The organism is bacterium (assembly GCA_020854115.1).
Lineage (GTDB): Bacteria > Patescibacteriota > Saccharimonadia > CAILAD01.
The window spans coordinates 1-51,561 of the sequence record JADZGC010000006.1; the positions used below are offsets into that span (position 1 = coordinate 1).

At 49.8% G+C, this 51,561-nt stretch carries 46 protein-coding genes and 1 tRNA gene; 18 read left to right on the forward strand and 29 right to left on the reverse strand.

The window, feature by feature from the left end; all coding sequences use genetic code 11:
* From IT415_01095 to IT415_01115, 5 genes are all read left to right on the forward strand, one after another.
* The coding region (locus IT415_01095; GenBank protein MCC7543287.1) for a penicillin-binding protein 2 at window positions 1-235 on the forward strand (235 nt) is incomplete at its 5' end.
* A 28-nt stretch (window positions 236-263) separates the two neighbouring features.
* Window positions 264-1,319: a phospho-N-acetylmuramoyl-pentapeptide-transferase gene (gene mraY / locus IT415_01100; GenBank protein ID MCC7543288.1), complete on the forward strand. Its 1,056-nt coding sequence runs from the start codon at window positions 264-266 to the stop codon at window positions 1,317-1,319.
* A 3-nt stretch (window positions 1,320-1,322) separates the two neighbouring features.
* Entirely contained in the window at window positions 1,323-2,543 is a 1,221-nt protein-coding gene (gene ftsW / locus IT415_01105) for a putative lipid II flippase FtsW (protein MCC7543289.1), read from the forward strand.
* Window positions 2,458-3,585 carry a UDP-N-acetylglucosamine--N-acetylmuramyl-(pentapeptide) pyrophosphoryl-undecaprenol N-acetylglucosamine transferase gene (locus IT415_01110; protein ID MCC7543290.1) on the forward strand — a complete coding sequence of 376 codons (1,128 nt, stop codon included), beginning with the start codon at window positions 2,458-2,460 and terminating at the stop codon, window positions 3,583-3,585. The genes ftsW and IT415_01110 overlap by 86 nt, the downstream gene beginning before the upstream one ends.
* Window positions 3,585-4,424, forward strand: a complete 840-nt coding sequence (locus IT415_01115; GenBank protein MCC7543291.1) for an FtsQ-type POTRA domain-containing protein — start codon at window positions 3,585-3,587, stop codon at window positions 4,422-4,424. Before IT415_01110 ends, IT415_01115 begins: the two co-directional genes overlap by 1 nt.
* A 452-nt stretch (window positions 4,425-4,876) precedes the next feature.
* Here the strand turns inward: IT415_01115 and IT415_01120 are convergent, their stop codons facing one another.
* The 13 genes from IT415_01120 to IT415_01180 form a co-directional block, all read right to left on the reverse strand.
* Window positions 4,877-7,627, reverse strand: coding sequence for a type IV secretion system DNA-binding domain-containing protein (locus IT415_01120; protein ID MCC7543292.1), 2,751 nt, complete (start codon window positions 7,625-7,627; stop codon window positions 4,877-4,879).
* Between the two features lie 79 nt (window positions 7,628-7,706).
* Window positions 7,707-8,795: a hypothetical protein gene (locus tag IT415_01125; protein ID MCC7543293.1), complete on the reverse strand. Its 1,089-nt coding sequence runs from the start codon at window positions 8,793-8,795 to the stop codon at window positions 7,707-7,709.
* A gap of 107 nt (window positions 8,796-8,902) precedes the next feature.
* The gene (topA, locus tag IT415_01130; GenBank protein MCC7543294.1) at window positions 8,903-10,912 is read right to left on the reverse strand and encodes a type I DNA topoisomerase; all 2,010 of its coding nucleotides are present in this window, start codon (window positions 10,910-10,912) and stop codon (window positions 8,903-8,905) included.
* Window positions 10,913-11,015: 103 nt separating this feature from the next.
* The gene (gene dprA / locus IT415_01135) at window positions 11,016-11,861 is read right to left on the reverse strand and encodes a DNA-protecting protein DprA (protein ID MCC7543295.1); all 846 of its coding nucleotides are present in this window, start codon (window positions 11,859-11,861) and stop codon (window positions 11,016-11,018) included.
* 443 nt (window positions 11,862-12,304) lie between these two features.
* Window positions 12,305-12,979 (reverse strand): glycosyltransferase, encoded by a 675-nt coding sequence (locus IT415_01140; GenBank protein MCC7543296.1) that lies wholly within the window; start codon window positions 12,977-12,979, stop codon window positions 12,305-12,307.
* A gap of 84 nt (window positions 12,980-13,063) precedes the next feature.
* The gene (locus tag IT415_01145; protein MCC7543297.1) at window positions 13,064-13,600 is read right to left on the reverse strand and encodes an aminoacyl-tRNA hydrolase; all 537 of its coding nucleotides are present in this window, start codon (window positions 13,598-13,600) and stop codon (window positions 13,064-13,066) included.
* A complete protein-coding gene (gene der, locus IT415_01150) occupies window positions 13,601-14,947 on the reverse strand; it encodes a ribosome biogenesis GTPase Der (GenBank protein ID MCC7543298.1) in 1,347 nt (448 codons plus the stop codon).
* Between the two features lie 26 nt (window positions 14,948-14,973).
* Window positions 14,974-15,852: a D-alanyl-D-alanine carboxypeptidase gene (locus IT415_01155; protein MCC7543299.1), complete on the reverse strand. Its 879-nt coding sequence runs from the start codon at window positions 15,850-15,852 to the stop codon at window positions 14,974-14,976.
* Window positions 15,845-16,519, reverse strand: a complete 675-nt coding sequence (locus IT415_01160; GenBank protein ID MCC7543300.1) for an rRNA pseudouridine synthase — start codon at window positions 16,517-16,519, stop codon at window positions 15,845-15,847. The genes IT415_01155 and IT415_01160 overlap by 8 nt, the downstream gene beginning before the upstream one ends.
* Entirely contained in the window at window positions 16,506-17,024 is a 519-nt protein-coding gene (gene scpB, locus IT415_01165) for an SMC-Scp complex subunit ScpB (protein ID MCC7543301.1), read from the reverse strand. Before scpB ends, IT415_01160 begins: the two co-directional genes overlap by 14 nt.
* Window positions 17,002-17,697: a segregation/condensation protein A gene (locus tag IT415_01170; GenBank protein MCC7543302.1), complete on the reverse strand. Its 696-nt coding sequence runs from the start codon at window positions 17,695-17,697 to the stop codon at window positions 17,002-17,004. The genes scpB and IT415_01170 overlap by 23 nt, the downstream gene beginning before the upstream one ends.
* 33 nt (window positions 17,698-17,730) lie before the next feature.
* On the reverse strand, window positions 17,731-18,168 hold the full coding sequence (locus IT415_01175) for a response regulator (protein ID MCC7543303.1): 438 nt from the start codon (window positions 18,166-18,168) through the stop codon (window positions 17,731-17,733).
* Window positions 18,169-18,245: 77 nt separating this feature from the next.
* Window positions 18,246-19,949 carry a PAS domain-containing protein gene (locus IT415_01180; protein ID MCC7543304.1) on the reverse strand — a complete coding sequence of 568 codons (1,704 nt, stop codon included), beginning with the start codon at window positions 19,947-19,949 and terminating at the stop codon, window positions 18,246-18,248.
* Window positions 19,950-19,990: 41 nt separating this feature from the next.
* Between IT415_01180 and IT415_01185 the strand changes: the two genes are divergently transcribed.
* Both IT415_01185 and IT415_01190 read left to right on the forward strand, forming a co-directional pair.
* Window positions 19,991-21,028: a GTP-binding protein gene (locus IT415_01185; GenBank protein ID MCC7543305.1), complete on the forward strand. Its 1,038-nt coding sequence runs from the start codon at window positions 19,991-19,993 to the stop codon at window positions 21,026-21,028.
* A gap of 106 nt (window positions 21,029-21,134) precedes the next feature.
* The gene (locus tag IT415_01190; GenBank protein ID MCC7543306.1) at window positions 21,135-21,569 is read left to right on the forward strand and encodes a hypothetical protein; all 435 of its coding nucleotides are present in this window, start codon (window positions 21,135-21,137) and stop codon (window positions 21,567-21,569) included.
* 81 nt (window positions 21,570-21,650) lie between these two features.
* On the opposite strand, the gene tgt is transcribed toward IT415_01190, so the two are convergent.
* The 3 genes from tgt to IT415_01205 form a co-directional block, all read right to left on the reverse strand.
* Complete coding sequence (tgt, locus tag IT415_01195; GenBank protein ID MCC7543307.1) at window positions 21,651-22,715, reverse strand: tRNA guanosine(34) transglycosylase Tgt; 1,065 nt, start codon at window positions 22,713-22,715, stop codon at window positions 21,651-21,653.
* Window positions 22,716-22,788: 73 nt separating this feature from the next.
* Window positions 22,789-23,274 carry a hypothetical protein gene (locus IT415_01200; GenBank protein ID MCC7543308.1) on the reverse strand — a complete coding sequence of 162 codons (486 nt, stop codon included), beginning with the start codon at window positions 23,272-23,274 and terminating at the stop codon, window positions 22,789-22,791.
* A gap of 202 nt (window positions 23,275-23,476) precedes the next feature.
* Window positions 23,477-25,264 carry an ABC transporter ATP-binding protein gene (locus tag IT415_01205; protein MCC7543309.1) on the reverse strand — a complete coding sequence of 596 codons (1,788 nt, stop codon included), beginning with the start codon at window positions 25,262-25,264 and terminating at the stop codon, window positions 23,477-23,479.
* Window positions 25,265-25,326: 62 nt separating this feature from the next.
* Between IT415_01205 and IT415_01210 the strand changes: the two genes are divergently transcribed.
* On the forward strand, window positions 25,327-25,986 hold the full coding sequence (locus IT415_01210; GenBank protein ID MCC7543310.1) for a Crp/Fnr family transcriptional regulator: 660 nt from the start codon (window positions 25,327-25,329) through the stop codon (window positions 25,984-25,986).
* 57 nt (window positions 25,987-26,043) lie between these two features.
* The gene (locus tag IT415_01215; GenBank protein MCC7543311.1) at window positions 26,044-26,910 is read left to right on the forward strand and encodes a UTP--glucose-1-phosphate uridylyltransferase; all 867 of its coding nucleotides are present in this window, start codon (window positions 26,044-26,046) and stop codon (window positions 26,908-26,910) included.
* A 60-nt stretch (window positions 26,911-26,970) separates the two neighbouring features.
* On the opposite strand, the gene IT415_01220 is transcribed toward IT415_01215, so the two are convergent.
* Window positions 26,971-27,354 carry a hypothetical protein gene (locus tag IT415_01220; protein ID MCC7543312.1) on the reverse strand — a complete coding sequence of 128 codons (384 nt, stop codon included), beginning with the start codon at window positions 27,352-27,354 and terminating at the stop codon, window positions 26,971-26,973.
* A 1-nt stretch (window position 27,355) separates the two neighbouring features.
* Window positions 27,356-27,733 (reverse strand): hypothetical protein, encoded by a 378-nt coding sequence (locus IT415_01225; protein MCC7543313.1) that lies wholly within the window; start codon window positions 27,731-27,733, stop codon window positions 27,356-27,358.
* A 97-nt stretch (window positions 27,734-27,830) separates the two neighbouring features.
* Here IT415_01225 and IT415_01230 point away from each other — a divergent pair, with 97 nt between their 5' ends.
* The gene (locus IT415_01230; protein MCC7543314.1) at window positions 27,831-28,505 is read left to right on the forward strand and encodes an IS1595 family transposase; all 675 of its coding nucleotides are present in this window, start codon (window positions 27,831-27,833) and stop codon (window positions 28,503-28,505) included.
* 79 nt (window positions 28,506-28,584) lie between these two features.
* Here the strand turns inward: IT415_01230 and IT415_01235 are convergent.
* Window positions 28,585-28,659: transfer RNA gene (locus IT415_01235), tRNA-Glu, on the reverse strand.
* A 440-nt stretch (window positions 28,660-29,099) separates the two neighbouring features.
* On the opposite strand from IT415_01235, the gene IT415_01240 reads away from it, so the two are divergent.
* From IT415_01240 to IT415_01250, 3 genes are read left to right on the forward strand one after another with little or no spacing between them, the layout of a single operon-like run.
* On the forward strand, window positions 29,100-32,009 hold the full coding sequence (locus IT415_01240; GenBank protein MCC7543315.1) for a ribonucleoside-diphosphate reductase subunit alpha: 2,910 nt from the start codon (window positions 29,100-29,102) through the stop codon (window positions 32,007-32,009).
* A gap of 10 nt (window positions 32,010-32,019) precedes the next feature.
* Window positions 32,020-33,054, forward strand: a complete 1,035-nt coding sequence (locus tag IT415_01245) for a ribonucleotide-diphosphate reductase subunit beta (protein ID MCC7543316.1) — start codon at window positions 32,020-32,022, stop codon at window positions 33,052-33,054.
* A 56-nt stretch (window positions 33,055-33,110) separates the two neighbouring features.
* On the forward strand, window positions 33,111-34,289 hold the full coding sequence (locus IT415_01250) for a DUF3048 domain-containing protein (GenBank protein MCC7543317.1): 1,179 nt from the start codon (window positions 33,111-33,113) through the stop codon (window positions 34,287-34,289).
* 69 nt (window positions 34,290-34,358) lie between these two features.
* On the opposite strand, the gene IT415_01255 is transcribed toward IT415_01250, so the two are convergent.
* Window positions 34,359-34,523 carry a hypothetical protein gene (locus IT415_01255; protein ID MCC7543318.1) on the reverse strand — a complete coding sequence of 55 codons (165 nt, stop codon included), beginning with the start codon at window positions 34,521-34,523 and terminating at the stop codon, window positions 34,359-34,361.
* A 204-nt stretch (window positions 34,524-34,727) separates the two neighbouring features.
* On the opposite strand from IT415_01255, the gene IT415_01260 reads away from it, so the two are divergent.
* The gene (locus IT415_01260) at window positions 34,728-35,861 is read left to right on the forward strand and encodes a glycoside hydrolase family 6 protein (GenBank protein ID MCC7543319.1); all 1,134 of its coding nucleotides are present in this window, start codon (window positions 34,728-34,730) and stop codon (window positions 35,859-35,861) included.
* Window positions 35,862-35,878: 17 nt separating this feature from the next.
* On the opposite strand, the gene IT415_01265 is transcribed toward IT415_01260, so the two are convergent.
* Window positions 35,879-37,267 (reverse strand): polysaccharide deacetylase family protein, encoded by a 1,389-nt coding sequence (locus tag IT415_01265; GenBank protein ID MCC7543320.1) that lies wholly within the window; start codon window positions 37,265-37,267, stop codon window positions 35,879-35,881.
* On the reverse strand, window positions 37,267-38,412 hold the full coding sequence (locus IT415_01270; GenBank protein MCC7543321.1) for a glycosyltransferase family 2 protein: 1,146 nt from the start codon (window positions 38,410-38,412) through the stop codon (window positions 37,267-37,269). The genes IT415_01265 and IT415_01270 overlap by 1 nt, the downstream gene beginning before the upstream one ends.
* A gap of 110 nt (window positions 38,413-38,522) precedes the next feature.
* On the opposite strand from IT415_01270, the gene IT415_01275 reads away from it, so the two are divergent.
* The 3 genes from IT415_01275 to IT415_01285 are packed head-to-tail and all read left to right on the forward strand — an operon-like array spanning window position 38,523 to window position 41,865.
* Window positions 38,523-39,878, forward strand: a complete 1,356-nt coding sequence (locus IT415_01275) for a carboxypeptidase regulatory-like domain-containing protein (GenBank protein MCC7543322.1) — start codon at window positions 38,523-38,525, stop codon at window positions 39,876-39,878.
* The gene (locus IT415_01280; protein ID MCC7543323.1) at window positions 39,875-40,450 is read left to right on the forward strand and encodes a prepilin-type N-terminal cleavage/methylation domain-containing protein; all 576 of its coding nucleotides are present in this window, start codon (window positions 39,875-39,877) and stop codon (window positions 40,448-40,450) included. The genes IT415_01275 and IT415_01280 overlap by 4 nt, the downstream gene beginning before the upstream one ends.
* Window positions 40,447-41,865, forward strand: a complete 1,419-nt coding sequence (locus tag IT415_01285) for a hypothetical protein (protein MCC7543324.1) — start codon at window positions 40,447-40,449, stop codon at window positions 41,863-41,865. The genes IT415_01280 and IT415_01285 overlap by 4 nt, the downstream gene beginning before the upstream one ends.
* A 13-nt stretch (window positions 41,866-41,878) precedes the next feature.
* On the opposite strand, the gene IT415_01290 is transcribed toward IT415_01285, so the two are convergent.
* From IT415_01290 to IT415_01320, 7 genes are all read right to left on the reverse strand, one after another.
* A complete protein-coding gene (locus IT415_01290) occupies window positions 41,879-43,336 on the reverse strand; it encodes a glutamate--tRNA ligase (protein MCC7543325.1) in 1,458 nt (485 codons plus the stop codon).
* 22 nt (window positions 43,337-43,358) lie between these two features.
* Window positions 43,359-43,694, reverse strand: coding sequence for a hypothetical protein (locus IT415_01295; protein ID MCC7543326.1), 336 nt, complete (start codon window positions 43,692-43,694; stop codon window positions 43,359-43,361).
* On the reverse strand, window positions 43,691-45,259 hold the full coding sequence (locus IT415_01300; GenBank protein MCC7543327.1) for a DUF4367 domain-containing protein: 1,569 nt from the start codon (window positions 45,257-45,259) through the stop codon (window positions 43,691-43,693). The genes IT415_01295 and IT415_01300 overlap by 4 nt, the downstream gene beginning before the upstream one ends.
* A gap of 63 nt (window positions 45,260-45,322) precedes the next feature.
* Complete coding sequence (locus IT415_01305) at window positions 45,323-46,141, reverse strand: WecB/TagA/CpsF family glycosyltransferase (GenBank protein MCC7543328.1); 819 nt, start codon at window positions 46,139-46,141, stop codon at window positions 45,323-45,325.
* Complete coding sequence (locus IT415_01310) at window positions 46,138-47,256, reverse strand: glycosyltransferase (protein MCC7543329.1); 1,119 nt, start codon at window positions 47,254-47,256, stop codon at window positions 46,138-46,140. The genes IT415_01305 and IT415_01310 overlap by 4 nt, the downstream gene beginning before the upstream one ends.
* Entirely contained in the window at window positions 47,243-48,589 is a 1,347-nt protein-coding gene (locus tag IT415_01315) for an O-antigen ligase family protein (GenBank protein MCC7543330.1), read from the reverse strand. Before IT415_01315 ends, IT415_01310 begins: the two co-directional genes overlap by 14 nt.
* 11 nt (window positions 48,590-48,600) lie before the next feature.
* Entirely contained in the window at window positions 48,601-49,608 is a 1,008-nt protein-coding gene (locus tag IT415_01320; protein ID MCC7543331.1) for a rod shape-determining protein, read from the reverse strand.
* 77 nt (window positions 49,609-49,685) lie between these two features.
* Here IT415_01320 and IT415_01325 point away from each other — a divergent pair, with 77 nt between their 5' ends.
* Window positions 49,686-51,179, forward strand: a complete 1,494-nt coding sequence (locus IT415_01325; protein MCC7543332.1) for a PEGA domain-containing protein — start codon at window positions 49,686-49,688, stop codon at window positions 51,177-51,179.
* Window positions 51,180-51,561 lie beyond the last annotated feature (382 nt).

Sequence of the window (51,561 nt, forward strand, 5' to 3'; positions counted from 1 at the left end):
AATCGCCGGCAAAACCGGTACCGCACAGGTGCCGCGTGCCGACGGGAAGGGCTATGAAGAAAATAAAAACGTCGGAAGCTTCGTTGGTTTTGCGCCGGTGGGTGATCCAAAGTTTATTATTATGGTGCGCATCGACTATCCGCAAACCAATACGTTCGCGGAGCGCAGTGCCGTACCTGCCTTTGCTGAAATTACAAAAGAACTCTTCAAATACTACAACCTCCCGCCAAGCTAGAGCGTGATATAATACTCAAGGAAACCGTATGCAATCAGCAATCAATTTTGACCCAATCACCACCGCCGTTATGCCTGTACTTATTGTGGCATTTTTTAGCTTTCTGCTAGCCATGCTCGGTACCCCAATCTATACGTATTTTGCTTTTAAACATAAGGCTTGGAAAGTAGCACGCACCAATGCAGTTACGGGTGAGGCTGCACCTATCTATCAAAAACTCCACGCCGCCAAGCATCGCAGGAACATCCCCACCATGGCCGGTATTGTCATGATCGTCGTAGTCGGCTTAGTGATCGGCGCACTACGTTGGTATCTCGATCCAGCTATCTATCGCAAAGAATTGCTGCTGCCACTCTTCGGATTCGTCGGTGCGGGCTGTATGGGCTTACTCGATGACTACCTGAATATCCGTGGTCAAGATAAGCGAGTAGCTGGGCTGCGCGCGCCCCTCAAACTTGCCCTTACGCTCATGATAGCCCTGATCGGAGCATTGTATTTTTATTACAAACTTGGCTACAGCTTGATTCATATCCCCGCAGTTGGAGATTTTGAACTGGGTGTTTTCTACATTCCGCTCTTCATGCTGGTCATCGTGTCCACAGCAAATGCTGTAAACATTAGTGACGGGCTCGATGGGCTTTCCGGCGGGCTAACAGCCTTAGCCTACAGTGCCTTCGCTATCATTGCGTTTTTCCAGGGGCTGACATGGCTGGCGGCATTCTGCGCTTCAGTCGTTGGAGTCGTACTGGCATACACCTGGTTTAATATCCACCCAGCACGATTCTTCATGGGGGACAGCGGATCATTTGCACTAGGGACGGGTCTCGGCATGGTCGCCATGCTAACTAATAGCGTGTTCGTCCTGCCGATCATTGGCCTAGTATTTGTGATCGAGGCAGGCTCCAGTGTTATTCAGATCGTTTCAAAGCGAATCTTCAAACGAAAGGTATTTCTCTCGGCGCCGATCCATCATCATCTTGAAGCTATTGGCTGGCCTGAGACCAAGATCACTATGCGCTTTTGGGTAATCGGGGCCGTTTCAGCAACACTAGGTCTGATTATCGGCTTAATAGCCAAAGGCTAACCCATGCTGTCTGACTTTCGCCTCCGGCAATCACATCGGCCTGACTATTTTCTTGGTCTTCTCGTCATACTCCTCGTGGCGATTGGCATGATTGTCATTTATTCCACGGGGGCTATAGTTAACTTCAATATCTCGGGTGGTACCAGTGATCGCAACAGCTTCTTCACCAACCAAGCAATCAGCTTTTCTGTTGGTATTGTTGGCTGGCTCATAGCATCGCGTTTCAATTACACTGCCTGGCGCAGCTGGGCTCCCTGGATGCTACTCGCTTCCGGTTTACTCATGCTTTTGGTCTTTGTGCCAGGTATATCGGGATCCTCACGAGGTGCTAGTCGCTGGATTCGACTCGGTCCAGCCAGCTTTCAGCCAGCTGAGTTCTTAAAACTATCGCTCATCCTATACGTCGCATCGTGGGCCGACACCCACCGAGAACAGTTACGAACCATCAGACAAGGGCTTGTGCCGATTATGGCATTATTTGCTGTCGCTACGGTACTGACAATAGTCATGCAACGAGACATGGGGACGGGTATTGTACTTATATCGGCAGGGCTCGCTGTATACTTCATGTCAGAAGTGCCGATCTGGATATTTAGCGCCCTCGTGAGCAGCGTTATTGCTGGAGCATTACTGATGGTAGTTATCTTCCCATACCGATTAGCTCGAGTGGCTACATTCTTTAACCATAAAGATGACCTGACTGGCGCTGACTACCACATCAATCAAGCCTTGATCACACTTGGGAGCGGGGGATTACTTGGCCGCGGTCTAGGCAATAGCCTACAGTCATATGGATACCTCCCAGAATCGACTAATGACTCTATTTTCGCCATCATAGGCGAGCAATTCGGATTATGGGGGACCCTATCGGTCGTGGTGCTATTCACGCTTTTACTTTGGCGCTGTACTCGTATCGTCTTACGAGCACCTGATCACTTCGCACGTATGGTGGCGGCCGGCATTACCACTTGGATCACGATACAGGCATTCATCAATATTGCGGCCATGCTCAATATCATCCCCCTGACAGGCATCCCATTACCGTTTATCAGCTTTGGAGGTACCAGCCTGCTAGCCAGCATGATCGCGGTCGGAATCATGCAAAATATTTCACGACACACCGAAAGGGAGGCTGCCGATGCGAATCGTACTCTCAGGCGGCGGAACCGGCGGACACGCTACGCCGCTCCTAGCCTTGAGCACAGCGCTCAAGCATCTGAATAAATCACCACACCTAGAACTGCACTATATCGGCTCGGGCTCCAGTCTCGAGCAAACGATAGCCGATCAGGCTCATATGACGTACCATAGTATCCTCAGCGGTAAGTACCGCCGCTATGGACGAGGGGTACGAGAGCTATTTGACGTGCGAACGATCCACAAGAACATGCAAGATAGCACTCGTTTCTTACGTGGCGTGCAGCAAGCCAAAGTCATCCTCCGTCAAATTCAACCCGATGTCGTGTTTGTAAATGGTGGCTACGTCGGCCTACCGGTTGGACTCGCGGCCTCACTTTTACGAATTCCGCTTATTATTCATGAGTCAGATACTGTAATGGGTCTCACTAATCGCATCCTCGCCCGACGCGCTAGCATCGTGGCTACCGGCTTTCCAGTTTCAGTCTACCCCAAGAAGTTGCAAGGAAAACTTGTCCATGTCGGGAACCTTGTCTCGGAAGTATTTTCGTCCAAAACACCATACACCCGCTCGAAAAAAGACCCAGTCCTGCTTGTCATGGGGGGATCAACTGGTGCGAGAATTATCAATGAAACCATATGGCATAGCCTGACCACACTCGCCACACATGTACAGATCATTCACCAAACTGGCGAGCATAGCATCACTGAAGCCAACGCCATACGATCCCAGCTACCTAAACACCTACGTACACGCTACGCGCCCTTCGCATTTACTGAGTCACACAAACTGGCTGAATATATGTGTACTGCCGATATTGTCATCTCACGTGCCGGCGCAAATAGTATCTTCGAGTTAGCAGCCGCCGGAAAACCAGCAATCATTATCCCGCTTGCTACGGCAGCAAATAATCATCAGGTGCGTAACGCAACGCATCTACGCCAACATCAGGCTGCAGAGGTTCTGACTGAAAGCGAACTAACACCTGAGCGCTTACAAGAAGTCATTCTGCACCTCATAAAGCATACTACCATTCGCACCGCGCTAGGAAGAAACCTTCTCAAGCTCGCCACCCCTCGAGCAGCCAGCAACTTAGCGCAGATCATCCTTAAGAAAGGAAAACACTAATGCAAGAACGGCGCGTGCGTCGACAACGAGGCACCGCCCCAGCCCTTCCCAGCGAAGTCGGGCGAGCTCGTCGGCCAATCTTTCAGGCTCACGGCGAAGCACCCAAACGCCCCAAACTATGGCGCAAATGGTTCGTGAGAGCCGGTAGTATCGCTGCTATCTTGAGTCTCGTATGGATGCTATTCTTATCGAGCTGGTTCGACGTACGAGGGTTCGAAGTCAAAGGCAGTACCTCAATCTCTGCTGAAGACGTACAAAAAACCTTTGATCAATACGTCCGCCAACACCCAACTGAACGCAATATTTTCTTCTTCAATAGTCAGCGCTTTAAGGAGGCATTGCAAAAATCATACCCCACTATCACCCAACTGAACATAAACCGAACACTGTTTTTGAAAGTCACCGTGTCTCTGAGAGAGTCAAATGCCGCGCTCATTTGGCAAGTCGGGAATACGAACTGGATATTAGGGGACGATGGCCGTATTCTCGAGAGAGCGTCAGGGGCAGAGCAGCAGCTTGGGGTCGTGCAAGATACAGCCCAGCTACCCGTAAAAACAGGGGACAAAGTAGTAGACCGAAACTTTGTGAGTTTTGTGCGTCAGCTGAATGCCCTTGCCCCACAAAACAATATCTTCATCTCTAGCGTAGTAGTACGCAATACAACAATCGAGATTGATCTTCGAATACAAAATAATATTTTGGTGAAATGCGATAGCACTAGGGGAGTACGAGAACAACTTGATGCAATTCGCAAGACACTCGATACTGCCGATCGAACGCGAACGCCGATTACACAATACATCGATGTGCGCATACCGGGCAGAGCCTTCTACAAATAAATCAATGTGAAATGTGATCGTTTCACAAGTATATGAGGGGGCGCGAGCATGCGCCATGAATACTAACTACTAGTTGGATGCAAGCAAGAAAAAAAAGGGGGGCACAGACGTAGTCGTCGAGTCAGCCCACGCAAAAGCCTAGTTAGAATTAATGAATATTTCACGCGCGCCGATAAACATTTCACAGACAATAACAAATCGTATCTAACTAGCTATGTATAAATCCACGCTACAGATCACCGCATACTTAAGAACAAATACATGCAACCCACACACCCATGCAAGTACTACATACCCGCCCGCACATTTATAGACGCAACATAGAAACTTGAGCACAACAACGCTCAGAGCTAGAATGTCGTAAAATATACATTGTGCGACATTTGAATTTATTTACATTCTTGACGTTATGGTATCGTGGACTACATCATGAATTGACTCAAATATGCGCGTTAGCGTCGAGAACTCGTATTGTGCCGCCGGCTATTACGGTTACGGTTACGGTTGCGGTTCCTATTTGCGCCACCGTCACGACTATTGCCGTGTTGAGCGTCCCGCTTCCGGTCTGACGTACCGTTCTTATCGTGAGCAGCCCTAATGAGCTCAGAGTAGTTGCGAGGCTGAGCATCTGCCACTTCGAGGCGTGGGCGAGTAGGCTGCTGAGCTTGAGCCATACGTGCAAACTGGTCTTGCTGGCCGCCAGCGCTAGAGTGCGAACGAGACTGATCATCGCCCGACTTAGCTGCATCCTCGTGAAACCCACTCCACATCGCGATTTCAGCCTCCACCTGCTCTCTTGGACGATTGTACATCGAGCGAGAATAGTCAGAAATTTCACGCGTGAAATCATGTGTTGGTTCTGGCAGGCGCAAGGTCTTTGCAGAGAATGGTACGCTCGTCTCCCCGTCTATCGACATGGTTACGTAGATGTTCTGAATCGAGAGATTCTGCAAATCAGTTGGCTCGAAGCTTGGCTCAAAATACCGCGACAAAGCAGCTGCATCATCAGCCCCTACTCGGAAGGTCACCATACTTCCGACGTTACCAAAAACCGCATCACGCACCTCTGGCGCCATCTGCGCAACGTACTGGTTTGCAACCGTCAGATAGAGTCCATACTTACGTGCTTCAGAGAGAATAACTGCAAACGACTCTGTCGCAAAGTTTTGAAACTCGTCAACATACAGATAAAACGGACGTCGCTCAGTAAGCCCAATATTCGCACGACTCATGGCAGCCAACTGAATCTTTGTAATCAAGAGGGCTCCGAGAGTGCTGGCATTGTCCTCCCCTAACCGACCGCGCGAGAGATCACACACCAAAATCTTCCCTTCATCCATAATCTTACGGATATCAAAGCCGGACTTAGTTTGACCGATAATGTTTCTGATTAACGGGTTAGCCGTGAAGGCCCCTACTTTGTTGAGGATTGGTGCAACCGCTTCTGTCGCAAACTTGTCGTTCCATGAAGCAAACTCATTTACCCAGAAGGCCTTAACCTGCAAGTCTTTGACTTGGGCAACGACTTCATTGCGATACTTCTTATCGGTCAACATGCGAGTGATACCGAGCAAGTTCGGATTATCGGTCTCGAGCAGTGCCAGCAGTGTGAAGCGCAAGATGTGCTCGAGTCGAGGACCCCAAGAGTCTGCGAACATCTTCTTCAAGACGCCGATGATTTCTGAGGCGATTGCCCCACGCATATTTGGGTCATCATTCTCCATTGGGTTGAAGGCTATCGGGTTGTCGATGTCATGTGGATTGAAGTACACCACATCCTTAATGCGATGCTCCGGGATGAATTTGATAGCATCTTGCGCAAAGTCTCCGTGCGGGTCGACGATGGCAAAACCTTGATTATGATAGATATCACTCAACGTAAGCAGCAAGAGCAAGAATGACTTACCAACACCGGATTTACCAATGATATACAAGTGACGCACACGGTCCTTACGCTTGAACCCAAACTTCAAGTTACCCTGACGGAAGGTCGTGGTACCAATGAGACTCAATTCTTCCTGTGGTGTATTTGCCAACGTAGGCACATTTGTCGGTGGCTCACCAACCTTCGTCGTCGTCCAGGCAATGCTAGGCGTCTCGACGCTGGTATGCGGTAAGTGATAGAGACTCGCCAGCTCCTCAACATTGAGAATCATATTCGTCGAATCGAGGTATCGAGCTCGATAATCTTGCATTGCTTCGGCAGTAGTGTCATAGCCGCCACCGACTAAGCTATTGAGATTGATGGTATTAAATTGCTTGAACCCGCCGAATAAGGCCTGGAGGCGCTGCTTGGCATGATCTGCACTGTCGCCGATGTACGCCACACGCACCTTGACTTCATACCCAATCTTCTCAGCCTTGGTTTCGATCGCTGCATTGACGGTCGTTTGTCCTGGTGAAAGCTCCTTCTTGTCATCTTTTGAAGGAGCCCGATCTCCCCACTCAGGTGGCATAAAGAGTGCGCGTAAGACGTTCATAGCCAACTCAAACGGCAGAAAAATGATGCGCTGTTCCCAGTTATGAAACCAGCCGGTAGGCTTCCCTTCCTTGGACTCTTTGATGTATTGCAGGCTCTTAGCGTGCCACGAGTCATCAACCGGGCGAATCAAGAACTGTACCCAGAGCTGTTCATTATCCTCGAGTGTAGCAAGTACTGTCGTAATGCCAGCCAGTGGATCAACTTCAAAAGTCTGAAACGTACGCAAGGGATAAATAAAATCTTTAGTCGTCTTCACTTCTGAGACAACGGTAAGCCTATCATCGATCGGTTGCGCGGCATAATCCTCAACATCTTTGAGGATCTGCACAGTCGGGTATTGGGCGTAGATCTGGCTCTCGACGTAGTCGCTGAGGTGTTTCGGTACCCAGATGTAGAAGTTGATTACATGATCAACCGACACAATCTCGAAGCTCAGATGCTCCTGGATCGACCCCTCTGCATCAAGCTCGGTCTTTGGTCGCAAAATCCCATGCAGCGAAGCGAAGAGTGATTCGGCGGAGAGTTCTTTTTTATCATTATTCTTCGGTACAATGATCTGCAAAAGCGTATGTTCTACTTGCGACACATACTCAGTGCGTCGTCGATTCTGCCAGATTTGCCAAATCAGATATCCAGCTATCAGGGTCCAGCCCCAATACTGAAACAAAGCGATGCCGAGTATAGAGAAGACGGCTCCAAATATTTGTACGAGAAAATCCATTATGCTTATTGTACCCTACTTCGAGTCAATCTCGAGTAGATTAGGTGGTTTTGATAGTGTCTTTGTCTGCCAGCAATGATTAGTCTTGCTTGGCAGGACGACCACGGCGCTTGCGTGGCTCCGGCACATAATCTGCCTTCAGGGCATACATGCCCTTCGCCACTCGTTCGAACTGTGGCTTTTCCTGCAGATTGAGAGCGATTGTTGCGACCTTCACCTGACGGCGTGAGAGCACGCGCTTGATGATCTCTTCACGACTCAATGGTGACTCTTCCTTGAGAATTTGCGCGATGATATCGGCGACGGTACCAGCCTGATAGCCCCATTCGGCAAGTGCGTAAATACCACGACCGATCAAGACAAATCGGCTATCTTTTATGAGTTCGTTGTGTACCGCCTGAGTCGTAACTGACTTAGGATTCGCCTGAAGCTTCGAGATCTTTTCGGCAATATCGGTAAAGTGCATCGGGCGTCCAGCTTTCTTCAGCACCAAGTAGGTTTTATCACGAATACTCCTTGGATTTACCTCAGGCCAGTTGATCATCCCCCAGCTGCCGTCGAGGCTCACGATACGCCTGGATGCACCAGCGAGCTCCTGCAAGGCGGTGGCAGCGTGAGGCCCATCAATAGCACCATGTAACTTATCAAACTTCACAGGCTTCGCGAGCCCTTTAAGCGCCAGTAAGAGCTGCTGATGGAGCTTTACGACCATATCATAATCATACATATCCGAGGCTGCGACCAGCGGGCTAATCTCATCAGTTTGCTCCACAAGAATCACTTCTGGCGTAATGCGCACTAGATAAGCCAGGTTTGAAAGATCAGCATCTGCCAAGTGCATAGCCGATGCGGCTGTCGTCAACTGACTCATTCCGCCCTGTACCTGAATATGTTTTACTAATGCCGCGCGTGCTTCGTTTTGAGCTGCAAATTGGTCACGAATCTTCGCAACGGCAGCCTTTTCTATCTGACGTACACGCTCGCGTGTAATGCCAAGCTCGGTACCAATCTGTTCGAGCGTGTGCTGATCGTGAGCCTTGATGCCATGACGCTTTGCCACGACCAATCGGTCACGGTCTTTTTTCAATAACAACAAACTCTCGTCGATCAATTGCTCTACGAGCTCGCGAAATATAGCTTCATTGGTTGGATTTACAGATTGAGACATAATAAAAATATTCCACCCACTTGTTGTTTCGATTGAAACTCAAGCACTATTATATCATCTTGGATTTAGTTGGTCAACTATTCTGACTGACTTTTTACTCTGGTTTACTATGAATCACTCTCATTTGCGTCAGATTTAGGCTTCGTCCAGGTAGTATATTCACAGTCCGGATATCGGCTGCAGCCCCAGAAGCGTCGCCCCTTCTTAGTCTTGCGCTCCACGAGCTCGCCTTCACGGCAATCTGGGCAGTCAATACCAGTTTTCTTGAGGATTGGTTTCGCATTCTTGCAGTCCGGCCAGCCCGAGCAGGCCAAGAACTGTCCAAAGCGACCCTGCTTAATGACCATCATTTTGCCACACAGATCACATTTCTCATCGGTTTCGATAACAGGCAACTGGGCCCGCGGGATACTCTCCTGCTTCTCCTCGATGAGCTTGTGCATCGGCTCATAATATTCTTTGATCACCGGTTTCCAAGCCCGCTTCCCTTCCGCTACATCATCGAGATGATCTTCCATCTCGGCAGTGAATTCAGGATCAGTCACAAAATCAAAGTGCTCACTCAAGAGCTCGCTCACCACCATGCCAGTAGGCTGCGGCACCAAACGCTTATCTTCACTGAGAACATAGCCCCGCGAAATAATCGTCGCAATTGTCGGCGCGTAGGTACTTGGACGCCCGATACCAGCCTCTTCGAGCTTCTTCACGAGTGTCGCCTCAGAGTATCGGGCCGGCGGCTGCGTGAAATGCTGATCGCCACGCACATCCTTCAAGGCGAGCGTTTCACCGTCTTTGATATCCGGTAGGATTGGCGCATCTTCTTTCGACTGCATCGGATAGACCTTCATAAAGCCATCAAATTTCATGACTCGCCCACTGGCACGCACACCATATTCTCGGTCGCCCTTTGCGGTAATTTTGATACTAGTCTGCTCAAACTCGGCTTCTGGCATTTGGCTCGCCAAGGCACGCTGCCAGATCAAGCGATAGAGCTTGGTCTCATCAGTATTCTGACGCTGTACCCGATCGGGATTCAGCTCTGGATTTGTAGGACGAATCGCCTCGTGAGCTTCTTGCGCACCACGCGACTTAGTTTTGAATGGTCGTGGCTTCTCGAGCGCGTATTGCTTACCATAACTATCGACAAGTGTATTGCGAATCGCCGAAAGCGCCTGCACCGACAAAGACACTGAGTCCGTACGCATGTAGGAGATCAGACCAGCCTCATAGAGCCCTTGAGCAGCCCGCATAGTGCGTCTGGCGGCAAAGCCGAGCCTACGATACGCATCCTGCTGCAAAGTCGAGGTCGTAAATGGCGCCAGTGGATGCTTCTTCATTGGCTTCTTCTCGACTACATCAACTACATAGGTTGCGCCCTTGAGATCAGTCACCACAGCCATACTGTCCTTCTCATTCTTGAGATCAGCTTTCTCCCCTGCAATTTCAGCAAGACGAGCCACGAAGTCGCCTTGAGCTGCTGATAGATCGATATCAACTGTCCAATACTCTTCAGCTTGGAAAGCCTCGATCTCTTTTTCGCGGTCAGTAATAAACTTCAAAGCCACACTCTGTACACGGCCTGCCGAAAGACCATAGCGGACTTTCTTCCACAAGACTGGCGAGAGTGAATACCCCACCAGTCGATCGAGCACACGCCTGGCCTGCTGTGCATCTACCAAGTCCTGATTAATATCACGTGGATGCGCGACGGCATCCTGCAAGGCTGGCTTCGTTATCTCCGAGAACGTGATGCGCTTCACTTGCTGTTCTGGCTTGAGATCAAGTGTTTGCGCGAGGTGCCAGGCGATCGCCTCCCCCTCGCGGTCAAGGTCGGTTGCGAGATACACGATATCCGCACCTTGCGTAGCCTTATTGAGAGCCTTGATCTTACTCGCCTGTCCGCGCGGCACCATATATTGCGGCTCAAAGTCATGCTCTACATCAATGCCAAGTTTTGACTTCGGCAAGTCGCGCACGTGTCCATAGCTTGCAACTACCTTATACCCCTTACCGAGATATCCCTCGATAGTCTTGCCCTTCGCTGGACTCTCTACGATAAGAACCGACTTCGTTGCCTTGGTTGCTTTGCTTGGTTTTGTTACTGCTTTCTTTGCCATGCTGGGTATTGTATCAAATAATCCTTATGCTTTGCTGATATATAAAACTTGCCGAGTGTACATGTTTGGGGCACTGGCTGTCAAATATTCAAATATAGAGATTTTATGACGACCGAGCGATCCACTGTCCCCCGCCCATTGCAACCACTTCGCCCGTCAGCTCAAGTAAGCTCAAGATCTCGAGTATCTGCTGAACTGGTCGCTGAGCCTTCACCGCAAGGCTTTCAGCCGACTGCGCCCGCTCGGCAAGAGCTGATAATAATGTGTGCTCAAGGGTACCGACGGCGTACCTTTGCGTAACTTGGGTTTTCTCTTGTGGTCGCATAAGACCAAGTGCCGTCCATATGTCAGCAGCACCCAGGATTGGCACCGCCCCAGCCCGAATAAGATTGTTTGGTCCTTCAGACCGTGGGTTTGTGATAGCGCCCGGCACCGCCATGACAATTCGATTTTCATCAAGCGCCAGGTGTGCTGTGATAAGCGAACCGGATCGCGCATCTGCTTCAGTGACCAATACCCCTCGACTTAAGCCGGCAATAATGCGATTACGAGCCGGGAAATGATGCTTCAAAGGCGGTGTACCATCACTGTATTCCGACACGATTGCCCCACCTGATTGGATGATTTGCTCAGCCAAACGACGATTTGCCGCTGGATAGCACACATCAAGACCACAACCCAAGACCGCCACTGTCTTCCCGCCCGCCGCTACTGCTGCACGATGTGCTATAGTGTCGATACCATACGCTAGCCCACTGACGATCGTGATACCCGACTGAGCCAACTCAAAAGCCAAACGGTACGTCACCTCCTCGCCGTACTGTGTAGGCCGGCGCGTCCCAACGATGGCCACCGCTGGCCCATCAGGCATCTCGCCTCGGACATACAGACTACTTGGCGCGTCATGAATCTCACGGAGGTCCCCCGTAAATTTATTGCGCTTAAGCATTGTATATTGTGTAGTTGTTATGCTTGTATCATCTTGTTTATTTCTATACACTCAATAATCTCCTTGAAAATGTATTGACATATAAGCTCAACTATGTTAGTATACATCGCGTACCTAAAAACTTTTTGAAAACCCGCTCTCTTCTTCAGGTAATACCCTGAAAGGGAGCGATCTGCTACTGCGGGGCCATATCCTAAAACTCACCCTCCTTTAGGTATACCGCAATAGCAGATCGCTCCCTTTCATGACCACGATCGTATAGAATACTTATTGACGATCGAAAAACCCCTCATACGGTGGCTTGGAAGGGATTAATGAAAAGTCCACATCGGTTCCGACTGGTGTGGTCTTTTCATTTATACCGATATATTGAGTCTAGTAGAAATACGAACAAAAAGCGAGCATGAGGGGTATAAAGACAGCTGAGGACATGACTATCATCCTCAGCTAAGCCAGGGCTTGAAGCGCACCGGCAAGATGAACCGAGCGGTTCCAAGCAGCCATTCCTTGAAGACTGCGCGCTTGGCTATGTAGGCAGATCGACGTGTCGGGTACTTATCGAGCTTATCAATAGATCTCACGCCGCGCATCAAGACTTTTGCGATTTGCCGCTTATTACGCAGTAGGCTCCAGCGACAAATGGCATTCAGCGCCGCCTCTAAGGCCCAGCCTTGGTAATCAATCTCGCACACCTCCCAAAGCAAAGAGGCTCGAAAAGCACGTTCGCCAGAGAGACCGACATGCCAGCGCCAGTGGAGCCGCTTGAACGTTGTGTCGCAAACCCCAGCTGCTTGTACATACCCTCCATGAACTACAGGGGCAAGCAAGGCTACGATGTGCTCCTCGCACAAACCCACCAGATCTGCGTCGAGCAGCAGAACTACGTCGTCACTTGCAACTCGCTGCGCCATTACGTATGTAATGGCATTTCCCTTGCCGCGCTCGGGGCAATCAATCACTTCAACCCCAAAGCACTCAGCACGCTCGCGCGTGTCGTCAGTAGAGCCGTTATTTGCAACCAGTACGAGATCGATCATGGTACAGCGCGTAGCAACTGCCAATACTCGCTCAATGCGTCCTGCCTCGTTGAAGGCAGGGATAATACAAATGGTACGCACCCGTCCTCCTTTGGTATCGAACTGGGTTTACTTCTCAGTCTGAAGAAATAGACGCATTCAGTAAAGCGTAAGACTAATACATTATTACGCCGTCATGGCAATATGATACTGGCCCCGCAATTCCTTGATCGCCCGACCAATAATCGCCTTCATTTGAGCTCGTTCTTCGTGCGAGAACCTGCCGAGTACAAACTCCTGTAGATCAACATGGCGCAAGAGATCGTTGCCGATGCCGATTCGCAGTCGATTCACCTGATGACTATAATCTTTTGCGACCGAGCGCAGACCATTATGATGCGCTCCTGTCACAATCCCCCGTCGAAATCGCATATCACCAAAGTCTAGATCGCGATCATCAACCACGATACACACCTGTTCTGGGTCTACCTTATAATAATCAGCCACCGCTCGGACAGCCCGTCCGGAGTCATTCATATAAGTCTGTGGCTTTACGAGCAAGGTATCAGAAATGGCCGCAACCTGTGCACACCAAGCTGGCTTATCTTGCCAGGCAACGTGGGCTTGTTCAGCCAGCTCGTCGACGACCGCAAACCCGACATTATGACGCATACCGTCATATTGTCGACCCGGATTACCTAATCCTACAATAATCTGCTTCATTTATTCCCTTGCTGCTTCGCGATCCTGCTTATATTTACTCTCAAATATAATCTTAAGCGGGATGCCAGCCAAATCATAGTGGGCTCGCAGACTATTCTCGATATAGCGCTTGTATGAGAAGTGGATCTGATCAGGCTTGGTACCAAAGATCGTCAGTGTCAGAGGCAGGCTAGCTGTTTGCACGACATAATTCAAACGAGCATGTTGATTCGAGCCTGTTGAGGGTGGCTGTTTCGCAACTACCTTTTGCAAAAATGCATTAAGTTCTTTTGTAGGAATCTTTGTATCCAGTCGGCTGGCGATCGAAGCGATCTGAGCTTCAAGCTGCTTGATGTGCAGACCCGTTTCAGCCGATATCAAAACATATGGTGCCCACGGAATAAACTCAAATTCATGGCGTAACACACGATCAATGCGCTTCAGCTCTGCTTCCGTGCGTTCGAGCAAGTCGATTTTATTTACAGCCAATATCAGTCCTCTGCCTGCCTCTTGAATAAGTCCAGCTAAGCGTTGATCTTGCCCGGTTACCAACTCCTCAACGTCGAGTAGTAAGAGGCAGATATCCGCCTGATCTATGGCTTGCTCAGCTCGCTTCAGAGAATATTTCTCGACCCCCTTTGCGACCTTGCCTGGACGTCGAATACCAGCTGTATCCACAAACCGCCACATCTGATCACCGACCTTACGCGTGATCTCAAGACTATCGCGCGTTGTACCGGCCTGCTCGCTTACGATAGCAGCCTGACGACCAGCCAGCTGATTCAACAGACTTGATTTGCCTACATTCGGGCGACCAATGATTGCAATCGACACACTCGGCTGATCACTTAATGCCATCTCTCTCGAACGCGGCAGCACTGAGCGAAGATAATCCGATACCGCATCAAAACCGATATTATGAATCGCAGACACTGCAAACACTTGCTTAATACCGAGCGCTTGATAGGTGTCTAAGTTTGCGGACTGCTTGTCGATCTGATTCGCAAGGAGAATTAGTGGCTTCTGGAGCTTATGGGCGCGAGCTGCCAACCTGCGCTCTTCATCAGATACGGGCTGGCTCGCATCCACCACCATGGCGATCACCGAAGCCGACTCGAGAGCTACATCGAGCTGAGTCATAGCAGCAGTTTGGATACTATCATCTCCCTTGGCGACATGCCCAGCGCTATCGCGCAACATAAAACGCACCCCATCAAGATCCACCTCGTGTGCCGAAGTATCTCGAGTAGTGTGAGCTTGATCGTGGACGATTGCTTGGCGGCGACCGAGCAATCGATTGACGATGCTCGACTTGCCAACATTTGGCAGCCCGATCAACACAAGTTCTGGGAGTGAAGTTGTTTTCATATACTTTAGTATCATTCGAGTTTTTGTTACTCTAACCTATCGAGTGCTAAGTGTATCAGAGAATCGCTCTCTTGAAAACGGTCAGGGCTACCTAGGACAACTGAGAGTGCTCGTCGCTGACCTTTTACCGCATAGGTAATCAAGCATTCTCCAGCCTTCAAGGTATAGCCCGTCTTGAGCCCCTGCACCTCGCTATTTTGAGTCAATAGTTGATTGGTAGTAGTCATAGCATATGTTTTACCCAAGGTAGTGTGCATTACAGCACTCGCCTGCTTCACGGTGGCGCGCACAATTTCACTCTCCAGCATGATGCGCGCAATAATCGATAGATCATAAGCGCTCGAAACATGCCCTTCAGCGTCGAGGCCCGTGGCATTCGCGAACTGCGTTTTATCCATACCAAGCTCTTTGGCGGTCGCATTCATCTTATCTACAAAAGCCTGCTCGGTTCCCGCATCCCAGCTCGCAAGTGTCACGGCAACATCATTCGCTGAATAAATTAACAGACCCTTCATCATCTCGCGCAATGTAAACTGTTCGCCCTCTTTGATATTCAGACGCTGGCTATCCCCGTCAATCGTCGACACGGCCGGACCGACCGTCACCACATCATCAAGACTGTGATGTTTCAGGATAACGTAGCCTGTCATAAGCTTGGTCAAGCTCGCCATCGGCAATGCTGCGTCACTATTCTTGCTATAGAGCTGCTTGCCCGAATTCAAGTCCATCAGAAGAGCTGCTTTCGCGCCAACCGCAAAAGAATCCGGTGCGAGCGACTGCACCGCCAGTAATGGCTTCTGGGCCACTTCCGCCTGAGGCTGCACGTCGGGCATAGACGCTGGTAACCCAAAGGAAGGCGCCGCTAGCATGACGCTCAGTGCTACGCGCGCCAGCCATTCAAACATTGATACGCTCCTCGCGCCAGACGCCAGGCTTCAAATCCTTGAGTGAATATTCCGCAATGCGTGTTCGCTTCAGCTCGAGCACTTCTATACCAAGTGATGCAAAACAACGGCGTATTTGACGGTTTTTGCCTTCATGCAGGACAACAATATAATCATTGGTCTGCCGATGAGTAACTTCCGGTAATCGCCACAGCGCCCCCGCTACATCAACCCCTCGTTTTAGCCGCTGAAGTTCAGCGGCAGTCAACTGACGACTCAATGTTACTTCATAGCGTTTAGCTTTGACCTGACTCGGGTGTGTATACTGCTGAGCTAGGCCACCATCATTGGTAAGCAATATCAGTCCTTGACTGTCTTTGTCGAGGCGGCCAATAATCTTAAACCCCGCGTACTCCTCAGGGAGCGTATCAAATATTGTCCTCGACTGACCTTGATGAGCATGACTACAGATCTCACCGACTGGCTTATGATATGCGATTAGGCGCCTCGTCCGTGTGCCGCCTACTATCTCTATCCCGTCGAGCAAAACCGTACTCGACTCCCGGACTTGATCACCGAGCTTGACCTTCACTCCGTCAATACTCACGCGGCCTGCAATGATCAGTTCGTCTGCCTTACGACGAGCCGGTGCGACCCCCCGCTGCACCAACCACTTATTGATCCGCACGTTTCAAACCCTTCACTTTTGGCAATGCTTTCAAGTCCCTAATCCCGACCAGCGCAAGAAACTGTGGCGTGGTCACATATTTGGGCTCAACAGACTTTGCATCCTGTGCACGAATGAGGCTTCGGCTCAACAGCGCCTTAATCGACGCCTCGCTCGACACACCGCGAGCTTGATCAATGCTCGCCTTCGTAACCGGCTGATGATACGCAATGATGGTCAAAACTTCCAGGGCAGCGGAGGATAATGGCTGCGCATGACGAGCGAAATACTTTTGGATAGCAGGTCGCACTGTGTCGTCTACGGCGAGCATATATCCGCCATCGTCATGCACGAGCATAAGGCCAAGTGGCGCAATCTGCTTCTCGATAACAGTGAGTATCCCCCTCAGCTGATCCTGCTCGATCCCCGCGATCTCGCACAATTGTGCGTCCGTAAGGGGCTGCGAGGTTACAAACAAGCTGGCAGACACCTGAGCGACATTGCTAGCTGGCTTTTGGCTGGACATGTGCTTCTCCTTTGATATCGATGAGCTCCCACACATCACGCCGCACTAGCTCCAAGAGAGCCAGCACGTGTGCCACCGTTTGGCGTTTGCTCGAATGACGCACCGCCTGTAGTACACCAGACCGAGCGGATATACGCTGGATCATTCCCTTGATCGTGTGATTGATATCGATGCGTGTGATTTTAACTGTGTGCTTCGAGACTGGCTTTGGCTGTTGCCGCCCCCGTACTGCTTCGTGCATGCGCACCAAGTCCTGCAAACTAACATTATCCGGCGGCAGGCTGCGCCAGAAGGAATGAGATTCTGGGCGCTCAATATACCGATTACTACGCGCTCCCACCCACCGAGCTGCCCGCCTCATAATTTGCAGCTGTCGCAGCTGTTCGGTTAAGCCTTCGAGTGAATCGGCTGCATCGTCTTCTTCGCCATCCTCTGCCACCATACCAAGTGCTTTGGTCTTATGCGACAGCAAGCGAGTACCAAGGTCGAGAAACCAACTCAACTCACGCGTATCAGCCTTCTCGAGCGCCGATACGTACGCAATATAATCACCTGTCACCTGACTAATCGACACGTCGGTGACGGGCAACTCTCGTCGCTCTATCAAATGAAGCAAGAGGTCAAGCGGCCCTTCGAAATTATCGAGCGCTACAGTATAAGAAACAGTCTGCATCTACCCTTAAGTATATCATTTTGGGATGCATACTTACGCTGCTGGTGGTTGAGTGGGTGGAGCAGGTTGTGCTGGCGCTGCTGCCGGGGCTGCCGGCGTAGCAGTCTCACCAAGAAAGCGCTTCACAGTGGCAACCACATCTTCGAGCGTAACTTGGCTTTTGACGAGGTATTCGTCGACGCCTAGCTTCTTGCCACGCTCTTTGTCGACCTGCTCAGACAGTGCGGTCATCATCACGACCTTGGTATGCGCCGTCTCTGGAGTTGAGCGCAAAATGTCGAGCACATCAAAGCCCGAGATACGCGGCATCATGACATCAAGCAAGATAAGATCTGGCTTTTCTTTGACTGCCATAGCCAGCGCCTCTTCACCGTTTGAAGCCACTGCGAGCTGATAGTTCTCCGACTGAAAGCGCGCGAAGTAAATGTCGCGCAGATTGACGTCATCTTCTACTAATAAAATCTTCGACATGGAATGCACCGCTCCTTCATGGATTCAAAAATATCTTACGCTCATTCTATCGAGCTTGAGAGGTATGCGCAAGCACGCTACTGCTTGACGAGTGGCAGACTAAACTTAAAAGTACTCCCATACCCAAGCCGTGACTCCACCCAGATCCGCCCCCCGAAGCGTTCGATCAGACTGCGCGCCAAATACAAACCGAGGCCGGTGCCGCCGATCTCACGCGTATAGGAGTTATTGACGCGATAGAATTTCTGGAAGAGATGCTTCTGCTCTTCGGGCGCGATGCCGATACCCTGGTCTTGCACAGCAAACTCTACATTTTCACCGACAGTCTTCACGCTCACCGCTATCGTACCGGCCTGTGAATATTTGATCGCATTGTCGATCAAGTTCGTTATGACCTCACGCAAACGATCAGGGTCAGCCTCGACGGAATAAATCGGTGCAACCACATGCTCCTTGCCGACTCCTGTCCCAATGTGCGTTACCAGCACCAGACCCTTATTCTTAGCAATGATCTCCATCTCAGAGATCACCGCCTTCACGAGCTCAGAAAAATTAAACACCCGCGACATGATTTCCATGCGATTATCTTCAATCTTGGTTACAGACAAGAGATCACGAAATAGTGTCCCAAGGTGGATGCTCGCGTCATGCGCTTTATCGATAAATCCCTTGGCGCGAGCATCAACCTTCGCGAGGTTTGGATTGCGCGCCATCGACAAATAGCCTTCGATCGCTGCAACCGGCGTGCGCATCTCGTGGCTAGCCGTCGAAATAAATTCGTTGCGCTCTCGAGCCAGCTGTTTCTGATCCGAGATGTCATGGAAGATCGCAATCGCACCACTGATTTGTCCACGACCATCGAAGGTTGGGGCGATCGAGATCGAAAACGAAATCTTTTGATTCTTTTTATCAAGCATCGAGAAGCAGTCGGTCTTGAGTGGCTTGCCAGTCTTGAGTACATACAGAAATGGGTCGGTTTCGTCGGTCATACCTACGTCCCCAGTATCCTTAAGCTTAAATATTAAGTTATATTCGACGCCCATCGCACTCTTCGCGTCCCAGCCGGTGATTGTTTGTGCAGCTTCGTTAAAGATCACGACTTTGCGCTCAGTGTCGACAGCCACAACCGCGTCAGCAATGGCGCCCATCATGAGTTGCTGCTTCATCTCTGCGCTATCGAGTTGCTTGATGAGTCCCTCTGAAAGTTGCATTGTCTTGAGCGCGCGCTCGGAGTTTTTGCCGACGAAGTATGCTATCAACCCCGCAAACAGCGTTGCAGCGAGTTCAAATCGGGTCGGACCAGTTATGTTCATCTGCAGATATCGCGGCGCGAGCCAAGTAAAGAGCAAGAATGTAGTCGTTATCCCCCACGTCACATAGACCGACAATAACCCCGCTATCCCTGTGCACACCATCATCAGGAGATACAAGTTGTACCAATTTGACTCAATTCCACCGCGAGCCAAAACTATACTAATCAAAGCAAGGACCAAGGGTAAAAGCGAGAACTGGAGCGCCAACTGCGGTCGCTTCTTGTGTACGCGCGACCAGAGGACGATATTATAAATCGCACCCAGACTCAAAATAATCTCAGCTACAATCAGGTATAATGCAGCTATCGACACAATCAGATTAAGCAGTTGCGATGCTGCCAGCGCCACCAATACGGCTATTTGAATTAGCGCACTTAAGCGCACCAACGATCGATATGCCACGACATCAATGGCAGATTGTGCGGGCTTCTGAGATTTCTGGGAGGCTGGTGGGGTGTCAGACTGCATACGTATCAGATATATTGTAGCATAAGAGGAATCAGCAATAGATGTCCAAACACCCAATCACCACCTCTCACAAAATACCCATTCTCGCCGTCACCGGCTTCCTTGGCAGTGGTAAAACAACCTTCGTCAATCACCTGCTCCGCGAGCCACATGGCCTGAAGATCGGTGTGGTCGTCAATGACTTTGGGAGTATCAATATCGATGCTGAGCTCGTCGCCGGTAAGACCGATAAACAGCTCGAACTATCGAATGGCTGCATCTGCTGCTCGCTCGAGACGCTTGACCTCCAGGAAGCAATTGCGCAGTTTGCGTATGTCGGCTCCGACATCGACCTCATCGTCATCGAAGCCAGCGGCCTCGCCGAGCCGCGCGATCTGGCGCTAAACCTTCGCGACATGAAGGGCATCGGCGTGCGCCTCGATGCCATAATCACAGTCATTGATGCCGAGCACGTTATAGAGAATGCCAAAGAGCATGCAAATGCTGCAGATCAGCTTGAGTTTACTGACTTCATCATTATCAATAAGACTGATCTCGTCGATGAAGCGCGTATTGATGAGATCAAGCAACTCATCGACATGACAAATCCCCGCGCGCGAGTCTTTGAAACTGTCAAAGCGGACGTCGACATTCGATTACTCACCGACCCCGATCGGGTCTGGGGCTCCGCCGAACCACACAGCCATGACGACCATGGTCATAACCACGACCATCACAAGCATCTCCACGAGAAGTTTACACACCTCTCTATCGAACTCTCAGAACCGATTCACCCCATGAAATTTCAAGAATTTGTGAATAACAAGATTCCGAAGGGCGTGTATCGAGCAAAAGGTTTTATCAATCTAGGCAGCAAGGGCCATAATCGCAAATACATCTTTCAGCTCGTCGGTACTCGTTCCGAGCTGTATTGGGACAACTGGAATAAAGAGGGAAAGCCTGGCACACGGATCGTGTTTATCGGATCGGACTTCGATAAGAAGCAGCTTGAAACCGACCTGCGCGCCTGCATCGACCCTGAACCGGATGCCCCACTCGAAGGTATCGAACTTCGCCTTCCACAAAAGTGGGAGGGGTAGAAATATTGACTTTTTGAGTGTCTTGTGATATATTGAGCTAATCATTCGATAGCCGATTGATCGAGGGGCTACCCCTCGTACGCACCCCAAAAAAAGGAGCGACACAATGCCCCTCATCACCCTCACCACCAAGCCCGAATGGCATCCCACCTCGGGAGTCAAGTACGTGGATCTCGAACTCAAGCCACGTGAGATTGTCGATTTCGGATGTGAACTCCCGCTTCAGCTAATGAAGCTCCGGGGGCAACTCCAACTGGAGCCATCCACTACGCCGGTCACGATCCAGGTCAGCCATCGTGCAGCCAACACACACGACGTCAACGTGCCCGACCTCTGGATCGAGATGCACTTCAACGAAGACACCCTCGATGAAGAGGCGCGAACGCTGGCCACGTCCGAGATCAAAAAGCTAGTGTGCAGCTGGTTCTGGTACTACATGCCTCGCGAAATCGACACGCTCTCTCGTCTACTAGAGAGGTTTGATGTCGCTTGCGACATCTATTGGCCAAACGGTCACCACGGGTTCCTCGTGATCCGGTGACACCGAGATCGACTGGTGAGACCGCCCTCACGGACACCCACCCGCAACCACTACAGCGTGGGTGTCCCTCTGGGGGCTTTTTTATTTCTGAAGTAGCTCCATCAGCTTGGCATAGAAGCGCAAATTATGAATGCTCGCCATGCGCTCAGCAACCGATAAATTAGCGCGAAACATCGCGTGGACATAACTTGCCGAATAATGCTGACACGTCTCGCAATCACAATGCGAGTCAATTGGTCCTTGCACATCTCGCAAGCTGAGATTCTTCATTGTCACCGTGTCATAAAATGGCTTATCAAGATCAAGTTCTTCTGGCCTATCATTCCATACATACAGTTTACGATGGCGCGCTTCTCGAGTCGGGATCACAACATCGAATAAGTCATAGCCCATACGCACACAGGCCACGATCTGCTCAGGCGTGCCCACACCCATTGCATATTTGATGGCGTCTGCTGGCGTATCATCTACAACTGCTTGCAAGGTCTCGACTTGCAGCTCATTTTTGTCATTAATCGGAAATCCGCCATAGCCATAGCCATCGAAGTTGAGCTTGACGAGCTCAGTAGCGCACTTGCGGCGAAGTTCACGATCTCCTCCACCCTGTACAATACCAAAAAGCAGTGGTTTCTGTTTCATACCTTTCGTAACTTTGTCAAAATGCGTGCGTGCTCGCTTCGCCCACTTGATCGTGCGCTCCACACTTTTAAGCTGCTCCGAGAGTGGCATATCGGGCTTCGTGCAATCATCCAGGATCATAATTATGTCACTACCGAGTTTCAACTGATAATCAATGCAGCTCTCGGGCGTCAACATCAGCTTATTACCAGCCGCATCCTGAAAACTCACGCCATCATCTGTCAATCTGCCCCCAGTATTAAACTCGCGCACCAAGCTCATCGCCTGAAAACCTCCTGAGTCAGTAATAATCGGCCGATCCCATCCCGTGAAGTTGTGCAATCCACCCTGCTCAGCAATCACATCGACCAGGCCCATATTCGCCAGATGGTAGGTATTCATCACCATCCCAGGGGTGCCGGTCGTCTTCACGCCTTCAGTATCGACGGATTTAATGGTCGCGCGTGTGGCATCTGGAAAGAATGCGGGGAGCCGCACGTCGCCATGGTTTGTCTGAAGCATTTTCATATCTGCAACATTCTAGCGCAAAAACACCCTGTCTACCAGAAGGCGCAGGGTGTTTTTGCTTGTTGCGAATAATCTACTTATAGTAGCTCTTGATCTGGAAGAGAAGATACAGACCAATAACGAGCCCCAATAGACCGCCGAGGATGTTGCCAAAAAGTGCAGAAGGATAGCCAAACCCGTAAAGCAAATTATAGACGAATGAGAGGATATCAGCCCAAAATAGTAGTTTCCAGGCGCTCAGCTTCTTCGCCTGCAAGCCAGGAAAAGCAATGAATTGAATGACGACTTGTGCGACGAGTGCAAAGAATGGTACCCACAAAAACGGTCCAGCTACGGCGGTCACGAGACCAGCAGTCGCAACATTAGCAATCCCCAGGAGCGTCAGCAACGACAATGCTGCAAGCGCACCAAAGATTGCTACGACGATATTAATCCACGGCAACCACTGGACCAGCGTCTTGCGTGCATTCTCTGGCAGCTGAAAAGGAGCCTGTTTTGTAAAATAGGGCTCGAGTACTGTGATGAGATCCCCCGTAGATTTGCTTTTGGCTTCTGCCATGATAATAACTCCTTGATTAATATATATGTACTACTGACATTGTATCAGAATATGGAATTATTCCGCACGATCTTTCGTTAGGCTAGCAAATTATCGATCCACTGTGCCGACGAGCATACATAGCTATCAATAATTACACCTTGAAATAAACACGACATAAGTATCTACATACCGAATATAAAAAAGAAGATCGTTGACTAAATTATGCAGCGATATCAAATTTCTGTAGTTTTTTCTTGACGCTCTCCGTACTTGCTGTTTGGAGTCTTAGCAGCTCAGCATAAATACCATCACGCTTACGTGCCAGCTCGGTTGGTGCGCCCTGTTCGGCGATCTTGCCACCCTTCAAGCCAATGATCATGTCTACGCCCGCAATGGTGCTTAATCGGTGAGCAATAATGATCGTGGTGCGCCCCTTCATAAGACGTTCCAGCGCCTCCTGCACTTGATACTCGGCCTTTGCGTCAAGTGAGCTAGTTGCCTCATCGAGAATGAGGATCGGTGGATTCTTGAGTAATGCGCGAGCAATAATAATACGTTGCTTTTGTCCGCCCGACAACCTGATACCGCGTTCACCCACCTCAGTCTTATACCCTTTCGGCAGTTCTTGTATAAAACCATCAGCATTTGCCATCTTCGCCGCCGCCTGCAATTCTGAGCGCGTGTAGTGACGCCCTAGACCATAGGCAATATTCTCTTCAATCGTGCCTGAAAACAGTGACGGGTCTTGGAATACAATTCCCACCTGCTTACGTAAGCTCTCCTGCGATACGCTCTGGATTGGCGTACCGTCGATCAGGATCTGACCCGACTGCGCTTCATAAAATCGCACAATCAGATTTGCGATCGTTGATTTGCCTTCACCACTCTCACCAACCAACGCGACCTTGCTATGTGCCGGGATAGCAAAGCTGGCATTGCGCAATACGGTGCCGCCCTTTTCATACGCAAATGTCACATTATCAAAACGAATTTCCCCACCCGATACCTTCAGAGACTGCGCCTTATCCACATCAGTAATCGCTGGTTCAGTACTCATCACCTCGAAATAATCGCGACTATCAGCCTGAGCACGCTGTATACCCTCGATCATAAAGCTCGCACCAAAAAGCGGAAACTGGGCTTGGTTCGATAGCGTAATCAAGAGCACGGCCGTACCAACCGAATATGCGCCGCCGAGCGCCTGCCAGGTGATGACAACAAAAATCAGGAAGAATATAACACCAAGAGCCAAGCGTCGATACATATCGTATCGATGCCACTCAATTGACTGATCACGAGCAATGTCCTCGATCTTACGCCGCTTACTCGCGAAGAAAGCCAGCTCCCCGGCCTCACGTACGAAGCTCTTGACGACACGTACTTGGCCTATTGATTCAACGAAGCGACCATTTGCCACATCAAGGCTCTGATTGATTCGCATCTGCTTCTTTTGATAGGCATTGCTCGATAAGTGCGTAATGTAAATGTAGCTCGGGAAGATGACGGTCAGTAGTAGTGCGATCGGCCACGAGTAAAGGGCAATCGCCACCAATGTCACAAAGGCCGTCAGAAAGAACTGTATAAAGTTATTTGCCAGAGCGTTCATAAGCTGCGATAAGCTAGCGATACTGCGCTCCAAACGGGCCGTGATCTTGCCGGTTTGCTCAGAGTCATAGTACTGAACCGGTAATCGCATCAAGTGATCGTAATACCGCTGCGAAAGCAGCGAATTAAGCTTCACTGCCATACGATCACCCAAATAACCATTCAGATTTGATAAAAACGCTACGAGAATCCCACTGACCAACATCAGCCCAAGCGGCACAATCGCATCACGAATAGTAATCGCCTCGCCTTGCATATAGCTCGTCATGAGATCTACCAACCACTTCGTCAGAAACGGCTGGACTAGATTGAGAGCAGCCAGCACGACCACAAATAAGGCAATAGCTATGTAGTATTTTTTCAAGCTCGAACTGTATTTGAGAATTCTAATGATGTCCTGCATAACTTCTTATTGTACGGTATAGCTTCCGTTTTTTACCACACCAAAGCTGCTACAATAGCGGCATGAAGCATTTGAAGACATACTTCGAAAAACTCCAGAAGCGCACCTTTCAAAAGGGCGATGTGCTATTGCATCAGGATGAGTCTGGCGAAGAAGTATACTTTGTGACCGATGGCTACCTCAAGGCCTACACCATCGCTGATGATGGTGATGAGAAACTCATTAGCATCCTCGGACCGGGCGACGTCATAAATCTTGAGTCTGTATTCTTCAAGGGGTATGCTCATCGGTATTATTTCGAAGCTCTCACCAGTGGCGTCATCAAGATAAAGGACACCAAATCCCTCGAGCAGGAGCTCACCAAGGACCCCGACGTACTCATGGGGCTCGTGCGTTACGTCATGGCACGCAATGATGAGCTTGCTCAAACCCTCGACAATATCTTGCAAGCCAAATCTGACACCAAGCTCGTGAATTATCTCGCGCTGCTCGTGCAACGCTTTGGTACCGAAGTACGTGATGGCATCATCACACTTCCATTCCCCCTGTCTCACGCTCAGCTCGCCAGCATGGTCGGTACGACGCGCGAGACGATGACCGTGCAGCTTCGTCAGCTTACTAAGGCTGGTGTCATCAAGCCCGCCAAGTCTGGACTTTTCCGCAATCGTCTCTCGGGCTTCGAGATTAATCTCGAAAAACTCCGCGAATTTACTGAGGTATAAATCACGTTCTCTACGCGCCGCGCTTAAGTGTATGACATGCTAAAATAACAACTATCTATGAAGCTTCCACGCAAAGCAATCATCGCCGCTGCTGGTATGGGCACTCGATTTCTCCCCCAGACAAAAGCCATGCCGAAGGAGATGCTGCCTATAATCGATAAGCCCGTCATTCAGTGGGTAGTCGAGGAAGCTGTCGCGGCAGGTGTCACTGACATCATTATCGTCACCGGCTCAACCAAACGAGCCATCGAGGATCATTTTGATCGAGCTATCGAGCTTGAAGAAGACCTCATCGCTAAAGGCAAAACCAAACAGGCTGAGCAGATCAAGCATATCGCCGAGATGGCAAACTTTATCTACGTACGTCAGAAAGGCCTCCCAGTCGGGAATGCACGTCCGATTCTCAATGCCGCCCATTTGATTGACGACGAACCGTTCTTTGTGTTTTTCGCCGACGATTTCTTCACTGGACAAACGCCACGCGCCGTCCAATTGCTTGAGCACTATAAGCGTACCCCAAAAAGCGTAATCGCACTCTACGAAGTGCCTCGCGAGGACACCAATAAGTACGGCATAGCCTCAGCCTCCCTAGATCATGACAATCTCTATGCCATTGACGCCCTAATCGAAAAACCAGGGCCCGACAAAGCACCATCAAACTTTGCCTCTATTGGAGGCTATCTTCTCACCCCTGAGATTCTGCCTCTTCTCCAAGCGCTTGAGCCTGCTCATGACGGCGAGATTCGCATTCCAGATGCCCTCAACACTCTCGCACGGCAAGGCGGGCTGTATGGCTGCCTCATCGAAGGGCAATTCCACGACACCGGATCACCAGAAGTCTATATCAAGACGATTATCGACGTAGCCTTAACTCATCCCGAGCTCTCCGACGACATTCGTTCTTACCTGCGTCATAAGCTGTAAATAAAAATCCCGGCAGCCTCCACGAAGGAAGACTGCCGGGTACGAACAGCTGAGATAGGCTCAGATTCGCCGCAATGGCCGCGGATTCAACAGAATCGCGCCAACACCCACAAGGATGGCACCAATCACTATCACAATCAGAGCAACCTGACCGGTGCTCGCGCCAGTGTAGACCAGCATCTCCGTCGATGATGCGCCGGGCTCAGCATCACTCTGTAGCTCGTCCGACTTAGACTGGACCACAGCATCTATGATGCCCAGCGCCACTGTAGTGGTGGCCGCAGGCGTAGAAGTGTTCGTCTCGGGCACGGACGTGCTCGCGGTGATCACCTCCTCGGACTCACTGGGGGGCAATGTCGTCGTCGAAGTACCGCAGATAGCTGCGGGCCAATCGACACCGATCGGCATTGTCTCGCCCTCATCATCTGGGTCCAGCAGATACACACTAACACCCCCGTGACGACTGGGCGACGAAATCCTGCTGCGTGAGTACGAATTGCAAGCGCTGGCTCTGGCCAGGCGACAACTCGTTGGTTGGCTGCATTTCTTCACCGAGCACGACATCGTAATACGCGACGTGATCGACGAAGGTTTTGACCAGATCGACAGTCGCCACTACGCCAGTGTCAGTACATGTCGTACTGCCTGCAATAGTCATGACCATGTTCTCCGCAGCCTGAGCGCCTGCTGGATGGAATCCTAGCAGCGCTCCGGTCGCGCTATCAGCAGCAGTCCTGCCAGCGAGATGATTCTGATGATTTTCTGAAGGTACATGTATCCTCACTTCGGGAGTATCGAGGGGTGTTTGGGAGATTGGCGCCATGAAACCTAAACTTAACTTTGAAGTGCGAAATACTGAGCTGTTTGTAATACTTGTGGTTCAAGACTAGTTTAGAAGCCCTGTAGTATGCTTCTAACAGATGGAGAACAAGTATCTCAAGCATTCACATACTTCTGAGGCTCAATTCAGACGAATTATCCGGTTGTTTTGCGAAGATATGACAGCCGTTCAAGTGGCATCCTTGACTGGCTTGAATCGTAATACAGTGAACCGTTTACTAACACACATCCGCCAGATGATTGCCCGCCATTGTGAAGCTACCTCCCCACTGTCTGGTGAGGTAGGGATAGATGAAAGCTACTTTGGCCCCAGGCGAATTCGGGGCAGACGTGGTCATGGTGCCGGCAAGAAGGTCGTTGTGTTTGGTTTGCTAAAGCGTCAGGGCAAAGTCTACACTCAAATTGTCCCCAATGTCAGTAGAGATACCTTAAAACAGATTGTACAAGCAAAAGTTGAGCCAGATAGCACCATCTACTCTGATGGCTGGAAGAGCTATGACGGGTTGGTGGATTGGAGCTATAAACGACACTACCGTGTCAATCACGGCGCCAATGAGTTTGTCAGAGGCAACAGTCACATTAACGGCATTGAAAACTTCTTGGGTATTGCCAAGGTGCGTCTAGCAAAGCTAAGAGGACTCAGACAAGATCATTTTAACCTCCATCTCAAGGAGTGTGAGTTCAGGTATAATATGCGTCATGAAGACATGTATCGCGAGCTACTTAAAATCTTACGAAAGGACGCTTCAGGCTAGGCTAAACTAGTCTTGAACCTAAGCTCACTACCAGAGGTAAATGAGCTATTCCTTGTCCGGACTGCTTATAGTCCACGTATGGTGATCCCACGGGGAGTCGAACCCCGGTTACCAGGATGAGAACCTGGCGTCCTAACCACTAGACGATGGGACCGAGAGATGAGCGAAGTGGCAAAAATTATTAGTATAATGACGCTTCCGAGGCTTGAGGCCCCATACTGCTAGTATGAGACCGAATTTTGAACTTTCATTTAAGAACCATATGAATATACCAGGTTTTACTAGATATTTCTAGACTTTACCCACCCATTTGTAGACCGTATGATAGGAGTTAAGCTTGGGGTGAGAGAAAGACATGGGGGTTGACGCAGAACACTGTACATTCGTATAATGTTCGCAGTAGTGATGTGTGCATCGAGTGGCACTGGCAGACAAGAAAAAGGTAGGCCTAGGGGCTTTACAGTCAGCCACTACGCTATATATAGTGTTATTAGCGAATTATTAAACGCTACATACACACAAAAATTCTTACGGGAGCAGTCTGTGAGGGGCTGAATACCGAATACTGTTCGTATAAATATGAGGAGGGTGACGATGCCATTTGAGCAAATAAAAAAGCGTAATGGGTCTGTTGTACCATTTGATAAGCAACGTATCGCCGATGCCATTCTGCGCGCTAGCCTATCTGTAGACGGCGAGATCGATGTCGAGCAGACACTTGCCCTAGCAGACACGGTAACCGAAAACCTGGCGGCAATTTTTGATGATCGTATGCCCGATGTCGAGACGATTCAGGATCTCGTCGAGCGCGAGCTGATGCGTCAGAGCTTCTTTCAGACCGCTCGTAGTTACATCCTCTATCGTGAAGCACACAAGCACCAACGAGAGGTAAGTCAGTCAGTGCAGGCTGCCAAGCTCGAGAAGTCTGCGCTTAAAGTTGCGCAGAAAGATGGCTCGACAGAAAACTTCAATGCCGAGAAGCTTCGCAAGACTATCACCCGTTTCACCGATGGACTCAACGTCGATATCGACGACATCACCGAAGCCGTGAAGACCAACCTGTATGACGGCATCACTGTCGAAGAGCTGTTTGACGCCATTGTGATGGTTGCGCGTAGCTTCATCGAGCGTGACACCGACTACACCAAACTAGCGGCACGTCTTCTCCTTCACAAGCTCCATCAGCATGTACTCGGCGAATCCGATGCTGACAAGATCCCGGCTGCCTACCGCAAAATGTTTGTCAAAAACATGAAGCGCGCTGTCAAAGAAAATCGCCTCCAGAAAGAAGTGCTCGACTTCGATCTCGAAACGCTTGCTGAGTATATGGATCTTGAGCGCGATCTACTCTTTGACTTCATGGGGCTACAAGTCCTCTATGACCGATATTTCTTGCGTGCAGCTGGAAGCGAGGACATCATCCTCGAGACACCTCAAGCCTTCTGGATGCGTGTCGCTATTGGAATGAGCCTCAACGAAGGTAGGGACAAGAACGAATGGGCCAAGAAATTCTATGACGTCATGTCCACCCATCGATATGTACCTTCGACCCCTACCCTCTTCCACTCAGGCACCACCTACCCACAACTCTCGTCGTGTTACCTCAATACCGTACAGGATGACCTCAACGACATCTTTAAGACCTTCTCCGACAATGCTCAGTTGTCGAAATACTCTGGCGGTATTGGCACCGACTGGACAAACATCCGTGCAACTGGCGCACTTATTAAAACTACAAATGTAAGCTCTCAGGGCGTTATCCCATTTCTCAAGATCTCTAACGATGTGACTGTCGCAATCAATCGCTCGGGCAAACGTCGCGGCGCCACCTGCGCTTACCTCGAAACCTGGCATCTTGATATCGAGGAATTTCTCGAGCTTCGTAAGAACACCGGCGACGAGCGTCGACGTACCCATGACATGGATACTGCAAACTGGATCCCCGATCTCTTCATGAAACGCGTACACGAAGGTGGCATGTGGACACTCTTCTCGCCAGATGAAGTACCGGATCTCCACCATATCTACGGTAAGAAGTTTGAAGAAGCTTACGAGCAATATGAGCGCATGGCCGACGAAGGTAAAGTCGAGGTATTCAAGCGAATCCCCGCAACTGATCTGTGGCGCAAGATGCTTACCATGCTCTTCGAGACCGGTCACCCATGGATCACATTCAAGGACCCATCCAATGTACGCTCCCCACAAGACCACGTCGGTGTCGTACACAACTCGAACCTCTGCACAGAAATAACGCTCAACAACTCAAGCGACGAGACGGCCGTTTGTAATCTCGGCTCAGTTAACCTCGGCCTGCATATCAAGGGCGAAGTCCTAGATCACGACAAAATCAAAGAAACTGTTACCTTAGCGATGCGCATGCTCGATAATGTCGTAGACCTCAACTTCTACCCAACCAAAGAGACCAAGAACAGCAACATGAAGCACCGTCCCGTTGGGCTTGGTATCATGGGGTTCCAGGACGCACTCTACCGATTCGACATCGATTTCGCATCCGAAGCAGCCGTTGAATTTGCAGACATCTCGATGGAGCTTGTATCATACTACGCGATTTCTGCCTCCTCTGATCTTGCCGCAGAACGTGGCGCCTACGAAAGCTTCAAGGGGAGCAAGTGGGATCGTGGTATCTTCCCTGTTGACACACTCGACCTACTCGAAGAAGAGCGCGGTCAGGAGATCGATGTCTCACGTGTCGGACGCCTCAACTGGGCACCGATCAAGGAGAAGGTTAAAAAGCAAGGGATGCGCAATTCCAACACCATGGCGATTGCTCCAACCGCAACCATCTCAAATATCGTCGGCTGCTACCCATGTATCGAGCCAATCTTCAAGAACCTCTATGTCAAGGCCAATATGTCCGGCGACTTCACTGTCATTAACCCCTACCTTGTCGAGGACCTCAAAGCTCTTGATCTCTGGAACGATGAGATGATCAAGAAGCTCAAATTCTACGATGGCTCAGTGCAGCAAATCTCAGAGATCCCAGTTAACCTCCGTGATAAGTACAAGGAAGTATTTGAGATTCCAGTAGAGTGGCTTATTCGCACCGCCGCCTATCGCGGTAAGTGGATCGATCAAAGTCAGTCACTCAATATCTTCTTGCGGGGCACCAGCGGCAAGATGCTCAACGATGCCTACACGCTAGCCTGGAAAATGGGGCTTAAGACAACCTACTACCTACGCTCGCTCGCAGCTAGTCAGGTCGAGAAGTCTACTATCAATACGTCTGAGTTCGGAGACACTCACAATCGTGACTTCAGCCCAAGCTCGCCAACCGAGACCATGAGTACTACAGCTATCATCAAAACAACCAGCGACAACGCTGCCGCAACCGCCATGGTGACAACAGCTACGAATGTTGCCACCGCAGTAACATCCGACATACCTACTTCCGGCATCATGTCGGATGCCTTGTTGGTAGCAAGTAACCAGGAAGCGCTCAAAGTCTGCTCGATTCTCGACCCAGACTGCGAAGCCTGCCAGTAAGGGATAATCCATGAGTATCATAAAGACCACCACCCGTCCGGACATTAACCAGCGCCGTATCATCAATGGATCTGATGCCGATGTCATCCAGCTACACCCGATGAAACACACATTTGCCTGGGAGGCCTACAACGCCGGCAACGCGAACCACTGGCTCCCAACAGAGATCACGATGATAAGCGATATTGAGCAACTCCGTGCTGGTCGCTTAACCGAAGATGAGCTCAAAGCCCTCAAGACAGTACTGGGCTTCTTTACAACGGCTGATTCGATCGCAGCAAACAATATTGTACTTGCACTCTACAAGCATATATCGAGCCCCGAATGTCGTATGTACCTCTTGCGACAAGGCTACGAGGAGGCCATTCACACACATGCCTACCAATACATCGTCGAGTCTCTCGGGCTCGACGGCGGCGAGATCTTTAACATGTATCGTGAAGTAGACGCCATCTACTCAAAGGCTGAGTTTATTCTCGGCTTCAATGAAGGTATTTTTGACCCGGAATTTAAAACTGGGACTTTTGAAAACGATCAAAAATTTCTCGAAAATCTCTGTGTCTTCTCGTTAATCCTTGAGGGCATATTCTTCTACAGCTCTTTTGCGGTCATGTTTGGTTTCCAGCGTCAAAATAAAATGATAGGTGCAGCCGAGCAAATCCAGTACATCATGCGCGATGAGACTCAGCACCTCAACTTCGGTATCAAGATGATCAATACCATCAAGGAAGAGCAGCCCGAGCTATGGACGCCAGAGTTCCAGCAACGCATCATTGACTTAGTGCGCAAGGCAACCGAGCTCGAATACACCTTCGCGACCGAGGTCTTTCCTCGCGGTATCTTTGGCATGAATGCAGACGGCTTCAAGCAATATATCGAGCACATCGCCGACCGTCGACTTCAGCGTGTGGGACTCCCGATTCAGTTCAAGTCAGAAAATCCCTTCCCATGGATGAGTGAAGCAATCGACCTAACAAAAGAAAAGAACTTCTTTGAAACACGTGTCACCGAGTACCAAACTGGCGGTACACTCAACTGGGATTAGTCAAACTTGCACCCACAGTGTTCATAACGGTCATGCTATACTATGAGTAACTAGTTATGGCAAGACAAAAATTTCACACCAAACACCAAGTACATCTCGATACCGCATCGAACGAGACTGCTTCAAGGGTGCCCAACCCAATGAAGATATCGGCTACCTATGCAAAACCTTGGTACAAGACTCGACGAGGCATTATCGGCATTATCAGTGCCACCGTTATTCTACTCGGCGGTGGCGTTGGTGCTTGGTATGTTTTAGCGCAAAAAAAACCAACCGACATTACGACCAGCCAACCAACCGCTTCGCCATCCCCTGAGCCAACCCCAATCCTCAAAGAGGCTCCACTTACTGGCACGCTCATCGATCCAGCTTTGATTACCAGGCCGGTCATAGGAGTCGTTATCGAAAATCTTGACCCAAATGCTCGGCCACAATCGGGCTTAAGCCAAGCCGGAGTGGTGTATGAGGCGCTTGCGGAGGGGGGCATTACGCGATATGTGGCATTCTACCAGACAGATCTACCGACCGATATTGGACCCGTTCGAAGCCTCCGCCCCGTGTTTTATCAGATGGGGATGGAATATGGTGCTCCTGTCGCACACGTAGGCGGCAGCACTGACGGCCTCGCACTAGCACGTAGCGGAAGCGGATTCAAAGACCTCGATCAGTTCTTCAATGCAAATTATTTCCGTCGTATCAACACGCGTTACGCACCACATAACGTCTATATATATGGCGAATCGCTCACCAAGCTCGTAGCTGACAAGGGCTGGGCTACACCGCCGACATTCACCCCCTGGAAACGCAAGGATGATGCCCCCTCCAACCAAGCAAATGCCACCAAGATTGTGGCCGACTTCTCAAGCCCGGGGTACATCGCAACGTTCCAATATGATTCCAGCTCAAATAGCTATGTGCGCTCAATAGGCGGCGTACCAGACCTAGATGCTGCAAACAGCAAAAAACAGATAAACCCCAAAACTGTAATCATTATCTATGCCCAAACTAGCTATGGCACACAACCCAATGGTAAGCCAAAAACTGACATCGACCTCATTGGTACTGGTAAAGCTGTCCTCTTCCAGGACGGAACAGCCACCGAATGTCGTTGGCAAAAAACATCTGATGCCGGTCGCTTAACACTCCTCGATACAAGCGGCCAAGAGCTCAGCCTCAATCGTGGTCAAAGTTGGGTCAGCATCCTCCCCACTGGGCGGGCAGCTAGCTGGCAATAAAAATAAGAAAATACCCACTCAAATCGAGACGGGTATTTTCTCTTCGGCCAGATCTAGTGACGTGAAGTTTTAGCGTGAGCGATGAGTAATCGCGTAGCCAACGCCCCAAGCTACCAGAGCAGCTACCAACGCAACAGCAATCGTTACGATGACGTTACCGGTAGGACCGGTTACAGGGAGGGTAGCACCAGCTACAACAGCTGGGATGCTTCCACCTTTACCTGGAGTATACATAGAGTTTCTCCTTACGTACTTTATAAAGGCATTTAGTGTTGTTGTTCGAACATACAAAACGAGGGCGGCTGAGATATTTCTCAGACTCACCCTCGTTGTACTACTGTATACTAACAAATTTTGTACTATTTGTCAACTATTTTCTTGACAGATTATTATCACCTGCCATACACTAGAAAGCACAACTATTTTAGGGGGGTGGAGATGCAATACAGCCGTTACAAATTACCTGTTATTACACTAACTGCTATATTTGTCTATATATCTGGAGCGTTACTGGCTCCTTTTTCTATTCCCGCCCAGCTCGTATCGAGGATTAGCGCCAGGCCAGATAACAACACCCCTCAGCAAAATCAACCCCGGGCAGATCAGGCTACCCCGCCACTTTCCCCACAGGCATCTTCCTCTGCTAGCCCCACGGCTTCTTCCACTGCAGCCCAAGCTTCAGGCCTACCAAAATCTGGCAATCCATTCATAGGGGAAAAACTGTACGTCAGCCCGTACAGTCCAGCTGCACGACAGCGGCAAGCCTGGGCTGGCTCTAGGCCAAGCGATGCAGCGCTTATGAACAAAATAGCAAGCAACCCTGTCGCGATCTGGCTCGGCGACTGGACGACGAACCCAAATGGCACCACGCGCTCGTTCATTAATGAAATACGCTCCGGAGGTGCCCTGCCCGTCTTTGTGTTATACAACATCCCAATCAGAGATTGCGGCAGCTATTCTGCCGGTGGTGCCTCCTCGGCGCAATCATATCAACAGTGGATACACGATATTCAAGCCGCCAGCGCTAATACAAAATCGATCTTTCTCCTTGAGCCAGATGCTCTGGCAGGGTGGGATTGCCTATCACCAGCCCAAAAAACAGAGCGAATCAATCTCTTACGATATGCCGTAGATACCCTCACAAGCAGCCCCAATCACTACGTGTACCTGGATGCAGGAAATGCCCGATGGCACACGGCAGCCGAAGTAGCCAATCGCTTAAAACAGGTCGGCACGCAACGACTAAGCGGCATCAGCATCAACATTTCCAACTTCCTCACTACTGAAGAAAGTCGCTCGTACGGACAACAAATCAGTCAGCTCAGTGGTGGGCTTGGTTTTGTCATCGATACGAGCCGCAATGGTCGTGGTCCTACCGCCGACCTAGACTGGTGCAATCCGCCCGACCGCGGACTCGGTGAAACACCAAAGGCCATGACCACAGACAGCCTCCATGCTCTCTTGTGGATCAAATACCCCGGAGAGTCAGATGGGTCGTGCAAAGGTGCTCCTACCGCTGGTGAGTGGTGGCCCGAATATGCTCTTGGGCTGGCAGCTCGAGCGAGCTTCTAAGCTCATCCCGCTATAATCTAGCGCTTTGTAAACTGGGCTTCAACCTGCGGCATTGTTTCACGAAGACCTTCTGAAATCGTTACAACCGGAATCTGCTCTTCATTAAGGATCTGCAATGTACGCTCCAGATCCTTAAGATTAGCAGCATAAGCACTTTCGCTTTGATCACTCACTTCGTGATATACCAGAATAAGCCATAGCTTGTTTTCCTTGGCAAATCGCACGGCTGCAGCTATCTCTTCCGGCTTCGTAGTGAGCTCCACATTCATAACCTTGAGATTGTATCGATCAAATTGCGCTGTATTATACCCCGTATCAGTACCTCGATGACTGCGATAACAGCTCTTTATGAGGGCCTCAGACCGTGCGTTTGTCCGTCCATATGGAGCAGCAAAATCGAACACACTCATGCCATAATAATCATTGAGGACGTCACGACTTGACGCGAGAGAGCTTCTCACTCCATCTTCGCCTATCGTCGACAGATCTTCATGCTGCGCACTATGTGAACCAATATCATGTCCGGCTTCAGCAAATTTCTTCAGTTGATCCGACTTGAGATAGGCCTTATCTCCGATCGCACCACTCACGACATACTGAGTAGTTTTCACGTTGTACTTAGAGAATAACGGCAGACCGTTTGTATATATTGACTCCCAACCGTCATCGAAGGTCAGGCTCACTAACCCACGCTCCAGCTGTGGCAGTTCAGTCTTTACGAGCCTCCAATTATCCACGTCAAGCGTGCCATTCTCGGTCAATGCGTGGCCTACCGCGATTTGCTCAGCATGTATGGGGATTACAATTTCATATCGCAATTTGAGCCACTTCCCATTTGTAGGCTCACCTTTACCTAGCTGGATGTACACATGGCCGCCATCGCTCTGCGTGATATCGGCAATTACATCACTATATGTGTCACTCTTATACCAGTGCTCAACGATGACCCGTTCGGCAGGCTTCACAGCCACAGCATTGCTAAGCCACTTCCCGTCACCACTCTTGCGGTTCCACATTATTATGCGTGCAGCATAGGCATCATCATATCCTCCAACAATTTCGAATTGTGCATTGTTTTCTCCGAAAGTATTTTTTTGCCATGATACACCACGAGTTGCGAATGACGGATCAGTGATAAGATTTTCTCCCTCGAGGGGCTGCGTGGCTGGATCTACATAGCTGATTTCTCGGTACAGTGGCTGCAATGGGCTCGCTTCGGTGAGCACGAGATACTGCGAATCGGCTGGAGTACAGATAGCATTATCAGCAATCTCTTGCTGCTTCTTATTTGAAGCAAGCAGTTGCGCTACTTGACCGCGAGCAAACGAGAATACAGGCATCAGGTGATACCCAAGAAATATTGCCGCCACCACATACATAAATATCTGGCCAAGCGTACGTTTCATTACGCGGCCTCCGCGATTTTATATCGGCGACCAGAGACACTCCATCCCTTAGAGTGCCCACGATGACGACGGAGAATGACTACTTCAACAAACGCTTTCAGATATACAAACATATTCGTAACTCTCAAGATATAGAAGAGTGGGAATGCAGTAAGTACCTTGAAACGCTTATGCACAACTGCGCCCATCACGGTACTTGCGAAGAACAGACCAGCGTCTATCAGAAATGTCAGCGCAATCGCCTGAGCAGCGCCACCACGGATCAGTAATAATGGCAGCAAGACGAGAACATTGAAGTAATACAGAAACATCTCAAGTATCTGATAGCCAAGATAAAAATCGATTCTTTGGGCACGCAAACCAACCTTACGATCGATAATGCCTCGCCAAAATCCACGATACCACCGTGTAATTTGCTTTACGTAATCACGGTAGTTCTTTGGATCTTGAGTTAGAGCGCGAGCCGTTGAGATATAGGCGATCTTACCAAGCCTATTTCGATGAATCTGCAAAGTAATATCAAAGTCTTCAGTGATGTTACCAGTCGTAAAATCAAGATGCTTTAAGATATCGGTACGAAAACAGCTCGTCGGACCTGGTATCACCGGAATAACTCCGAGCATATGCTGCACGCGACGCATAATCTCTTGCCCAAATGCATACTCATAGGCGCGATATCGTGATATCCAACCCCCATCTAACGACTTCACATAGCCTGCTGCAGCGACATATTTATCGCTATCGAGATTCTTACGAAAATCATCGAAGTAATTATTTTCAAACGTCGAATCAGCATCGGCGATATGGAGCCACTGATATGTACGCTCAATCTTAAAAGCCTTGATCGCCTTGAGAATAGCACCAGCTTTTCCTGAACGCTTGACGGTCAATACATTCTTTTTACCAATAAGTTCTTCTGCAAGCTTGACGGTGTTGTCAGTCGAGGCATCGTTGACAACATATATGTGCTTAGCGGGCATACCTGATTGTATAGCGGATTTGATGGTATGCTGAATCACCAGCTCCTCGTTGTGACCTGGGATCAATAATGCCAGCACCTGCTTCGGCTTATATGTAATAGGCAGGGTTAGCTCTGTGCCGTCAATCGGCGTTATAGTCTGGGCTACAAAAATCTGTTTCATCATAAGAAAATCACCTCTCCTTTTACTCTCTAGCGGTGAATAGGTGATAATACCAAATTTTTGTCTATTTGTCAATAGTCTTTATGCTTACGCTTGGCGTATAATAGTTGAATATGGCAACCCGTGCGCGCCACTCTGCTGGCTACACCATCATTGAAGCCTTGATAGGAATCACAATTCTGACCATGGTGACCCTTGCTCTATTTGCAGTCATGACCGCAAATCTCACCACCTTGTTTCAAAGTCGCGCGCGCGGTATCGCGCTCGCCATCGCTCAGGAAAAGCTTGAAAATCTAAAAAATCTTCCATACGATTCGCTCGCCACGCAATCCGGCACGATCTATCCAGCCGGAACTATCCCTGACAACGAAACGATTATTCGCAACGGACTGACATTTAAGGTACATACGGATATTCGTTACGTCGATAACAGCTACGATGGAAATGTCACCGGTACAGTTCAAGGCAAGCCTACCGATCTTTATTCATACGACTATAAAAAAGTGACTATCCAGGTCAGCACACCCACTGGCTCTGCGCAACTTGCAGAATTATCTTCGGATATCGCCGCCAAGGCTGCAGAAACTGCTGGGAATACTGGGGTTTTATTAATTAAGGCAATCAATGCGTCCGGTAATCCAGTAGAAGGAGCCACGGTACAGATCACCAATACCAACCCTAATCCAGATGTCGCAATTACTACCACTACCGATATCCAAGGCCAGGTCATCATCCCAAAGCTACCACCAGACACAAACCCCGGCTATCACGTCACGGTATCAAAGGCAGGTTATAGTAGCGACCAAACATTCGCCATCGACGCCCAGCACCCTACTCCCGCAAACCCTGACTTTGCTATGCTCGCACAGCAAATCACAACCAAAACGTTTACCATAGACCAGTTAGCTAACCTTTCTCTCAATATAATCGATCAAGCAGGCAATCCGCTCATTAGTCAAAGCGTATCAACCCACGGCCAGAAAATAACCAATAATACGCCGGTTGTATACAAAATTTCGCAAACCATCAGTACCGATTCACAAGGAGTGGTCCAGTTTAATCTGATTGACTGGGACAGTTACACCCTATCGATCCCGGGATACACGATCTTGAGTACAAGCCCTTTGGCTCCAATTACAGTAGCTCCCAACACTCTCGTCACCGCCTCGGTCATAGCTGCGACATCACCGACACTATTCCCCATCATTACTTCTGTCACGCCGGCGAACAGCGCACCAAGCGCCAATGTAACGATCGACGTAACAGGTTCAAATTTTAACGACTCATCAACAATAATTCTGAGAAAATCAGGTGAGCCAGATCGGTCGGCCACAAGCGTGACATATACCGGTCCCGACACGCTGAGCGGAATCTTTGACCTTTCATCTGCCAATGGAAGTTACGACCTACTGATTACTACCAGTGGTCGGACAACGACACAAAAAAATGCCGTGGTGGTTTCACCATGAAAAAACGTGGCTATACGCTTATCGAATTGCTTGTCGTTACGCCAATACTGGTCATTGCCAGCTTTATTGCATTTATTATCATCTTGCGTGGCTGGCAAGCCTACCAACTGAGCGTAGCGCAAGCTGATGCAAGTTATATTTTAACGAATTCTCTAGACCGCGTTAGTCGTGTCCTCAGATCTACCAATACCATTATCGCCGCCACCGATAATGATCTCACCGTCGAATCATATTTTAGTCCGCGTGATAGCGTTCCTGATCACGCTCGATACTATCTACAGAATGGCAAGCTACTAGTTGATGTTACTCCAGCCAGTGGTACGGCCCCAAATTTCACATATAATCCTGCTGACACCCGTACGATCACCATTACCAGTACCACAAACATCGACGGACAACCACTCTTTAAGTATTATGACCAAAATGGCGCGTCGCTTTCATCCCCATACACCCTCACTGCAATTACCAAAATCGAGATTACTCTATCGGTCAACCCTAAGCCGTCAGTCCTGAAGACTAATCAAGTAACGAGCACACAGGTGCAGCTTCGAAACAGAAAGACTAACTTATGAGCAAGTACCCTCTCGCAAACGCCAAAGGTATGTCCTTATACCAGGTCATTATCACGTCAACCATAATGCTCGCAATCTGCGTGGCGGTTGCAACCTTAGTATTTGCAGCATTACGTTTTAGTCGCACCACGGCACGTGCTGTTTCGGCTACCTACATCGCTGAAGCTGGAATCAATTATTACCTCTGGCATTTGAGCCATAACGTCACTGATTATTGTGACGGCAATCCATGTGGTACCCTAGGTTCATCCGGGTATGGTCCATTCACATACGACTATACAAATGATAATGGTCAAAAACTCGGTTCTTATAGTATCTATGTCAAGCCTCCGTCTGGCTCAACGGGCTATGTAACCATTACCTCCGTGGGGACGGCAATCGGCGGCACCCAAAAGCGTACGCTACAAGCAGCTATCGCAATCCCCTCCTTTGCTCAATATTCCATACTCACAAACACAGAAATTTGGATAGGCCCAAATGAAACCGTAGACGGCGCATTGCACAGCAATATAGGCGTCCACTTCGACGGCATCGGCAATGATACGATTTCTTCTGCCCAGGCAAGCTATAACCCAAGCAGTCAATTCGGCGGGAATGGATCCACTCAGAACGGCGTCTGGGGTAATGGGACACCAAACAATCTGTGGAAGTACCCCGTACCCCCGGTCGACTTTCAGTCTGTCACTACCGATCTCGTAAAATTTAAAGCTGACGCTCAGTCTGGCGGTGCATACCTATCCCCCACAAGCCCAAGTAATCCAACAAGTAAGCTAGGGTATTATCTTGAACTCCGTGGTGATGGCGGGATTGATGTTTATCGACTCACCCGTGAACAATGTACAAGTACAAATCGAACATTCGTACAAACCTTAGCTCACCCTGCAAACAATCAGCTATTTGTCGAAGATAATGTCTGGATTAGATCTAAACCTGGAGAGACGATGCCCGGCCGTCTCACTATTGCCGCAGCTTACTTGCCCGCAAACGCGAGTACGTACAAAACCATTACCATTATGGGAGATATCAAATACACAGCAAAAGATGGATCGGCTGCATTAGGACTCATCGCACAGAAAGATGTAAAGGTATCTCGTCAAGCACCGTCCACACTTGAAATAAATGGCGCCCTACTCGCCCAAAATGGCCATGTCTGGTACCAAAAAAACACCCTCAGTGGCACCTCCTGTAATCAGTCGGTCAAAACCAGTATCTCTCTATATGGTGCGATCGCGACAAATCAATATTGGACTTGGACGTACGTAACGGGATCAAATGGTAACTACATTACAATCGATGGCTACAATACGACGACGAACAGCTACGACAAGAACCTACGCCTAACCCCGCCACCATCATTTCCGCTTACTGGTAGCTTCTCGATTCTCAATTATCGTGAACTTCTCCAGGGTCCGTAAGGAGCTAGAACACTTAAAGTACAGCGTTGAGTTTACGCAGACGAACAAGTGACTCCTTAATCGTCAACGTATGAATAGTTTCAAATAAGCCCGGCGCAGCTGTTCTACCGGTAATCCCAATACGAATCGTCGAGAAGAAATCACCGACTTTAATACCCTCACGCCCAACCACATCACGCAAGGCCTGCTCTATCGCTAATTCAGTATCATCACACTCTGCTAACGCAGCAATCGCAAGCTCGATATAACTTTTGACCGTATCTACTGCCAGCTTCTTGGTCGCCAACTCTGCTGACTGCTTCGGTCTTGGCTGACTGAAGAAAAAGCCAACTACATCGGGTAGCTCCGCAAAAGACTTGATACGATCCCGCTCAAGGAGCACAACCTCGCGCAAATTATCCCCCACCTTGACCCCCGCCGCATGCAATTCTCTCTCAGCTCTTTTTACATATTCATCCTCCGTAAGTTTCTCACGGATATACACGCCATTCAGCCAATTCAAGCGCTCCATATCAAACTTCGCCGGGCTCTTCTGGATTCTATCCAATGAGAACTTCTCGATCATTTCTTCGAGCGTGAATACCTCTTGCTCAGTACCATCATTCCATCCGAGCAACGCGAGAAAATTCAATAATGCCTCGGGAAGATAGCCCTTCTCGCGATATTGAAGAGCATCAGTATCACCATGACGCTTAGACAACTTTGACCCATCATTTCCAAGAATAACCGGCAGATGCGCCCAAACAGGTCGATCGTAACCCAAGGCATCATAGAGCAAGGCATGCTTGGGCATCGAACTAATAAATTCATCGCCGCGCATGACATGGGAGATCTGCATATGATGATCATCAACAATATTTGCAAAATTGTACGTCGGAAACCCATCAGCCTTCATAAGAATAAAGTCATCAACAACCGACAGTGCAGCCGATCCCTGACCCCGCACCTCGTCCTGCCATGATACCTCATGAATACCCAAGTGCTTCCCAACCGCCTCAATATCCAAACGAATTGGTAGCGCACCCGAATCTCCTGCCCGACCGTTCGCTGGTTCCATAGAGCGTCGATAGACAAAAGGTCGTTTCTCGGCGATTGCCGCATCACGCAAGACGATAAATTCATCAGGTGCAATTATGCTTTTGTATGCCAGGCCAGCATCGACTAGCTGTTGCACAACCTCACCATACTTTGGCAATCGTTCTGACTGGATATAGGGACCGACGTCACCAGTGTGCTCCCCGGCCCAATAGCCTTCATCAGGCCGCAGTCCAAGCCAATCGAGAACCTCGACTATCTGCCCGACGCCAGCTTCCACGAACCGCTCTCGATCAGTATCTTCGAGCCGCAAGATAAATGTACCATTGTGTCGCTTCGCAAAAAGAAAATTAAATAATGCGGTACGCACTCCACCAATATGCAAAAACCCCGTCGGTGACGGGCAAAAACGGACACGTACTGGATGCTTACTCATACCGGCATTATATCAGATCAGATTAGCCCAATAGGCCTTCTGGGCTGGTTTCAACCCAACCACTCCCTGTCACCTGCTTATAGAAAACAACCTTACTAACCATCTCCTCCGGATCGTAAGTATGCTCAATGCGCGACGCCGCACCACGATGTGCGTAATGTGTCTTCGTACCAGATACCGCCGGGTGAGTTATGCGATCGATCTTATATGACTCACCAGCCTTATCAAACCATATCGTGTCTCTAGTTTGTTCGAGACGAGGATTGTCGGGAAGTGGTTCACTGATTTTCTTATGCTGCGAAAGTGTGTATTTTTGATCAATTAAGTCAACGAGGTCTTCCCACCCACGCTGATTCATAAGCTTGTCGCAACACGAATTATTTGATCTTGATCCAAGCCATGGTCCCCCTCTATCTTGTACATAATGCCATGATTCACCCAGGCCGCCTGATTATTACCGTAGATATAAATGGTCAGCCCTTGCGCCTGCAAAGCGAGATAATCTTGTGACTTCACAAGGATATACTGCTCGAGCAACGCTTGAGAATCCCATTCCGTCTTCTGTTGACTCACAATCATTGCCTTATCTTGATTCTGAAGCTTGTAGATAAGTGAGCCATCACCAGAAGTTACATCACGCGTCACTACCCAGCCACTCGGTAAGTATGCGGGGGCCGCTGCCTCAACACCCGATCGTACGCTGGCAAGCTTGAGAGCGAAGGCGGGATAATTTGATTGCCACAAATACGCACCAAGCATCACGAAGGCCATTACACTCATCACGAGCGCCAAAGGGCGGGCCACACCAGGTGTAGCTGCGGGTTGAGCAATGGCCGGAGCCGTATCACCTAACGCGAGCTTAAGGGCGTCATCTCTGCTCATCACCGGCGTTATTTTTGGTGCCTCAGGAGCGACTGAAGCAGGAGCTGCTGTTGCTGCCGGCTGTACTGATGGCTGAGGCGCTGTAGCAATTGGAGCTGGAGAGGTTGCTACGGGTGAGGTTGGTAATGCCGTTGGGGCCGCTATAGTATCCACCTGTAGAACAGCGCGAGGCGCGATATCTACCATTGACTTGCCTTGCTGTGTCGGGAGTACAGTTGGTACAGATACAGGTTCGACAACTGGTGCCGTTGTTTGCGACATGGCTTGCAGCTGACTGTCCGACAAAACTGCTTCATCCTTACTATCTAATGATGGAATTTCAGATGCAACTTGCTCTTTGTATTCAGCTGGTGCTACGGATGCTGGCATAGATACAGGTGGAGTCGGCGTTGATGCAAGGGGTTGCGCAGGGCTTGTCGGAGCTTGAGCTACCACAGGCATTGGAGCTTGGACTGTAGGAGCCGGTGACGGCGTGGGCTGTGGCGGTAATGCAGGAGCAGCATTCGAAGCTGACACCGGAGCTGCACTAGGCATAGATACAGGGACCGTTGCGGATGGCGCGCCGGGCTGTACAGGACTCTCTACTGGCGCTACTGGAGTGGTGACCACAGACGCCGGCACTTGCATGGGTGCAGGCGGTAGGGTTTGTGCTATTTGCGGGTCCGAAACTACACCCGAAGCAGCTGACTGCTGCGAGACAGGATTTGGCGGTGGGGTCTGATTAACGGAGGGCGAGGGTGTGGGTGTGGGTGTGGGTGTGGGTGTGGGTGTGGGTGTGGGTGTGGGTGTGGGCACGGAGCTAACGGACTGTGGTGGCGCCCCAGCTGCTTGATTAGGAGGTGCGGGCATGTTAGCGGGAGTAGCAGGAGCCGGAGCAACCGGTGCTTCCTCCTTCGGCGGCTCTGCTAATCCAACCTTCTGCAGGTAGGCATCACTCTCTTGCTTGTCAGCGGTCTCCCAAGGCGTACCGCAATTAGCACAGAACACCTTACCGGCTATGACGACGCGATCTTTTTCCTCACAGTCTGGACACTGCCTCATACCACTCCTGTACCACTTATGTTAATCACATTATGCCAGGAGTGACCATAAGCGTAAAGTAGTTTAGCGGAGCTTTTTTGACTTGCCAGCTAGATAAACCCACCAAATGAAGGGAATTATCATCAAGCTTTTCCGTATGTCTGTCGGGCGCATCAGTACACGCCAGAACCACTCAAGGCCAGTATGGCGCATCCAGTGCGGTGCCCGCTTAATACTTCCGCCCATTTCGTCGTAATCAAACGTTCCGCCCTCCCCAATCAAGACTCGTGCCAAATGATCTGATTTGTGAGTAGCCATAAAGAGCTCTTGCTTCGGATGCCCAAGCGCTACAAACAATATGTCTAATTTGGTAGTCTGAATACGCTCGACAAGCTTTACCTCTGCCTTAGGGGAGAAGAATCCCCGCCAAACACCCCCGATTTGCAATAACGGATATCGCTCGGTTAAGGAAGATTCTATGCGCTTCGGATCACGCCCGCCGAGCACGCCAATCCTCCAGCCATTCTGAGCTGCCTGCACCAATAGCCTATGAGTCGTATCAACTCCCGAACCACGCTCCGGAATAACTGACGAAATCCATGAGGAATTTTGGATATTTTGCAACAAGCTCTTAACCCACTGCCACAGCGAATGTTTGGACATATACAAATAGCTCGCTGCCCACTGCACACCAATCCCATCGGCAATCACTAAGTCTGCCTCATTTATCGCCTGTCTTACTTGTTCATCACGCCGAGCACTCGCAAAAAATGTCACATATGGCTTCACGTAGCGATAACTCTGCCCTCTCCGTACCTGCACTGCTCGCTCGATTCGCCCCAAGATTTCTGGCTCGGTCAGCGGGTCAAATTCAAGATCAAGTATCGATATACGTTGGCTCATTGTCCGTGCACCTCATGGATCACGGCCGACAACCGAGTACGGAATAGCTCTGGACGATACTGCCGAGCTGCTTTACGCAACGCATGGGCATTCCATTGCTTCTTTTTGCAGACCGCCATTGCTTGACTCAGAGATTCGACAGTTGGTTCATCGTACAGAATACCGCTCTTCCCATCAGTAATAGTTTCAGCAACGCCACCCGCCCGCAAAGCAACAACTGGTGTACCGCAACCAAGTGCCTCAACTGGCGCAATACCGAAGTCTTCAATCGAGCAAAATAAAAATCCGCGCGCAGCCGACATCACGCGCCATTTTTCTTGATCATCAACTCGACCGCGAAACTCGATATTCTTTAGTCCGGCCGCGAGCTGCATCAAGCGCTCTTTATCAGGGCCATCCCCCACGATTACAAGTCTCTCACCACTTTTGCGACATGCCTCAATTGCTAAGTTTATATTTTTATATACGCTCAAGACTGAGACAATCACCCAATAGTCTTCCCGATCAACCGCGATCGTCGGAGGCTGTTCGACAGGCGGCATGATGACCTCCGCCTGTCGATGATAAAATTTCTTGATTCGCCGAGCAATCGTTTCACTGATTGCTACAAAGTCCCGCTGCGACGACTGAGCAGAATAATAATCCCAAAGTCGCAAGGCGCTCACGATACGAGTAACATATAGCTTTACGAACGGATTTGATGTCCTCTGATTCATAGCCTGTGGCCAACTATCCCAGAGCATTCGAGCCGGTGAGTAGCAATATACCACGCAGCGCTGTCGTGGCTGCAAGCGCACATTCTTCACCCACGCCGATGAGGCTGCCAAAACGATATCATAGCCTCGTGTATCAATCCGCTCGACAGCACGACGCACCCACGGAAGTAGTAAGTAGGGGTGTCGTTTCAAGAAGCCAGGAAAATACTGTAAAAAACTAACCTTCACTCGACGCCCGCGCAATCGTGACCCAAACATCCGCCTGTTATAAATCAAGGTCGCCACATCAGCCTCTGGGTACATCTTCAAAAGCTCATACAACACCAATTCGGCGCCGCCGTTTTTGACATTGAGCCAATCATGCAGTATCAGCATTTTTGTTGAATTACGCGCCATCATGCCCCCGCTCACGCCCAGCACCATAGCTCAAGCCGGCGAGGGCCCACCAAATAATCGCTAGCGTTGAATCAGCCCAGGTGTGTAGGAATAGATTTGCGATCAAAATACCAACCAGACTTGCAAATAATACTTTTGAAACGCGGTCGCTCGCAAGCCACCACGTCCGCCATAGCTCGACAACCAGCATCGCATAGGTAGCAGCTCCAAACCAACCAACTTCGAGAAGCAGCTGCACAAACCAATTCTCAGTTACGACAAAATTACCACCATACTTACTCGCCGGTCCGGCAGAGCCAAACCCTTGCCCGAAAGGACTCTGAGCGACCAGTTGCATCCCCTGCTGCCACGCATACACGTGCCCCTCATCTGAACCAATGATTACCCCCCCCTGATTAACCTCGCCGCGGCTAAAGTAGCGCTGAATAAACGACCCCGGCACGCGCACGAGCTCTTGTACCCAAGTCCAGACTGCCATAGTTGATATCACACCCATCAGTACATACCATGGTTGATATTTACGAGGAACGTACAGCCCCAGAAGAACCAGACATGCGATCAAGAGACCAATCATGGCACTACGCGAGAAGGTCACAGCTAATGCCGCCGCTGCGATCACCGCGCCACTCGCAGCGGTTAAGCGTTTCTGGCGTTGTTCTGCGGTCAGTGCGATTGCTAGTAGCCATAATGTCGGTAATATGAGATAGGCACCCAGCTGATTCGGACCCCCCAATGTAGCAAATGTGCGACCGAATTCACCCCCAAAGTTCACACTCTGATAGGCATTAATAGTGTCTGATGAATACCCAACTGATTGCAGCCACGCGGTTGGAACAATGAAAAACTGAATCAAGGCCAAAACCGATACCACGAGCGCTACACCAAGCACCAAGGCACGCACCCGACGCCACCGTACAATCGAAGCAAATGGCTGTACCGCTAGAAACAGAACCCACGGCAAGACTGTTGTCTTAACTCCTGCAAAGAACGCGATGGAAAGATCCAAGCCTGCATGAGTGAATGCGCCGACAACACCAAACAGTATCGTGGCTAGCACGAGCCAGTTGGCCGGCCGATATACCCATTGCCAGCCATCATAGACACTCTTTATGAGCGCCAGGAAGCACAAAGCAATAATCAAAACTTCTTTCCAGCTAGCAAATATAAGCTGTGAGCCGATAAAATATCCCAGTACCACCACTACAAAAGCATGAAATGGCATGCCGATCAAAAGCGCATACACAATACCACGCGCTATAGCCTGCAGGGATGCCCCAGAAATGAGACGATTACTTTGACTCTGAGAGGGGTGCTTTTTGGTCGTTCGGCGTGGCATACGTAGCTAGCCTATCGATTACTCATCACACTACGAATGTAGTCATCAAGATTTTCGAGCGCAATGCCAGTACCGCGTGCGACGGCCAGCATGGGCTCGTCTGCTACATACGCCGGTACACCAGTTACTTTTGTCATCAACTTGTCGATATTGCGCAAGAGCGAACCCCCACCAGTCATCACCATACCTCGATCGATGATGTCAGAACTCAGCTCCGGTGGCGTTTGCTCGAGTACAGCCTTGACTGCGGCAATAATGCCGTCCAGCTCATCACTCATTGCCTGAGTGACTTCATCGCTATCGAGCTTAATCGTCTTTGGAAGCCCGGCAATCATATCTCTCCCCCGGATTTGCATCGTCAGCGGCACTTCAAGCGGCAGGGCGGACCCTATCTGCTTCTTGATGTCTTCGGCGGTTTGATCACCAATTATCAGGCCATATTTTCGACGGATATAGTCCGCAATCGCCATATCAATCTTATTGCCACCAATGCGTACTGAGTTTTGAGCAACAATGCCACCGAGCGACAAGATCGCTACCTCGGTCGTACCGCCACCAATATCAACAATCAGATTCCCGGCCGGCGCGGCAATTGGCACGCCTGCGCCAATTGCCGCCGCAACTGGCTCGCGAATAATGTGGGCTTTTTTAGCCCCCGCCGCTAAAGCTGCATCTATCACAGCTCGCCGCTCAGTCGAAGTAACCCCGGCTGGCACTGAAATCATGAGCTCGGGACGCGCCAAGCGAATGCTGCCCGACACTTTATCGATGAAAAATTTCAGCATTGCTTGCGTTATTCGATAGTCCGCGATCACACCTTCGCGCAGTGGACGACTGGCCGTAATGATGTCTGGCGTGCGACCAAGCATTTCCTTGGCCTCGTTCCCAATCGCCACGATGCGATTATCATCAACCGAAACCGCCACCACACTTGGCTCGTTGGCAACAATTCCCTTCTTAGGCACGTACACAAGCACATTTGCCGTACCTAGATCTATCGCTATTCGCTTTCGATGCATATATACTATTGTACCTGATTTCCTGTCTCACTACAGCTCGAGAAGAAAGTAAGATAATCACAAGAAATGATTGTATAATGAAGCGTAACCACACTATGGTGATCTCACAAACTACCCGAAACTTCTTGATCTACCTCTTCGGAGGTGTAATTGTCGTATTTGGTACTATTTTACTCGGCGCCCTTGCTACTGGCTGGCAATATGACTTCGCGACAGGAGAACTGCGCGAAACTGGCCTCATTATCATGAATAGCGAGCCCTCTGGTGCCAATATCTCTCTCAATGACACTTCAATAAAGCAACAAACTCCCTATAGAGCCACCAATGTGTTGCCCGGTAATTATACCGTCAAGTATGAGGAGGCAGGCTATCGGCCTTGGGTTAAGAAAACCTCGGTCGAGGCTGAGCGGGTAAGCTTTGCCGACTATGCTTGGCTCATCCCCGAGCAAGTACCAACACGACTCCGCTACCCAGATAATAAAATTGTTTCGGCTACCCAGAGTATTGATCGCAAGCGCTTTGCCTTTGTAGAGCCCACATCCAAAACTGATGAGTCAGGAGCGACCATCCCTACAGCCCCGCGGATCTTGTACGCGCCTGACCTCGCACGAGATCCCGAGATCCTATACACACCGCCCACCCCTACTAGTGAGGAGCCGGGGGCTATCGTCATCGATTCGCTCAGTATCAATACCGACGCTACATGGCTACTAGCCCGTCAAACCACATCGGATACAAATATAACCTGGCTACTTATTCCCACCAATCCAAATGATGTGCGTGAAAAAACTATAAACCTCACTCAGCTCACCCCCATTCAACCAACTTGGGTGGGTTGGTCTGATGGTGAGGCAAATGAATTGTATCTCATTCTGAACGGTTCCCTGCGTCGCCTTACTTTAAACGACAAGCGATTGAGCGACTCGATCGCAGACGGCGTACAAGCTGCCAAATGGGACAATACACACCTCCTAACCGTGGAAGTATTGGCCGACGGACTACGTTGGCTCCGGGTGCGCAGCAAAGACCAGCTCAACAGTCCCGAGACTATCCACCAGGTTGCTACGAGCTCCAGCTACACAATGCAATACTTCAAACTTCTCGGCGATGACTATACCGCCATCCTGCCTGATAGCACTAAGCAACTACTAGTGACTCGTCACATATTTAATAACCCAAGCGAACGGGTTACGAGCATTAGCGGTAAAGACATAGCGTCATTTACCGTCAATCGCAGCGGTCGATATATAGTCATGAATGAAAAGAATCGTATGTTTACTATCGATCTGGAACGCAATCAGCGTTTCCGCTACGGGACCAGCCTATTGGGGCTGGCATCTTGGCAATGGATGAATGATCAGCACTTAGCGATCATCACAAATAATCAGCTGCGACTGATCGATTATGATGGACAAAACAATGAACTCCTCAGCACAATTATCAATCAACAATCACCGATTCTTTTCTGGGACAATAAGTCAATTTTGAGCTTCGTGCGACCAGGCGGCAATGAGTCAGCTAGACCACGCCTGACGCACTTTTTCTTACTGCCCGACAAGATCCTAGAATAAGAAAAACCTCGTACTATGTACGAAGTTTTTCTGGTGTATTTATTGTACCAAGTTAGAACCTATTTCCAAAATCGTTGAGCGAATGAATCAGCCCCACCACCGCTCGCTTCGCTCGCGTGTCCCGCAGAAAAAAATGTTCCTTGCATTCTCGATTTGGCGGGGGGTGAATTTCTTCCTAAAAAAGAAAGGACATTTTTTCTGCGGGACTCTGCCCTCAATGAATCGGGCAGGTGGTGGGGCTTCAATGCGGACTCGGTTTTGCCAAACTATTTTTCTGGGGATTTGGATTTGGCAAAACCGAGACTGAATTTCCCGCGCGGAGGAGGGGTCTGGGGAGGAATCCGCGCGGGGTTTCGGAATCCGTTTTGGGTAGGGCGGGCTA

What these genes read in the sequence shown, in the direction of transcription:
- IT415_01240 (MCC7543315.1), top strand. Translation starts at nt 29,100, where the DNA reads ATGCCATTTGAGCAAATAAAAAAGCGTAATGGGTCTGTTGTACCATTT.
- IT415_01300 (MCC7543327.1), bottom strand. Translation starts at nt 45,259, where the DNA reads ATGAGGCAGTGTCCAGACTGTGAGGAAAAAGATCGCGTCGTCATAGCC.
- IT415_01185 (MCC7543305.1), top strand. Translation starts at nt 19,991, where the DNA reads ATGTCCAAACACCCAATCACCACCTCTCACAAAATACCCATTCTCGCC.
- IT415_01115 (MCC7543291.1), top strand. Translation starts at nt 3,585, where the DNA reads ATGCAAGAACGGCGCGTGCGTCGACAACGAGGCACCGCCCCAGCCCTT.
- IT415_01305 (MCC7543328.1), bottom strand. Translation starts at nt 46,141, where the DNA reads ATGAGCCAACGTATATCGATACTTGATCTTGAATTTGACCCGCTGACC.
- dprA (MCC7543295.1), bottom strand. Translation starts at nt 11,861, where the DNA reads ATGCTTAAGCGCAATAAATTTACGGGGGACCTCCGTGAGATTCATGAC.
- IT415_01210 (MCC7543310.1), top strand. Translation starts at nt 25,327, where the DNA reads ATGAAGCATTTGAAGACATACTTCGAAAAACTCCAGAAGCGCACCTTT.
- IT415_01125 (MCC7543293.1), bottom strand. Translation starts at nt 8,795, where the DNA reads ATGTCTCAATCTGTAAATCCAACCAATGAAGCTATATTTCGCGAGCTC.
- IT415_01275 (MCC7543322.1), top strand. Translation starts at nt 38,523, where the DNA reads ATGGCAACCCGTGCGCGCCACTCTGCTGGCTACACCATCATTGAAGCC.
- IT415_01200 (MCC7543308.1), bottom strand. Translation starts at nt 23,274, where the DNA reads ATGGCAGAAGCCAAAAGCAAATCTACGGGGGATCTCATCACAGTACTC.
- IT415_01270 (MCC7543321.1), bottom strand. Translation starts at nt 38,412, where the DNA reads ATGATGAAACAGATTTTTGTAGCCCAGACTATAACGCCGATTGACGGC.
- IT415_01145 (MCC7543297.1), bottom strand. Translation starts at nt 13,600, where the DNA reads ATGAAGCAGATTATTGTAGGATTAGGTAATCCGGGTCGACAATATGAC.
- IT415_01290 (MCC7543325.1), bottom strand. Translation starts at nt 43,336, where the DNA reads ATGAGTAAGCATCCAGTACGTGTCCGTTTTTGCCCGTCACCGACGGGG.
- IT415_01190 (MCC7543306.1), top strand. Translation starts at nt 21,135, where the DNA reads ATGCCCCTCATCACCCTCACCACCAAGCCCGAATGGCATCCCACCTCG.
- IT415_01325 (MCC7543332.1), top strand. Translation starts at nt 49,686, where the DNA reads ATGAAGCGTAACCACACTATGGTGATCTCACAAACTACCCGAAACTTC.
- IT415_01250 (MCC7543317.1), top strand. Translation starts at nt 33,111, where the DNA reads ATGGCAAGACAAAAATTTCACACCAAACACCAAGTACATCTCGATACC.
- topA (MCC7543294.1), bottom strand. Translation starts at nt 10,912, where the DNA reads ATGGCAAAGAAAGCAGTAACAAAACCAAGCAAAGCAACCAAGGCAACG.
- IT415_01155 (MCC7543299.1), bottom strand. Translation starts at nt 15,852, where the DNA reads ATGTTTGAATGGCTGGCGCGCGTAGCACTGAGCGTCATGCTAGCGGCG.
- IT415_01245 (MCC7543316.1), top strand. Translation starts at nt 32,020, where the DNA reads ATGAGTATCATAAAGACCACCACCCGTCCGGACATTAACCAGCGCCGT.
- IT415_01215 (MCC7543311.1), top strand. Translation starts at nt 26,044, where the DNA reads ATGAAGCTTCCACGCAAAGCAATCATCGCCGCTGCTGGTATGGGCACT.
- IT415_01120 (MCC7543292.1), bottom strand. Translation starts at nt 7,627, where the DNA reads ATGGATTTTCTCGTACAAATATTTGGAGCCGTCTTCTCTATACTCGGC.
- tgt (MCC7543307.1), bottom strand. Translation starts at nt 22,715, where the DNA reads ATGAAAATGCTTCAGACAAACCATGGCGACGTGCGGCTCCCCGCATTC.
- IT415_01285 (MCC7543324.1), top strand. Translation starts at nt 40,447, where the DNA reads ATGAGCAAGTACCCTCTCGCAAACGCCAAAGGTATGTCCTTATACCAG.
- IT415_01170 (MCC7543302.1), bottom strand. Translation starts at nt 17,697, where the DNA reads ATGCAGACTGTTTCTTATACTGTAGCGCTCGATAATTTCGAAGGGCCG.
- IT415_01175 (MCC7543303.1), bottom strand. Translation starts at nt 18,168, where the DNA reads ATGTCGAAGATTTTATTAGTAGAAGATGACGTCAATCTGCGCGACATT.
- IT415_01180 (MCC7543304.1), bottom strand. Translation starts at nt 19,949, where the DNA reads ATGCAGTCTGACACCCCACCAGCCTCCCAGAAATCTCAGAAGCCCGCA.
- IT415_01315 (MCC7543330.1), bottom strand. Translation starts at nt 48,589, where the DNA reads ATGCCACGCCGAACGACCAAAAAGCACCCCTCTCAGAGTCAAAGTAAT.
- IT415_01295 (MCC7543326.1), bottom strand. Translation starts at nt 43,694, where the DNA reads ATGAATCAGCGTGGGTGGGAAGACCTCGTTGACTTAATTGATCAAAAA.
- IT415_01225 (MCC7543313.1), bottom strand. Translation starts at nt 27,733, where the DNA reads ATGGCGCCAATCTCCCAAACACCCCTCGATACTCCCGAAGTGAGGATA.
- IT415_01260 (MCC7543319.1), top strand. Translation starts at nt 34,728, where the DNA reads ATGCAATACAGCCGTTACAAATTACCTGTTATTACACTAACTGCTATA.
- mraY (MCC7543288.1), top strand. Translation starts at nt 264, where the DNA reads ATGCAATCAGCAATCAATTTTGACCCAATCACCACCGCCGTTATGCCT.
- IT415_01110 (MCC7543290.1), top strand. Translation starts at nt 2,458, where the DNA reads ATGCGAATCGTACTCTCAGGCGGCGGAACCGGCGGACACGCTACGCCG.
- IT415_01230 (MCC7543314.1), top strand. Translation starts at nt 27,831, where the DNA reads ATGGAGAACAAGTATCTCAAGCATTCACATACTTCTGAGGCTCAATTC.
- scpB (MCC7543301.1), bottom strand. Translation starts at nt 17,024, where the DNA reads ATGTCCAGCCAAAAGCCAGCTAGCAATGTCGCTCAGGTGTCTGCCAGC.
- IT415_01265 (MCC7543320.1), bottom strand. Translation starts at nt 37,267, where the DNA reads ATGAAACGTACGCTTGGCCAGATATTTATGTATGTGGTGGCGGCAATA.
- IT415_01320 (MCC7543331.1), bottom strand. Translation starts at nt 49,608, where the DNA reads ATGCATCGAAAGCGAATAGCGATAGATCTAGGTACGGCAAATGTGCTT.
- IT415_01280 (MCC7543323.1), top strand. Translation starts at nt 39,875, where the DNA reads ATGAAAAAACGTGGCTATACGCTTATCGAATTGCTTGTCGTTACGCCA.
- IT415_01255 (MCC7543318.1), bottom strand. Translation starts at nt 34,523, where the DNA reads ATGTATACTCCAGGTAAAGGTGGAAGCATCCCAGCTGTTGTAGCTGGT.
- der (MCC7543298.1), bottom strand. Translation starts at nt 14,947, where the DNA reads ATGAAAACAACTTCACTCCCAGAACTTGTGTTGATCGGGCTGCCAAAT.
- IT415_01310 (MCC7543329.1), bottom strand. Translation starts at nt 47,256, where the DNA reads ATGATGGCGCGTAATTCAACAAAAATGCTGATACTGCATGATTGGCTC.
- ftsW (MCC7543289.1), top strand. Translation starts at nt 1,323, where the DNA reads ATGCTGTCTGACTTTCGCCTCCGGCAATCACATCGGCCTGACTATTTT.
- IT415_01205 (MCC7543309.1), bottom strand. Translation starts at nt 25,264, where the DNA reads ATGCAGGACATCATTAGAATTCTCAAATACAGTTCGAGCTTGAAAAAA.